At 38.6% G+C, this 57,671-nt stretch carries 37 protein-coding genes (2 of these 37 cut by a window edge); 15 read left to right on the top strand and 22 right to left on the bottom strand.

Annotation, left to right across the window (positions count from 1 at the left end; genetic code table 11):
* The 3 genes from ACOCEA_RS01495 to ACOCEA_RS01485 all read right to left on the bottom strand — a co-directional run.
* On the bottom strand, positions 1–1,923 hold the 5' portion of the coding sequence (locus ACOCEA_RS01495) for a thioredoxin domain-containing protein (protein WP_420754423.1). Its footprint begins 111 nt before the window's first position; 1,923 of the gene's 2,034 nt are visible here — the first part of the coding sequence; the start codon lies at positions 1,921–1,923; its stop codon lies off the left edge, out of view.
* Positions 1,924–2,056: 133 nt separating this feature from the next.
* Complete coding sequence (locus tag ACOCEA_RS01490; protein ID WP_420754422.1) at positions 2,057–2,257, bottom strand: dodecin family protein; 201 nt, start codon at positions 2,255–2,257, stop codon at positions 2,057–2,059.
* Positions 2,258–2,323: 66 nt separating this feature from the next.
* Positions 2,324–3,232 carry a NifU family protein gene (locus ACOCEA_RS01485; protein WP_420754421.1) on the bottom strand — a complete coding sequence of 303 codons (909 nt, stop codon included), beginning with the start codon at positions 3,230–3,232 and terminating at the stop codon, positions 2,324–2,326.
* Positions 3,233–3,355: 123 nt separating this feature from the next.
* Here ACOCEA_RS01485 and ACOCEA_RS01480 point away from each other — a divergent pair, with 123 nt between their 5' ends.
* A complete protein-coding gene (locus tag ACOCEA_RS01480) occupies positions 3,356–4,378 on the top strand; it encodes a PorP/SprF family type IX secretion system membrane protein (protein WP_420754420.1) in 1,023 nt (340 codons plus the stop codon).
* A gap of 43 nt (positions 4,379–4,421) precedes the next feature.
* Here ACOCEA_RS01480 and ACOCEA_RS01475 read toward each other — a convergent pair whose 3' ends face one another.
* A complete protein-coding gene (locus tag ACOCEA_RS01475) occupies positions 4,422–5,597 on the bottom strand; it encodes a vWA domain-containing protein (protein ID WP_420754419.1) in 1,176 nt (391 codons plus the stop codon).
* A gap of 198 nt (positions 5,598–5,795) precedes the next feature.
* Here ACOCEA_RS01475 and ACOCEA_RS01470 point away from each other — a divergent pair, with 198 nt between their 5' ends.
* From ACOCEA_RS01470 to ACOCEA_RS01440, 7 genes are all read left to right on the top strand, one after another.
* On the top strand, positions 5,796–8,009 hold the full coding sequence (locus ACOCEA_RS01470) for a tetratricopeptide repeat-containing sensor histidine kinase (protein WP_420754418.1): 2,214 nt from the start codon (positions 5,796–5,798) through the stop codon (positions 8,007–8,009).
* Entirely contained in the window at positions 8,006–8,737 is a 732-nt protein-coding gene (locus tag ACOCEA_RS01465; RefSeq protein WP_420754417.1) for a LytR/AlgR family response regulator transcription factor, read from the top strand. The genes ACOCEA_RS01470 and ACOCEA_RS01465 overlap by 4 nt, the downstream gene beginning before the upstream one ends.
* Before the next feature lie 17 nt (positions 8,738–8,754).
* Positions 8,755–9,270 carry a gamma carbonic anhydrase family protein gene (locus ACOCEA_RS01460; RefSeq protein ID WP_420754416.1) on the top strand — a complete coding sequence of 172 codons (516 nt, stop codon included), beginning with the start codon at positions 8,755–8,757 and terminating at the stop codon, positions 9,268–9,270.
* A gap of 69 nt (positions 9,271–9,339) precedes the next feature.
* A complete protein-coding gene (gene fabD / locus ACOCEA_RS01455) occupies positions 9,340–10,224 on the top strand; it encodes an ACP S-malonyltransferase (RefSeq protein ID WP_420754415.1) in 885 nt (294 codons plus the stop codon).
* Positions 10,225–10,384: 160 nt separating this feature from the next.
* Entirely contained in the window at positions 10,385–15,055 is a 4,671-nt protein-coding gene (locus ACOCEA_RS01450; protein WP_420754414.1) for a Calx-beta domain-containing protein, read from the top strand.
* Between the two features lie 7 nt (positions 15,056–15,062).
* Positions 15,063–16,052, top strand: coding sequence for a PorP/SprF family type IX secretion system membrane protein (locus ACOCEA_RS01445; RefSeq protein WP_420754413.1), 990 nt, complete (start codon positions 15,063–15,065; stop codon positions 16,050–16,052).
* An 11-nt stretch (positions 16,053–16,063) separates the two neighbouring features.
* Positions 16,064–17,977: an OmpA family protein gene (locus tag ACOCEA_RS01440; protein WP_420754412.1), complete on the top strand. Its 1,914-nt coding sequence runs from the start codon at positions 16,064–16,066 to the stop codon at positions 17,975–17,977.
* 18 nt (positions 17,978–17,995) lie between these two features.
* Here ACOCEA_RS01440 and ACOCEA_RS01435 read toward each other — a convergent pair whose 3' ends face one another.
* From ACOCEA_RS01435 to ACOCEA_RS01425, 3 genes are all read right to left on the bottom strand, one after another.
* On the bottom strand, positions 17,996–18,187 hold the full coding sequence (locus ACOCEA_RS01435; RefSeq protein ID WP_420754411.1) for a hypothetical protein: 192 nt from the start codon (positions 18,185–18,187) through the stop codon (positions 17,996–17,998).
* A gap of 107 nt (positions 18,188–18,294) precedes the next feature.
* A complete protein-coding gene (locus ACOCEA_RS01430; protein WP_420754410.1) occupies positions 18,295–19,545 on the bottom strand; it encodes an NRAMP family divalent metal transporter in 1,251 nt (416 codons plus the stop codon).
* A gap of 37 nt (positions 19,546–19,582) precedes the next feature.
* Complete coding sequence (locus ACOCEA_RS01425) at positions 19,583–20,224, bottom strand: SanA/YdcF family protein (RefSeq protein ID WP_420754409.1); 642 nt, start codon at positions 20,222–20,224, stop codon at positions 19,583–19,585.
* A gap of 588 nt (positions 20,225–20,812) precedes the next feature.
* Here ACOCEA_RS01425 and ACOCEA_RS01420 point away from each other — a divergent pair.
* From ACOCEA_RS01420 to ACOCEA_RS01410, 3 genes are read left to right on the top strand one after another with little or no spacing between them, the layout of a single operon-like run.
* The gene (locus tag ACOCEA_RS01420) at positions 20,813–22,171 is read left to right on the top strand and encodes a Gfo/Idh/MocA family protein (RefSeq protein ID WP_420754408.1); all 1,359 of its coding nucleotides are present in this window, start codon (positions 20,813–20,815) and stop codon (positions 22,169–22,171) included.
* Positions 22,172–22,183: 12 nt separating this feature from the next.
* Entirely contained in the window at positions 22,184–23,260 is a 1,077-nt protein-coding gene (locus tag ACOCEA_RS01415; protein WP_420754407.1) for a DUF6807 domain-containing protein, read from the top strand.
* Between the two features lie 20 nt (positions 23,261–23,280).
* Complete coding sequence (locus ACOCEA_RS01410) at positions 23,281–23,886, top strand: 3-keto-disaccharide hydrolase (RefSeq protein WP_420754406.1); 606 nt, start codon at positions 23,281–23,283, stop codon at positions 23,884–23,886.
* Positions 23,887–24,125: 239 nt separating this feature from the next.
* Here the strand turns inward: ACOCEA_RS01410 and ACOCEA_RS01405 are convergent, their stop codons facing one another.
* The 9 genes from ACOCEA_RS01405 to ACOCEA_RS01365 form a co-directional block, all read right to left on the bottom strand.
* Entirely contained in the window at positions 24,126–25,784 is a 1,659-nt protein-coding gene (locus ACOCEA_RS01405) for a RagB/SusD family nutrient uptake outer membrane protein (RefSeq protein WP_420754405.1), read from the bottom strand.
* Between the two features lie 29 nt (positions 25,785–25,813).
* Entirely contained in the window at positions 25,814–28,882 is a 3,069-nt protein-coding gene (locus ACOCEA_RS01400) for a SusC/RagA family TonB-linked outer membrane protein (protein ID WP_420754404.1), read from the bottom strand.
* Positions 28,883–29,341: 459 nt separating this feature from the next.
* Positions 29,342–30,751: a purine-cytosine permease family protein gene (locus ACOCEA_RS01395; protein WP_420754403.1), complete on the bottom strand. Its 1,410-nt coding sequence runs from the start codon at positions 30,749–30,751 to the stop codon at positions 29,342–29,344.
* 21 nt (positions 30,752–30,772) lie between these two features.
* The gene (locus ACOCEA_RS01390) at positions 30,773–31,921 is read right to left on the bottom strand and encodes an alpha-hydroxy acid oxidase (protein ID WP_420754402.1); all 1,149 of its coding nucleotides are present in this window, start codon (positions 31,919–31,921) and stop codon (positions 30,773–30,775) included.
* Positions 31,922–31,927: 6 nt separating this feature from the next.
* Entirely contained in the window at positions 31,928–33,298 is a 1,371-nt protein-coding gene (locus ACOCEA_RS01385) for an FGGY-family carbohydrate kinase (protein ID WP_420754401.1), read from the bottom strand.
* Between the two features lie 6 nt (positions 33,299–33,304).
* The gene (locus ACOCEA_RS01380) at positions 33,305–34,585 is read right to left on the bottom strand and encodes a sugar isomerase (protein ID WP_420754400.1); all 1,281 of its coding nucleotides are present in this window, start codon (positions 34,583–34,585) and stop codon (positions 33,305–33,307) included.
* Between the two features lie 74 nt (positions 34,586–34,659).
* Positions 34,660–36,765, bottom strand: coding sequence for a bifunctional aldolase/short-chain dehydrogenase (locus tag ACOCEA_RS01375; RefSeq protein ID WP_420754399.1), 2,106 nt, complete (start codon positions 36,763–36,765; stop codon positions 34,660–34,662).
* A 31-nt stretch (positions 36,766–36,796) separates the two neighbouring features.
* On the bottom strand, positions 36,797–40,120 hold the full coding sequence (locus ACOCEA_RS01370; protein WP_420754398.1) for a glycosyl hydrolase: 3,324 nt from the start codon (positions 40,118–40,120) through the stop codon (positions 36,797–36,799).
* A gap of 169 nt (positions 40,121–40,289) precedes the next feature.
* Positions 40,290–42,725, bottom strand: coding sequence for an alpha-L-rhamnosidase-related protein (locus ACOCEA_RS01365; RefSeq protein ID WP_420754397.1), 2,436 nt, complete (start codon positions 42,723–42,725; stop codon positions 40,290–40,292).
* Between the two features lie 504 nt (positions 42,726–43,229).
* Here ACOCEA_RS01365 and ACOCEA_RS01360 point away from each other — a divergent pair.
* Positions 43,230–43,472 (top strand): GntR family transcriptional regulator, encoded by a 243-nt coding sequence (locus tag ACOCEA_RS01360; protein WP_420754396.1) that lies wholly within the window; start codon positions 43,230–43,232, stop codon positions 43,470–43,472.
* On the opposite strand, the gene ACOCEA_RS01355 is transcribed toward ACOCEA_RS01360, so the two are convergent.
* The 5 genes from ACOCEA_RS01355 to ACOCEA_RS01335 all read right to left on the bottom strand — a co-directional run bounded on the left by ACOCEA_RS01355 (position 43,469) and on the right by ACOCEA_RS01335 (position 52,464).
* On the bottom strand, positions 43,469–43,621 hold the full coding sequence (locus tag ACOCEA_RS01355; protein WP_420754395.1) for a hypothetical protein: 153 nt from the start codon (positions 43,619–43,621) through the stop codon (positions 43,469–43,471). The two genes, ACOCEA_RS01360 and ACOCEA_RS01355, sit on opposite strands and share 4 nt — an antisense overlap.
* A 126-nt stretch (positions 43,622–43,747) precedes the next feature.
* Positions 43,748–45,298, bottom strand: a complete 1,551-nt coding sequence (locus ACOCEA_RS01350) for a glycosyl hydrolase family 79 N-terminal domain-containing protein (RefSeq protein WP_420754394.1) — start codon at positions 45,296–45,298, stop codon at positions 43,748–43,750.
* Positions 45,299–45,342: 44 nt separating this feature from the next.
* Positions 45,343–46,146, bottom strand: coding sequence for an SDR family NAD(P)-dependent oxidoreductase (locus tag ACOCEA_RS01345; protein WP_420754393.1), 804 nt, complete (start codon positions 46,144–46,146; stop codon positions 45,343–45,345).
* Positions 46,130–48,676, bottom strand: coding sequence for a glycoside hydrolase family 2 TIM barrel-domain containing protein (locus tag ACOCEA_RS01340; protein WP_420754392.1), 2,547 nt, complete (start codon positions 48,674–48,676; stop codon positions 46,130–46,132). The genes ACOCEA_RS01345 and ACOCEA_RS01340 overlap by 17 nt, the downstream gene beginning before the upstream one ends.
* A gap of 5 nt (positions 48,677–48,681) precedes the next feature.
* Positions 48,682–52,464: a ThuA domain-containing protein gene (locus ACOCEA_RS01335; RefSeq protein WP_420754391.1), complete on the bottom strand. Its 3,783-nt coding sequence runs from the start codon at positions 52,462–52,464 to the stop codon at positions 48,682–48,684.
* Between the two features lie 162 nt (positions 52,465–52,626).
* Here ACOCEA_RS01335 and ACOCEA_RS01330 point away from each other — a divergent pair, with 162 nt between their 5' ends.
* From ACOCEA_RS01330 to ACOCEA_RS01320, 3 genes are all read left to right on the top strand, one after another.
* Positions 52,627–53,349 (top strand): NrtR DNA-binding winged helix domain-containing protein, encoded by a 723-nt coding sequence (locus ACOCEA_RS01330; protein ID WP_420754390.1) that lies wholly within the window; start codon positions 52,627–52,629, stop codon positions 53,347–53,349.
* A 349-nt stretch (positions 53,350–53,698) separates the two neighbouring features.
* Positions 53,699–54,745, top strand: coding sequence for a GntR family transcriptional regulator (locus tag ACOCEA_RS01325; RefSeq protein ID WP_420754389.1), 1,047 nt, complete (start codon positions 53,699–53,701; stop codon positions 54,743–54,745).
* Between the two features lie 194 nt (positions 54,746–54,939).
* Positions 54,940–56,448 carry a rhamnogalacturonan acetylesterase gene (locus ACOCEA_RS01320; RefSeq protein WP_420754388.1) on the top strand — a complete coding sequence of 503 codons (1,509 nt, stop codon included), beginning with the start codon at positions 54,940–54,942 and terminating at the stop codon, positions 56,446–56,448.
* Positions 56,449–56,450: 2 nt separating this feature from the next.
* Here ACOCEA_RS01320 and ACOCEA_RS01315 read toward each other — a convergent pair whose 3' ends face one another.
* Positions 56,451–57,671: the 3' portion of a hypothetical protein gene (locus tag ACOCEA_RS01315; protein WP_420754387.1), read on the bottom strand. Its footprint extends 930 nt past the window's final position; the window shows 1,221 of its 2,151 coding nt (coding positions 931–2,151); the start codon falls outside the window, past its right edge; the stop codon is at positions 56,451–56,453.

Raw genomic sequence — 57,671 nt, 5'->3', positions numbered from 1 at the left:
TAATTTACTTGTGTCTTTCTCAGTTCCGAGTAGTATGCTGTTGGGAATGTAAGTTTTTGCAAGTTTTTTGCCCATAGCTTTATAGTTTTTGCCAACTATGGCAATCTCATAAAAATTGTTGTTTCTATATAGTATTAAATGCAACCAATTAGCATAGTTCTGAGCATTCTGAACGAAGTTGTCCTGTACATTATTCAACATTTTATCAGACATGGCCCCATAACCTTCTGTGTGGAAAACCTTGTGTAATTTTAAAAGGTTGTTTGCCATGATAGAATTGGATGAGGAAATAACATTGTCATTTACTTCAATCGTTCTTCTTATTAATTCATCATCTAATTTGGATGTGTAGAAAAACATACTGCTAATATCATCGCGAAAATTGATAATTGTGAAGTCGGTTATTTTTTTGGCTTGGAATAGCCATTTTTCTTCAAAAGTTACTTCATAGAGTCCAATAAAGGCGTCAATTATGGTGGCATAATCATCTAAAAAGCCATTTATAGAGCTTTTTCCATTTTTATAGTTCCTAAATAATGCACCGTCGTCTTTTAACATTTTACCTGAAATAAAATCTGCATTTTTTAATGCCAATTTCAAATAGTCATCATTGCCTAAATACCTATAGGCATCAGTAAGTCCTTTTAGCATTAATCCGTTCCATGATGTTAGGATTTTATCATCTAAGCGCGGTTTATCTCTACCGTCCCTTGCTTTCTTTAATTTTTTTAAGGCATCGTTTATTTGTTCATTTATTTCTTGAGTGGACAGACTATATTTTGAAGTAATTTCTGAAATGTTGTTATCTCTAATAAGTACGTACTTGTCTTCTTCCCATAAACCATAGGAATTAATGTTGTAATAATCTTTAAATAGTCTTAGTTCATTACCTAAAGCGGAACTTAGTTCATCTTCGGTCCATACGTAAAAAGCACCTTCTTCCAATTCGCCTTTATCATTGTAGCTGTCCGCATCCAAGGATGAATAAAATCCACCATTTTTATCCATAAGCTCATTGTTAATAAATGCAATGGTTTTCTCGACCGTTTCTTTATACAATGGATTTTTTGTAACCGCGTATGCCTTACTATATAAACTGGTAAGTTGCCCATTGTCATAAAGCATTTTTTCAAAGTGGGGAACATGCCACTTCGTATCTACTGAATATCTTGAGAAACCACCATCAATTGGGTCAAAAACACCTCCATAGGCCATTCTTGTAAGCGTCGTATTGACATACTCTAGAATACTTTTATTTTTTTTAGATGTTGCATAATGAAGTAGAAAATCCAAATGGTTTGGCATCATGAATTTTGGAGCTCTTTTGTATCCGCCTAAGAAAGTATCAAAAAACGTGCTCCATTTGCCCACCGTTACATCTAGCTCATCATTGGTAAAACTTACTTCACTGGTTTTTGCTTTTACCAGATTAATTTCTTTTATGCCTTGATTTAATTTAGTGGCGTAATCCTTTACTTTTTTAGAATCTTTTGTAAATAGTTCACTTAAGGCATGCAATGCTTCATTCCATTTTTCTTTAGGTACATAGGTTGCGCCCCAGAATGGCCTACCATCTGGCAGGGCAACAATATTTAAGGGCCAACCGCCATTTCCGGTCATCAACTGTAAGGCATCCATATAAATTTGGTCTACATCGGGGCGTTCTTCGCGGTCTATTTTAATGGTAACATAATTATTGTTCATGATTTTTGCCACCGTCTCGTCTTCAAAACACTCTTTCTCCATAACATGGCACCAGTGGCACGCAGCATACCCAATGCTTATAAGTAGAGGTTTATTTTCATTTTTAGCTCTTTCTAAAACCAAAGGATTCCAGGCTTCCCAATTAACAGGATTGTGGGCATGTTGTAATAAATAAGGACTGGTCTCATTAATTAGCGCATTAGTGTATTTGTGCTCCATAGTTGTTTGTTTGTCGTTAGCGTTAAAGGAAAAGCAAAAACCAAAAAGGAAATGAAATTCGGAGAATTCACCTTATTTTGCGTATGAACAAAAAAAGCGCCCTGAAGGCGCTTTAATATGTAAGGGTCCGAAATTATTTTACTTCGAAAGTAATTTTAACGTTGACCCTAAAGTTGACCATTTTGCCGTCTTCTACAGTTGCACTTTGTTCGTTGATGTATACAGAACGTATGTTTTTTACTGATTTAGAGGCTTGACTTACAGCATTGCTTGCTGCATCTTCCCAACTCTTTTCTGAATTTGCTAAGACTTCGATTACTTTTAATACTGCCATAATTAGTGTTTTTGTTTTCCTACAAAATACAAAAATTAAAGCGCAATAAAAACCTAGTATTGGGATTTATCCGTTTATAGCTACTACCTCATTTACTTTGTCCCCCATCATATTCTTAAGCATGGTCTCTATGCCATTTTTTAATGTAAAAGTTGAGGAAGGGCATCCACTACAGGCTCCTTGTAATACAACATTCACCGTACGGGTCTCTTCTTCATAGGATTTAAAAAGAATGTTGCCGCCATCACTAGCTACTGCTGGTTTTACATATTCGTCTAATATGGCTATAATTTCCTTAGAGGTGTCATCGTATTCTATTTTAGTTTCCGATTGTCCAATTTCGGTTTGCACAACTTTACCAACTGCTGTGGCATTATCCAAAACTATATCTTTGCCATCCGCTATGAAACTGCGTATTAACTCACGTAATTCCATGGTAATATCATCCCATTCCGCTACTTCATATTTGGAAACAGAAACATAGTTTTCATCTATAAATACTTGTTTTACAAAAGGAAATTGAAATAAGGCCATTGCTAATGGCGCATTTCTTGCTTCATCAATATTTTTAAACTCATAGGTAGAACCCACGATTTTTTTGCTAGCCACAAACTTCATTGTAGAAGGGTTGGGTGTTACCTCTGCATAAACAGTAACCGCAATAGGCTTGTCCGTGTCCTCCTCAATTACAATAGGTTCACCTACATTTAAATACTCAACTAGCTGTTGTGCCACTTCGTCTTTTACGTCTTCCCATTCTACAATGTCATAACGCTCAAGACCAATAAAATTTCCGGAAACATAGACAGTTTTTATAAAAGGGAGGTAAAATAATTGCTGTGCCAAAGGTGAATTTTTAGCCTCATCAATATTTTTGAACTCATAATTTTTTCTATGTACTAATATATGATTGGTTTCAAATTTTAATATATTAGGATTGTTTGTTTTGACTACGGTAATAGAATACTCTTTCATCTTCAAAAATTTTCAACAAAAATACAAAGGAAATCTAAGTAAAAGGCTATATAATAATGTTACTGTAATGTCGTTATACTTTATATTTAGCACATTTTTGAATTTGTAGCCTCATTTCCCAATATGAAATTAAAGCTGTTTTTGGTGTTTTCATTCCTTGTTTTTGGACTAAAGTCCTATGCACAGGAAGGGATTCCAGTATATTTTGATTATTTATCGGATAACTATTATTTGGTTTACCCATCTATGGCAGGAATTGGTCAAGGAGGTAAAATTAGGGCTACAGCAAGAAAGCAATGGTTTGATGTAGATGATGCTCCTAGCCTACAGACCATAAATGCACATTTTAGATTGGGTGATAGTCCAAGCGGTATTGGAGCCATAGTTTTTAATGACGCCAATGGTTATCATTCGCAAACAGGTTTAAAAATGACTTACGCGCATCACTTAAGAATGGGTGGTGATGATATAAGGGTACTTAACCAATTATCTTTTGGATTAAGTGGGACAATTTTGCAAAGTAGTTTAGATGAAACCGATTTTAGGTCGGTAATTCCAGATCCATCTGTTTCAGGTATTAAATTGAGTGCGTCTTATTTTAATGTGGATTTAGGGCTCTCTTATAATTATATGGAGTTTTATGCTCATTTTGCAGTTACCAATGCGTTAACAGGAAGTCAGCGTAATGTGTATTATAGGGATAGACAGGACAACCCCGATCAGTTGGTCATAGATAATATTCGGCGATATTTAGTTTCTGGTGGATACGTTTTCGGGAAGAGTGAATGGCAAGTTGAACCATCAGTCCTGTTTCAGTTTACCGAGTTTACCCGTGAAAAAACTTTAGATGTGAACGCCAAACTTTATAAAGATGTAGATTTTGGTCGTGTCTGGGGCGGACTTTCTTATAGAAGAAGTTTTGATGGTGCCCAATACCAAACTTCCACAGGATTTGGTGAGCAGCGTTTGCAGCTTATTACACCAATTATTGGGGCGAACATTAAAAATTTCTTGGTGTCCTATAATTATTCTTACCAAATGGGAGATATCAGATTTGATAATGGAGGTTTTCACCAAATAACAATTGGGTATGATTTTGGACAAACAGAGCGTAAATACGATTGCTATTGTCCGGCAGCACAATAAAAAAGGTCTTCCCTTAAAAGAAAAGACCTTTCATAAAACACTTTTATTTCCAGATATAATTTTTTGCTGAAGCTTGTCTTTTTATAGCTTTTAACATGGCACTTTCTAATTCGCCATTGTTTTCTTCAGATTTATTTTTAGCTATGTAAGCTTCCCTTTTTCTATTCAATTCTTGAATTTCATTTTGTATCTCATTTCTTTCAGTGGCTTTATTGGTAATAAAAGATTCAATTTCCTTTTTAGACTTACCTTTTAATTCCTTTGGAAGCGCTTCAGGTTTAATTTCAGAGACATCGAAATCTTTCTCTTTTGATGCGTCTACCAAGTCCCAATGCTTATTGTTATACAGCCTAGAGCTTTTGCTCACCGCTCTTTTAACCGCTACAACCTCTTCCAAAGCCATAGCGTTATCGTCTTGGGTTATTTGCATTTCCATTTTTGTTATTCCTAAGGAACCATAGGAGATATAAGTTTTGTTAAGTTTAGAGTTCAACTTTATGATTATATCATCATACGGAGTGCTGATTTGAACCACTTCCCTATTATGGTCAATGGCCATATATTCGCCAGCTGTTAGTCTAGCACCTTCTTTCCAATGGGTCTGAATCCCCTCTTCATAACCGCCACAATAAATGGTATTTACAATTACATTTTTTTCCTTGGCATTGGTTGCGGCATCTTTAAAATTTAAGTGTCCTTGGTCAAAAGGTTCATTTCCGGCAATGAATATCATTTTCAGATTATCTGGATTTTTGCCCCAATCCAGTTGGTTTAAGGAAGTTTGAATTACCTGCCCGCAATATTCCTCACCCCCATTGGTAGAGAGAGAAAATAGCTTTTCAGATATTTCATCCAAATCGTTCGAAAAGTTTAATACCTGTTGTATATATCCTTCTCTAGAGGATAAATGGTCATTACCATATTGGTAAATGGCTATCTGTAACTCTGGTCTAATTTTATTTTGACATTCAGCATTGGTAAACTCATTTACAATATCCCATAATTGAGATTTGGCTTGGTTTATAAGTCCGTCCATACTGTTACTTGTATCCAAAAGTAACGCGATTTTTACGGTGTTGTTTTTCGATTTTTCTAACGGAGGTATTCTCTTTGTAATTATAGTTTCTTTTTTGGAATTTGCTTTTAGCTCGTAGCTGTTAAAGAAGTATAAGGCTATTGTTAGTAGTCCAATTGTTATTGATTTTAGACTTAGTTTCATATCGCTATTTTTTAATATTTCGCTATAAAACTGAGTTTAAACTTCTTTATAATAAAACAGTTTTGAGGGAAATGTTCGTTTTGATGAGTAAAGTGGTACTTTGACTTTGCCAAGTCCGTAATTAGCTGTTTTAAAAATTATCTTGGATAGATTTTGCATTTTTTGTTGACATATTATTCAACTAAGTTTACAGTAGTTATGAATATATACAGACAGATTGTTTACACATTGGCCATAATGTTTCTTGGCCTTCATTTCTGTTTTTCACAAAATAGAAATGAACAGGTCGCTTTTGTCTTAAAGGGAAATGTAGAAGAAAAAAGCTCATTAAAACCAATTTCGGGTGTTTACGTTTCTACTTCTTCTGGAGAAAATACCCTTACTGATGGACTTGGGGAATTTAGGATACGTGCAAAAATAGGAGATGAATTAATAGTTGAACATGCTAATTTTGAAACTGTACGGTATCTCATTAGAAGCAAGGAAGATGTAAAGGTTCAGGTTGAGGATTTTGAGTGGGGTAACAAAAAAAAATCCAGTCCATCTGTTTTAAACAGAAGGGCCAACTTACATCAGTCCATGTTGGATTCCGCGCAAATTTTTAAGTATACCGATATTGCAAAAAGCATTGATTATGTTGCAAAGTCTATTACATATTTAGAAAGTTCAGGAAATAAAATAGAATTTGCCAAGTCATTAACAACTTTAGGCGAAATATACCTATATCATAAGCAATATGATTTGGCAATAGATAATTTTAACGATGCCATAAAAGCACATAAGACCATAGCTACTTCTTTACTTTTGGCCCAAACCCTAATTTTAAATAAATCATATAAAGATGCCGAAGAGGTATTGGAACCGATCCAAGATCTTAAAAGTATGTTGCCCGATCAACGGGTAACCTTATACGAGTTGCTGGGAGATGCCAAAAGAGGTGAGAACGCCACGCAGGATGCGATAACTTATTACAATGCAGGATTACAGGTTGCGACAAAGAATCAGTTGACGTCTAAAATGACTGACCTAAACTCCAAGATTGCAGATGCTTATGCGCAAAGTAATCAGTTGGTGGAAGCAGAAGTGTATTATGATAATTCGGTACAATTGGCCAATCAACTTGCCCCTAAGCGAGCGCTGCAGGAAAAGGAAAAAGTTGCTGATTTCTATAATAAAAAGAGTCAATATAAAGAAGAGATAGCCATTCGGAAAAATAGCTTGGAAGAACTTGGAAACCTGAATACATCAAAACAAGACAATACGATTTTGGGGTTGGGAGATACCATTACCAGACAAAGAATTAACTATAAAATTGCTAATGCCTACATTGCCCAGGATAAATATAATGAGGCCATCCCGTATCTAGAACGGAGTATTGTAGAGGCTGATTCTGAAGATGACCTGGTGGTGCAGAAAGATGCTACTCGTAAATTGTCTGAAGTCTACGAATTTAAAGGTGATAATAACAAGGCATTGGCCACGTATCAAGAATACGTAACCTTGGTAGATACCTTATACGTTCGTAAAGAACAAGAGATTTCTAGGGCAGCACGTTTTAATAGGGAAATCGCAACAACACAAAGTAGAATTACCGGTCTGGAACAAGAGCGGGAACTTACGCAAAGCAAATATGACTTGGCCTTAACGGAGCAGGAGCTTGCAGAGGAAAGTTACAAGAGGCAGCGTTGGGTCATTTATTCGCTTGTTTTTGGTTTATTGTTGACGGGTTTGGCAGCTTTCTTTTTTTATAGGAGCAACCAACAACAGAAATTGGCGAATAATTTGTTGGCATTAAAATCGCTGCGTTCGCAAATGAATCCCCATTTTATTTTCAATGCCTTAAATTCTGTAAATAATTTTATCTCCAAGAACGATGAACGAAGCGCGAATAGATATCTAAGCGATTTCTCTACATTGATGAGGTCGGTTTTGGAGAATTCAGAAGAGGATTTTATACCCTTATCCAAAGAGCTGGAATTGTTGGAGCTATACGTGAAATTAGAGCACTCTAGATTTCCAGATAAGTTTGAATATAAGATTCATATCGACGATAAAATTGACATAGCGTCTTTTCAAATTCCACCTATGTTATTACAGCCTTATATTGAAAATGCCATTTGGCATGGACTTAGATATAAAGATGAAAAAGGACTATTGCAGATCGATTTGAAACCCGTTGGCGATGATGCCCTTGAAATCACCATCACAGACAATGGTATTGGCAGAACCAAATCTGCGGCACTAAAGACCAAAAATCAGCAACTACAAAAGTCAAAGGGTATGGGCATTATTAAAAAAAGGGTTGCCATTTTAAATACTATGTATACCGATAAGGTAGATGTGGAAATTGCTGATTTAAAATCGGATGGCAGCGGTACCAAGGTGCTTTTCACAATAAAAAGAGACAAATGAATTTAAATGCGATTATTATAGAGGACGAAGCTAATAGTAGGGAAATCTTGTCCAATTATATAAATAAGTACTGTCCACAAGTGAATCTTTTGGGAGAAGCTTCATCAATAAGTGAAGGTTTAGAGCTTATTAATGGAAACGAGCTCGATTTAATTTTTTTAGATGTGGAAATGCCTTTTGGAAATGCCTTTGATTTGTTGGAGCAAGTACCAGACCGCACTTTTGAAACCGTTTTTGTGACTGCCTATGACCAATATGCAAAAGATGCACTAAACCATCATGCCGCCTATTATTTGACCAAGCCCATCAATATTGATGAACTCATTAACGCTGTAGATTATGTGTCAGAAGTAAGGACTAAAGAAGACAAACTTCAGGAACAAGTGTTAAATACAAATGCTAAAAGTGTAAAAGGCAAACTTACATTGCCCCAACAAGACGGTTTTCAAGTACTAAATGTAACGGATATACTGTACTGTAAAGCGGATGATAACTATACCGAAATTTTCCTGGAGAATAAAAAAATATTGGTAAGTAAAACACTGAAGTATTTTGAAGAGGCACTGGTAGAATTTCCTTTCGCAAGAATACATAAATCTTACCTTGTTAATGTAAACGAGATTGTAAAGTATAGGAAAGGCAAAGGAGGAAGCGTGGTCATATCAAATGGCAAAGAACTTTTGGTGTCAGCTTCCAAGAAAAAAGAGTTATTATCCTTTTTTGAATAATTGGTAAAGTTTTAGATATGATAAAAGCAGTTAGAGGGTTATCCCCAAAAATAGGGGAGGATTGTTTTATAGCAGAAAATGCCACTGTAGTTGGTGAGGTTGAAATGGGAAATCAATGTAGTGTTTGGTTTAACGCTGTACTTAGGGGCGATGTTCACTATATCAAAATGGGGAATAAAGTGAACGTGCAGGACGGTGCCGTTATTCATTGTACCTATAAAAAGTCGCCTACTACCATTGGAAATAATGTTTCTATTGGACATAATGCCATAGTGCATGGCTGTACCATAAAAGATAATGTACTTGTTGGTATGGGAAGTATTATAATGGATGATTGTATTGTGGAAAGCAATAGTATTATTGCCGCTGGTGCAGTAGTGACGAAAGGAACCCATGTGCCTTCAGGAACTATATTTGCAGGGATGCCGGCAAAAAAGATAAAAGATATTAGCTCAGAATTAAGCACAGGCGAAATTAACCGAATTGCAGAGGCTTATATCATGTATTCTGGATGGTTTAAAAAGGAAGAATAATAACTTCATATTCTAAAAATTGCGTTTACATACAATATACTTATTTTTGCCCCACTTAAATTAAAGAAAATGAACGCATATATATTCCCCGGTCAAGGTGCTCAATTTGTTGGAATGGGACTTGATCTCTACGAAAAATTTCCAATCGCCAAAGATATGTTTCAAACCGCAAACGAAATTCTTGGTTTTGATATTACTGATGTAATGTTCAATGGTACCCCAGAAGGATTAAAGGAAACCAAGGTAACACAACCAGCAATTTTTTTGCACTCTGTAGTTATGGGCAAAGTAATGGGCAATGCCTTTAAGCCAGATATGGTAGCTGGTCATTCATTGGGTGAATTCTCAGCATTGGTTGGCAATGAAGCATTAAGTTTTGAAGATGGATTAAAGTTGGTCTCTCAAAGGGCCTTAGCTATGCAAAAGGCATGTGAGTTGAAACCTAGCACCATGGCGGCCGTTCTTGGTTTGGATGATGAATTGGTTGAGAAAATTTGCGAGGAAACCGAGGGTATCGTAGTTGCGGCAAACTATAATTGCCCAGGACAATTGGTGATTTCGGGAGAAATAGATGCCATTAACTTGGCTTGTGAAAAAATGAAAGAGGCAGGGGCCAGAAGGGCATTGGTACTTCCTGTAGGTGGTGCTTTTCATTCTCCTTTAATGGAACCTGCAAGGGAAGAATTGGCAGCTGCCATTGAAAATACCATTTTTAGTGCTCCTGTCTGCCCAATCTATCAAAATGTAACTACAACTCCTGTAGTAGATGCTAATGAAATCAAGAAAAATTTGATGTTACAGCTTACAGCACCCGTGAAATGGACGCAAAGTGTCCGTAATATGGTGAAAGATGGTGCCTTGGTATTTACCGAGATTGGGCCAGGAAAGGTGTTGCAAGGTTTGGTAAAAAAAATTGAACCTACAGCAGAAACAAATTCGCCAGTAATAGAATAATTGGTGTTTTGCACCAAAACTTGTATTTCAACCTAAAAAGCCTTTTTTAATCTGTTTATTAACGGTTTAGGTGTTTTTTTTAGTAATATTGATTCCCCATTTTTTATTTGAGACACTGTTAAAAGTGGGCATTGCGATTTAATAATTCAAATTGCTACGTATGAAATTGAAAATTATTGCTATGGGCTTTTTTAAAACAAAGTGTATAAAATTAGCCATACGACTACTGCCCTTATTTTTCCTTTTTGGTGCTACTATACTAACAGCACAGACTGTCAATATACAAGCAACACAACCAAATGCCAATGAAACTGGACCGGCAGATGGGCAGTATTCTGTTAGTGTTACAGCTGGGGACCCCTTCTCAATATATACAATTGATTTGCAAATAGATCCGGCAAGTACCGCAATTTCAGGGGATGATTATGCTGTTTTACCAGCTTCGGTTAACATTCTAACTGACTTTTTGGGGAACGGTAGCCGAGCCTTAGATCTTAATGTGGTTGATGACGACATAGTCGAGCTAACAGAAAATGTTATACTTAACATTACGAATAGCCCAGGTTTAACCCCAGTTGCTAGTTCTGCCGAAGTTGAGATTACAAATAATGATACAGGTATCATAACGGTTGTTCTAAATATCCTAGAAGGAAATGAGGAAGGCCCCTCAAGTGCAAGCTTTAGAATTTTGTCCGATAAGCCAAATGGTACTGGGTCAACCGTGATAACAGATTATACGTTAACAGGTTCTGCTACCGTAACTACGGATTATACAGTTACTGGGAATGCTAATTTTGCAAGTAATGGCACAACAGTATTAAAGAACTTTACTATAAATCCAGTTGATGACACTTTGGTGGAAGGGACAGAAGAAGTAACCATCACCTTAAATTCAACAAATAATGCTTTGTTTACCATAGGAGCAGCTGATAATGCAACAGTAAGTATCTTAGATAACGATTATACAGCAACTATTACCGCTACGGATGCGCTGGCCAATGAAAATGGAGGTACAGGTGAGTTTACCATAGACTTGGGAGATGTAAACAATACAGGTAATGCCATTACCGTAAATTATACGATTACCGGTTCTGCGGATAATACAGATGATTATAGCACTATTGCTGGCAATGTTACAATTGCCGATGGTAATCAAACAGCGTTAGTAACCATAACTCCAGTAGATGATGATTTTTTCGAGGGTACTGAAGATATTATTTTAACACTTGCAGCTGGTACAGGTTATGAATTAGGAACGGGAGATACAGCAACAGTTTCTATCAGCGATAATGATGTTGTAGGTGTTAATGTAGCTCCAACCACAGGTACAACCACAGAAGCAGGAGGAACAGCAACTTTTGTATATACATTGACTAGCCAACCTACGGCAGATGTGGTATTAAGGATTGATCAGTATGATGGCAGTGAAACAAGTGGTCCATCAAACATTACGATTACCCCTGCCAATTGGAATACAGGTGTGTCACTGATCGTTACCGGTGAAGATGATACTATGGTAGACGGAGATATTGTTGATCCTATTCGTGTACGAATGGATAATTCCGCAGATCCTAATTATAATTCTTTGAGTGATAATGATGTTCCGGATGTGGTTGTCACTAACCTGGATGACGATGAGTTTGTAGTGTCAATGGTTACTACTGATCCCAATGCTTCCGAAAATACACCGGCGAACGATTCTGGTTCGTTCTTAATAAGTCTTAATCAAATTAATAATACAGGGGCTGTTTTAACTATTAATTTCACATTGTCTGGAAATGCGACAGAAGGTTCCGACTTTTCTAATATAAATACAAGTGTTTCTATCCCTGATGGAGGAATAGATGCAAACGTATTTATTACCCCGGTAGATGATACCATAGTAGAAAATTCTGAAACGGTAACTTTAACATTGTCATCTGGAGCAGGATATTCTGTGGACAATTCTAATGATACAGGTACGGTTACCATAGCGGATAATGATTTTACCGTAACCGTTACGGCGACAGATAATAATGCAGCTGAGAGTACACCCACAAGTGCTACGGGTGAGTTTACTATAGATTTAGGAAAACCTAACAATACAGGAGGCGCAATTACAATTAACTTTGCCATGTCTGGAGTTGCTGTTGATGGAACGGATTATACTACGGTTGGTACAAGCGCTACCATATTTAATGGGCAACAAACGGAAACTATCACCATTGTATCAATTGATGATACGATAATGGAGGGCAGCGAATCGGTGACCATAACATTGGTTGCTGGTACAGGTTATGCCTTAGGCGGTACTGCTTCTAGAACAGCAACAGTTACGATAGCGGATAATGATCAGGCTACACTATCCATTGCGGATAAGGCCATTAATGAAAATGATGTAACCGGTCTTCTAGAATTAGATGTGACTCTGGATATAGCAGTAGTTGGGGGAACTACCGTTTCGTATACTTTTTCTGATGATACGGCTACAGGAGGCGGGGTGGACTATTCTGGCAATGTAGCTCCTAACAATGTACTGACCTTTACCGGTACTGCAGGAGAGGTGCAAAGCATAGAATTCACCATTATAAACGATCAGCTTATAGAAGATACCGAAACTTTTAATGTGCAGTTAGGGTCGCCAACAAACGGTGTCCAATTAAATGATGGGAATGCTGTAGGTGCCATAAATGACGATGATAACTGTGTGGCTGCCCCAATTTTGGATCCTACTGTTTCTACATTGTTTTGTGATGTAATAGATAGGAGTCTTAATGACTATACCTCTAGTACACCACCTCCAGGGACAACATTAGTATGGAGTAGAAATTCCAACCCATTAAATGAAAATGCATATTTATTGCCATCTGAAGTTGAGAACCCGCCAAATGCCGGTTCTTTTTATGGTTTCTTTTTAGATGATAATGGTACGCCGAACAATTTTGACGATGACTGTGCAAGTGGCACTATTGCAGTTGAGATCGTATTAAATGAAACACCTACCTTAGATAGCGTTACCGATAATGAAAGATGTGGTTCTGGGACATTACTGTTGAGGGCTACTCCAAGTTCTGGGGCATCAATTAATTGGTATGATAGTGTAGATGCAGACACGCCCATTGCAGTAGGTGAGGAGTTTACTACCCCCGTGCTTAGTACTACACGCACATATTATGCAGAGGCTATAGAGAATGGTTGTGCAAGTGAAAGACAGCCAGTGATAGCAACCATTGGTTTTCAAGCTACAACAGGTGTAGCCACTAATAGTTCTATATGTAATGTGGCTACAAATGGACCAACCATTGTAGATTTGGACAATAGATTGTCAGGGGCAAGTACAGGGTTATGGGTAGTTAAGACAGATCCTTCCAATAGTATAGTGTTAACTAGTGAAAATAGCATTGATTTTACCGGATTAGCATCAGGAAATTATGTATTTACCTTTACGACCATTGGCTCTACTGCGCCATGTACAGAAGTTTCGGTAGATGTCACGATATCAGTAAGTGATTGTGAAACTGATGACGACAATGATGGTCTATTGGGTGGTCAAGAAGCTACACTGGGTACGGATCCCAATAATCCCGATACAGATGGTGACGGTATAGAAGATGGTGTTGAGGTTGGGCCAGATTTGATAAATCCTTTAGATGAGGATAATGACGGTATCATAGATGCCTTAGATTCAAATACCGATGATGCTGATAGTGATGGAGTAAATGATCAGCAAGATCCGGCTAACGAAAATCCTTGTATACCCGATAATTCCAGTGTTGATTGTCCCGTGGATTTAGAGATTGCGAAAAGTGCCAATAGGCTGGATGCTATTGCGGGAGATGAAATAGTGTTTACTGTTACCGTAAATAACTTGACAGATAAATTGGTAGTGGAGGCAGTGATAGGTGATTTTATCGAAACAGGATTTCAATATGTGTCACACACTGAGTCTACTGGTTCTTATGATGAGTTAAGTGGTCAATGGGTTATAGAGAATTTAACTGCCCTTGCAACTTCCACCTTGGAAATTACGGTTCTGGTACAGGAGGAAGGTACTTATACGAACACGGCCGAGTTGTTAAGCTCTACTCCGTTGGATGAAAATCCTGATAATGATACCGCCACGGTTACCATAGCAACAGTAGTGCCTGAAGGAATAGACTTGGCCATTACTAAATCAGTTGATAATGCAACGCCACTTGTTGGTGACCAGATTATATTCACCATTACAGTAGAAAATCAGTCTGAACTGGGCGATGTCATTAATAATATATCAGTACAAGATAGTGTTGAACCTGGTCAGGAAGCTCTTTTTGATTTTGGATCAAGTAGTGCTGATGTTGGAACCTATGATGAGGTAACAGGTATTTGGACAATTCCTTCATTGGAAGTTGGTGAGGAAAATAGTGTAACATTACAAATAATAGGAACAGTTACACGAGAAGGTACCTTCGATAATTCTGCTATTTTGGTAAATTCTTCCCCTAGGGATAGTAAACCGGATAACGACCAGAGTAAAGTAACGGTTGTTGTAGGTGTTCCAACTCCTACAGATCCAGGTTTCTTGTTTAACCAGTTTTCGCCTAATGGAGATGGCATCAATGATATGTTAACCATCAATTTAAGAAACCAAGATACCGGACTAAATGAGACTGTTGTTTATAAGATCAATATATTTGACAGGTATGGGAATTTAGTTTACACTACTGAAGAACAGCAAACTGGGAAACAAGTTTGGGATGGTACATATAAAGGTAAGGAAGTTCCAAAAGGTACTTATTTCTATATTCTAAATTACAGTATCAACAATTCAGAGCCAACAGTAGATAAAGGTTGGATACAATTGATTAGATAATACATCTATGCATAACAAGATTTTTAGTTTTAAACATATACTGATATCTAGTTTTTCACTTCTGATATCCGCTGTCTTCTTTAATGCTTATGCGCAAAAAGAACCACAGTATACCCAATATATGTACAACATAGGTAGTTTTAACCCTGCCTACGTAGGTACGGTTGAAAATGCGGAATTGGCTGCGTTATATCGGGCACAATGGATAGACATTCCAGGAGCGCCAAGAACCATTAGATTTGGTACTAACTTACCCTTGTCCAACGAAAAAATGGGATTGGGGTTTAATATAGTCAACGACCAATTGGGTCCTGTGACACAAACCTATGCGGACTTATCATATTCATATCAAGTTAATATTTCCGATGAAACAAAATTATCTTTTGGTATTGATGCAGGCGGTTCATTTCTGAATGTTGATTTTTCAAAAGGTACGTTTGAAAATCCGGGAGAACCACTGAACAATGAAACGATAAGCAATTTTTACCCAACTATTGGGGCGGGTACTTTTTTATATAGCGATCAATGGTATTTAGGGGTATCCATTCCTAATTTTCTAACTGAAGGTATTTATAATGATGAGGTGGCCACTGTGGTTGAGGATAACTTACAGTTCAATTTTATAGGTGGGTATGTTTTTAATTTGTCCGATGGTTTAAAATTTAAACCGGCATTTTTGATCAACTCCCTTAAAGGTAGTCCTATAAATTTAAATGTTTCAACTAATTTTTTAATAGCTGATGTTTTTACGGCTGGTGTATCATATAGAGTAGATAATGCTTTTAGCGGTTTGGCTGGTTTTCAGATATCGAATAGTATGTTTTTGGGGTATTCCTATGATTATAATACAAATACGTTGGGAGAATTTAATAGCGGATCACATGAAGTGATTTTGAAGTTTTATCTTGGAAAAGGGGGTAATACCAATGCCAAGAATACCGATAATAAGAATAGCAAAGGCAAGCCAAAACAAATTGATACACCTAGATTCTTTTAAAATATTGAGATATGAATTTTAGATTATTAATCGTATCGTTATTTCTGTTGCCTTTTGCCATGTTGGCTCAGGAGAAAAAATCCAAGGGGGATAATTATTTTTATGGCTATCAATATAAACAAGCCATTCAAGAGTATATAAAGGAACAAGGCAAACACCGGTTAACCAATTCTCAACTATTAAATCTTGCGGATTCTTATTTTAAGATTGGGGAATTTGAAAAGGCATCTGAATTATATATGGATGTTAATAAAAATGACACGATTATTTCTGTACATCGTTTTAATAAATTACTTCAGACCTTAACCAAAAGTTCAAACAGGGATAGGGTTCAAGCATTCCTAAGATCCAAATCACCACTATTGTCTCAAGAATTATTAGAAAATGCAGAGTTTAATTATAGCCTGTTGGATAGTGCCAATGATTTGGATGAAATTAGTATATCTAATCTTGCTGTTAATACGCCTTTAACTGACTTTTCACCTGCATTTTATAAAGAAGCCTTGTTGTTTAGTAGTAGTAGGCCTTTAAAATCCAAAGCTATATATGAACCTTCAGGAGAGTCATATTTGGAGATTTTTGAGGGAGCGATTGCGATAGATGGCGATGTAAAAACGGCTACAGCATTTGGTAAAATTCCCGTTTCTAAATTTCATAAGTCAACACCTTATTATGCAGAGGAAATAAATAGGTTTTTTTATATCCTTTCCAATACAGAGGATGGGGAAATGGCTTTTGATGATAATGGTAAAAATGCCCTGGCCATGGGCATGCTATATGATAACGGACAATTTAGGTTTTTGTTGAAAGATCTAAGTACTTCGTTTTATTACCCTTATTACGATAGTACTAGTGGGAGGCTTTATTTTGCAGCTAATTTTGAAGATAGTTATGGAGGAACAGATTTATACTATGTGATTACCAATAATGGCCAAATTATGTCAGCTCCAATAAATTTAGGTCCAAGGATTAACTCACCAGGAAATGAAATAGCGCCTTATATTTTTAATGGGAGCCTATACTTCTCATCTGATGTCTTTTATGGACTAGGTGGAATGGATGTGTATAAGTCAAATATTATTGGCAGCAATGCCTATAGTATTCCAGTAAACATTGGTAAAGGACTAAATTCCGAAGCGGATGATTTTGGCTTTATTATAAGAGGGAGCGAAAAAGATGGATTTGAAGGCTATTTTGCATCAAACAGACAAGGTGGAAAAGGTAAGGACGATATTTATCATTATACTTTAAACAAAAGTCCAGGATTAAAAACATTTGCCATTAAAGGTAAAGTGGTAAACCCAACCACCAATTCTGGAATTGATAGGGTCCAGCTAAGGTTGATAGGAAAAGAGGGAGATATCTTAAAATCGATAAATACGGATATAGAAGGCAATTATACTATGGAAATCCCTTGGGAGCCGCAAATTACTATTGAAGCAACAAAGGATAGGTATTCTACCTTTTCAGACACATATAATGAAGAGGGAATGGAAGCGGCTCAAAAATCTGCTTTTATCATGGAACTGGTGTTATTGGATGATTTAATTGCTGAAGAAGAAGGTAAAACGGTAATTGATATCGGTAAATTCTTTTTTGATAAAAATCAAAGTATTGTTAACGCACAGGTGGCTTTAGAGCTGGATAAGGCGGTTAACGCTGTAAAGCGTTTTCCAGAATTAAGACTCAGGATTGAAACCCATACGGATAGTAGGGGTGGGTCAGAGTCTAACAAAAGATTGTCTCAAAACAGGTCTGATGCCATCAAGACATACCTTTTGAAGAACGGGGTTAGCGCTTCAAATATTATTGAATCTATTGGGTATGGAGAGGAGAAAATAAAGAATAACTGTACCAATGGTAATTATTGTTTGGACTTTTTACATAAGCAGAATGAAAGAACACTTATAGAAGTTGTTAATTAACCCAAACCCTTCTTTTGCTTATTTAGACAATTCACACGCTTTACAGTCTTTAATTTCTCCGTAATAAGTGTTTCTATATTTTTGTATGGTACTTAGCGTAATTCCTAAAAGCTTTTTGTTTATATAGGTGACATTGGTGTACAGGATGCCCATGCTTTTGGTATATCTTTTTTCCTTTTTGGTTATTCTTTTTACGAACATCAACTTCATTTAAACTTTTTTGAATTAAAAACAAAGGTTCTTAATAATGTACCGGATACCAAATCCGGTTTGTTAACTATTATACAAACTTACCCTGACGTTTGTTAAAATAGTATTTAGAAAATTACTATCCAGAAATAGTAAATAGAGAATAACGATAAGAAGATTATTCCAACATAGGTGAGTAATTGAAGTCTTTTGTTGGGTCTGAATTTAAGGGGAAGGTCATCACTCATTACATTCTTAAGGTTCATATAACCTATTATTGGTGCTACTACAAAAGACACAAAAGTCGCCAAAGCTACAAGATTACCCATATTTGCAGAAAAGGCTGCGATAACAATATAATTAATACTTGCTAATATGAGCACTGTAATAGCAAAACGGAACTTTTGCTTTTTATTTCTTTTTTTTGGGAATAATAGATCAATGATGTCCAAACTTACCCGACTTACTGCATCATGTGCGGTCATACAGGTACTGAACATGGTAGCAAACGCAGATATGGCAATAAAAATATAGGCCCAAGCTCCAATGTGGGTAGTAAAAAGGACCACCACTTGATCAGCGAAGCTTACTGCATTATTGCTTAACTCCGTATTGGTCCCGTAAAGCGTAAACCAACCAATGGTCATAAAAAACAGCGCAAGGACAGCAGTGATGATATACCCAGTGTTAAATTCTTGTAAGGATGCTTTTAAAGATGGTTTCTGTTGGTTTTTCCATTTTTCAATACTCCATAAACTAACCCAGCTAGATGCTTCCACGGTGGTAGGCATCCATCCCATAAGTCCAATTAAGAAAAGTATGCCAGCTTCATTAAAAATAGGAGTAGGGGTGAAATTTGCAACAGTTTCTGTTTGGCCATTATATAAAACCAATGCCGTAGTAACCACAAGTGCTATAAAAAGGATACTTACCACAAATTTAAGGCTTAGTTCTAAAAATTTGTAGCGGCCAAAAATCAATAAGGTGCTAATTAAAATAAACAATCCTAAGGCAACCATGCCTATAGATGTTCCAGAAATCTTAAAAAGATTTATGAAAAGCCCGGCTGTCACAGTATATAGCGCAGCTAGAATTGTAAATGTAGATACCAAGGTTATAATTGTATAAAACCATAAATAACCTTTACCTCTGTTAAGATAACCTTCTATAAGTGTTTTGTCTGTTACACTGGTATATCGTACGCCAAATTCAAAAAAAGGATATTTGAAAACATTGGCCAAAACAATGGGAATAACCATAATCCAACCGTATTGGGCACCTGCTTTGGTAGAAAGTACCAAATGTGAAGTGCCTATAGCCATGCTGGCAAACAATAGACCTGGACCTAAATTTTTAATTAGAGCCTTTACGTTGGACATGAATTTGGTTTTACGTTTTTAATGGATTTAAAATTAATCATTCGATTTTAATTTTGTCCCCATAAAATTTTGGTTGTGTTCTTAAAGCCATATCTAAAAACACTTTGACCCGGGCAAAATATTCTCGCAGCTGAACCTGCATACCTGCCTTTAAGGATATATCCTCTGCATTGAAACCAATAGCGTTCAAGCCTTTATGATTTGCTATATAAATAGCCCTTTCATTATGGAATTTTTGTGATATCACTGTCAATTCATTTAGGCCAAAAACTTCTTTTGCCCTAACCATGGAATCTAATGTCCTAAAACCGGCATAGTCTAAGAAAATACGTTCTGCAGGTATTCCTTCTGCGACTAAATCTTTTTTAATGGTGCTAGGTTCATTGTAGTAAATGCTGCCATTATCACCACTTACCAGTATAAATTCAATCTTATTTGCTGTAAAAAGTTTAACGGTAGCTTTAATCCTATTATCATAATAAGGATTGGCTTGTCCGTTTTTAAGTTTTTTAGAAGTACCTAATACCAGACCTACCTTGTTTTTTTGTATTTCTGAAAGAGTACTATAAGTGCGTCCTTGGGCAAAAGAGTTAATTAAATAGTTGCAAATAATCAGTACCAGTAGGAGCCCCACAAACAAGGCTAAAATTATCTTAACTATTTTTTTTTGAATTTTCATGAACCGTATAAAGCAATTGCAAATGGTGTAACAGATTTAAAATAAATCAAGTACATGACCTAATATCCAATATAATAACAGGAAAACAAATACTGTACCTATACATCCACATTTACCCCCTCCTATTTTTTTAGCGCCATACCAAGCACCAATTATTTGAATAAGTTTTTTCATATGTTGAATTTACGGGTTTCTATAAAGAAGTTGATTGAAAATTAAATCAGATTTAAAGGAAGTAAACCAAAGCAATGTTAATCAGATATTTAGGTTTTATAGTTTAGTTTAATAGATTATCATAATTATGTAACAAATAAATTGCCCCAACTTGTTTATTCATCAATTTTTTAACGGATAAATACATATATTAATAATATTTTTATATAAACGCAAAAATATGTGTAATCGATAACAGTGTTTATTGTTTCTGCTGAGTATTGTTGGTTCCTGTAGGATCTTCATCAATGATAAAGGGAGTTATTGCATTAGACTTTGAAAATTTAGATAGGAGATAACAGTGGAATAATAAAATTATCAAGCAAAAGGAAAAGTTCAAAAAATAGTTAACAAGACAAATTTAATTTAAAAACCATGGGAAAATCAAGAAGGACATTTATTAAGAAAACCGCGTTGGCGTCAGGTGGAATAGTGCTAGGTGCCAATGCAATGAGTGCCAGTAGTTATAGAAAAATAATAGGCGCAAATGATCGTGTGCTTGTTGGAATAGCTGGTTTTTCTAATCGCTTTAAAGGAGCCTTACTACCAGCATTTAATAGTTTAAGCAAAGCTCAAAATTTTGAATTGGTAGGTGTGTCAGATATTTGGAATCGTCGACGTGATGAAGGTATGGCAAAAGTGAAAGAGGTTACAGGAAATAAAATTACGTCATGGAGGAACAATGAAGAAATGTATGATAAAAACGATATAGATGCGGTAATCATTTCTACGGCAGATTTTCAACATGCCCTACATACGGTACAAGCTGCAAATGCTAAAAAAGATGTGTATTGTGAAAAACCATTTGCCGAAACTATGGCTGATGCCCGTGTTGGGATGAAAGCAGTGAAGGATGCTGGAATAGTTTTTCAGATTGGATCTCAAAGAAGAAGTGGCTCTAATTATCATGCGGCAAATAATTATATAAAGTCGGGTAAGTTTGGAGATATTGTCATGGTTGAAATGACTTGGAATGTAAACCAGCCGGGTAGATGGCGTTTGCCTAAGTTAACGAGTGAAATTAGAGAGTCGGATGTAGATTGGAAAAGATACCAAATGAATAGACCTGAGGCTGCTTGGGATCCAAGAAAATATTTGGAATACAGACTATTTTGGCCGTATTCTTCCGGTATTCCTGGCCAATGGATGTCCCATCAAATAGATACGGTTCACTGGTTCACTGGTTTAAGTCACCCCCGTAGTGTTGCGGCCAATGGTGGTATTTATTTGTGGAAAGATGGTCGTAAGAATTTTGATACCATGTCTGCCGTTTTTGATTATGGGCCTTCAGATGATCTAACTTCCGGGTTCCAAGTTACGTACTCTTCTAGATTTACTAATTCTGCCGGTGGTACAAAGGAAATTTACTATTCCAATGGAGGTGAATTAAATTTGGACACCAACAAAGTAAGTGATAATGGTGGATTGGATGAAAGATTTGCTTCTGCCATGGGTATGGAACCTAATAAATTAACTGGTTTTAATCTTACGGATAATGCCCCTAAAGTGGTCACTTCTGCAAATACAGGTGCAGATAATATGACTACTATGCATATGTTGAATTGGATGGAATGTATACGTAGCCGTAAAACTACAAACGGTCCTATAGAAGCTGGTTATAATCATTCTATTGCAAATATTATGACTACGGCTGCTTTAAGGACAGGTCTTAAAGCAACTTTTGATGAAACTACACAAGATGTTCTTGCCAGTGGTAAAGTATTTCAATATTAGGAGTAAAGAATTATGTATAAAACACTAAGGTATTTTGGCATTGTTGTAGTGCTATTTTCCATGTCTTGCAATGAAGGTAAAAAGGTGACAGAAAATGGAGGAATTGCTCATGACATTGCAAAAAAACCAGAAATTAGCTTTGATCTGGATGAAACAAATAAAAAGGTTAATGTAAAAATTGGTAATGAACTTTTTACAAGCTATATCTATGACGGGAAGACTCCAAAACCAATTTTGTATCCCTTAATTACCAAAAGTGGGATAACCGTAACTAGAGGATTTCCTTACGAATCAAGACCAAGAGAACGGGTAGATCATCCTCACCATGTTGGGCTGTGGTTTAATTATGGAGATGTAAATGGCCTAGATTTTTGGAATAATTCTTATGCAATTCCAGAAAGTGAAAAGCACAAGTATGGCAGTATAGTACATCAAGAAATAATAGGGTTGGATAATAAAAAAGGCGCAATAAGCATAAAGGCTATATGGCAATCGCCTGATAAAACAAACCTGTTGGAGGAAACCACAAAATTTGTCTTTTCAGAAGTGGAAAATACTAGAATTATTGATAGAATTACCGTTCTAAAGGCCTTAAAAGATGTTTCTTTTAATGATAATAAAGAGGGGATGTTAGGGATAAGAGTTGCCCGAGAGTTAGAGCTGGCATCAGATAAACCAGCTGAGTTTACAGATGCTGAAGGTAATGTGACCGAAATAAAAGTGTTGGATAATGAAGGAGTTAATGGAAACTATGTCGCTAGTGGCGGTTTAACTGGAGATAATGTTTGGGGTACTAGGAACAAATGGGTGAAACTAGAAAGTTGGATAAAGGACGAACCTGTTTCAATAACAATTTTAGATAACAAGGAAAATGTTGGTTATCCTACCTATTGGCATGCTCGTGGTTATGGTCTTTTTGCTGCAAATCCACTTGGTCAGGCTATTTTTTCTGAAGGCAAAAATGTATTAAATTTTAAATTGTTAGAGGGAGAGTCTACCACTTTTAAATATCGTATTTTAATACACAGCGGTAGCTCACTTTCTAAGGAAGAGATAACTAAATCGTTTAATGAATTTAACAATCTATAGTTGAGAATAATCTAAAAGAAATGAAAAAAGTAATAGTAGTAATCATTATGTCAGTTTCGGCCATGAATTTAGTTGCCCAAATTAACGATGGGCAAATGGAAACCATATTTAATGGACAGGATTTGGACCACTGGAACATTCCCGAAGATAATATATGGTGGTCTATAGAAAATCAGGTACTATGGGCTAGAAGTGATGTGAATAAGCTGGGTTCAGCACTCTGGACCAAAAAAGAGTATACGGATTTTGTAGTCGAATTAGATTTTAAATTTGGAGAAGGAACCGTAGATACTGGTATTTTTATGCGTGGAGAAGCTAAAGAATTTGTACAAATACAAATTGGTGAATCTGGCTCGCTAAAAAGAGACATGACAGCATCACCTTATGTACCTACTTTAGGTTATCCTGTAGAAGCAAATGGAGTAGCTGAATTGTTGAAAGTTGATGATTGGAACACCATTAAAGCCGAGGTCGTAGGAGATAACTATAAAGTATGGTTAAATGGCGTAGAGGTAATGACTTATATACTTAAAAATGCAAAACCAAGTGGGCCAATTGGGCTACAATTGCATCCTGGTAAGGATATGACCGTGCAATTCAAAAATATTTCTGTAATAGAATTATAAATTTATTCATCTACACTTCTATATTTTAAAAAATTATTTTTTGTTGAATTAAAAACTTGGTTGATTAAGTCATTATTAATTGGCCATGTAAGTTTTTAGTCTTAAAAGAGGACGTAAGCTATAGTGAAAAGAAGCTAAGCCATAGTGGTCAAGAATGCTACTTAGAATGATAAAAAAATAACCCTTCTTAAGTAAAACAAAAGAAGGGTTGCTAAATAAACTAACTCAACTACAATATGTTATTGAGGGTAACCTGGGTTTTGAGGATACCCACCTAAAGTTCGGTCAATTTGATTTTGTGGTATTGGTCTTACCCTATGGTAATCTTGAATATTAGGTGATGCTTGTGGATTGTGTAATCTAGTGCGCTCCACCAATTTACCTGTTCTTGCCAAATCTAACCATCGGTGGCCTTCGCCTACCAACTCTCTTGCTCTTTCATCTAACAGAAAATCTAGATCTACATCACCAGCCGTAATCTGACTTGCACCTTCTTGTCCAGGAACCACAGCTCTCAATCGAACAATATTAATGTCTTCAGCAGCACCAGCGGCATTATTTTGTTGTAAACGCGCTTCTGCCCTAAGTAAATAAGCATCTGCTAACCTCATTAGTATAAAATCACGTTGGCCATTGACCTTTTGTCTGTCTGGTCTGGTTGCGTCAATCCACTTGTTCATAGAAGGAAAGAGCCTTTCATTATATTCATCGTTAGAATATACCAAGTATGGAACGGCATCTTGTCTACTTTGTGGCCAATCAATATCCTTTCCAGGACCGGGGATGTAGATAGCTGTATCACCGATAGCAATCGCTGCTCTTGCAGGCTCATCACCTACAGCATCTGTAGCGGGCTCGTTTTTGTTCGCATACCACACATGTTTAAAGGAAGCATCATATCTGGTGTCAACCGTTCTATCCCATAAGGTTAACATAAAGTCTGTAGGCCTATGTCTCTTCCAAGGTCTACCATTGGCGATATCCCTTGTCATACCTCTTCGTACATCATATTCATGTAGAAAATAAAGATGCCATCTATGACCAAAAGGGTCAACATCACTATCCACTTGAGATTTGGAATTAGGAACTACAAATACCATTTCACTATTTTCTTGGTTGTCAATATCCCATAAGTCTGCAAAATTTGGTAATAATTCAAAACCGTAATTATTAATAACATTACCAAATAATGTTTCTGCTCTGGAAGCATCTGTAGATTCTGCAAAACCTTGATAGCTTCGTGTTAATAATGCTTTACCCAATAAAAATTCTGCAGCTGGCTTAGTTGCCCTACCATAATCAGACTGTTCATTAGGTAAGTTGGCTATGGCAAATTCTAAATCTGGAATAATGGCTTGTGCATAAATTTCTGATTGTGCTGTTTTGTTGGCTTCAACTTCTACACCTTCAGTTTCTTCAAGACTTAGGTGTGCGTCGCCAAAAGTAGTAACCACATTAAAATAAAAGAATGCCCTTAAAAATCGTACTTCTGCTAATCGTAAGGTTTTTTGTGCCTCATCCATATCTACGTCCGGTGCACGGTTAATAATAGCATTTGCCTGATTGATACCTTTATACCAATTGTCCCAAGAATCCCTAATATAGCTTTCTGCTCCATTAAGGCCGCCATCATAAAAATTAAAAACCTTATGGCCTCCATCGGCACCATTGGTCCATATATCGGTACCAAATGTTAACATGGCAGCACCCATTTCTTGGCCATAAAATGGCTTAAAAGTGGAGTAGGTGGCTCTTACCCCATCTTCTAAACCACCTTCAGTAGTATAGTAAGAGGCCGCTGAAACATCCGTTACTAGCTCCTCTTCTAAGAATTTATCACAAGACTTTGTTGTAAAAGCCAGTGCTAAAACTATGAGTATATAAATTTTTCTGTTCATAATGTTTAAATTAACAATTTTTTTTATGATTAAAATGTTGCCTTTAATGATAGTGACCATTGCTTAGTACTTGGTACCACGCCACTGTTCAAATCAGTATTATCCTCTGAAATTTCAGGGTCATAGGTATCATAATCACTTGTAAACCATAAGTTCTGTCCGGCAAGGGAAATACGAAGTTTCTCCATACTCAATTTTTCAACTATAGTATCAGGAAGATTATACCCTAAGGATACATTTCTAAGTTTTAAGAAACTACCATCAAAATAACGAAGCGTAGATCCATTTCTTGGACTTTCCTGGTTCTCATTTGGTCTTGGATATGCGTTAGTTGGGTTATCTACAGTCCAATAATCCACATCCAAGTTATTGTATCTTCCGAAAAGGGAGTTATTACCAGCATGGAAATTAGATTGTACGGTGTGCCCTTGTCTAAATACGAAGAATACTCCCAAATCAAACCCTTTATATGAGAATTTGTTATTAAAACCACCATAAAAGTCCGGTACACCATCACCTATTATTTTTCGGTCATCTGGTGTAATAACCCCATCACCGTTTAAGTCATTTAACTTAATTTCACCAGGAACCTTATTATCAGCAGCTAAAGCGGCCGCTTCTTCATTTGCCTGCCAAATACCAATTTTTTCATAGTCATAGAACACTTGAATAGGTTGTCCAATAAACCAACCGTTTCCTATGTCGTCCTGTGGATTACCATCTGCATCCGTTAATGCCAACTCAGTAATTTCTTCATTATATGTAGAAATATTTAAGTCTACATCCCAATTAAATCCATCACCATCATTATCTATAATACCTCCGCTTACAGAAAATTCAAAACCAGTAGTTCTGGTAGAGCCTACATTTTGTAATACATTTTGGTAACCAGATGTAGAAGGTAAACTTCTTTCCAATAATAGATCTACCGTATTGGTTCTAAACCAATCAAAAGATCCAACTAGTCTATTGTTAAAGAAGCCATAATCTAAACCAATATCCAAGGTTTTAGATACCTCCCATGTTAAATCTTCATTTGGTATTTCATTTAGTCCAAAACCTAATGCTGGCGATTCTCCAAAGGCATAAACAGAGCTAGCTAGTCTACCTGCTGTTTGGTAGGGTAATACTGAGGTGTTACCAACCTCACCGTAAGAAGCTCTTAATTTCATTTCTGAAACCGGCGTATTTGCCAAGAATTCTTCTTGATCCATTCTCCAACCAGCGGATACACCAGGGAAATATTTCCATTGGTTTCCAGGTGCCAATCTAGACGACCCATCTGCACGTAATGAAGCTTGAAACAGATATTTGCCATCAAAATCATAATTTACCCTACCCATAAAGGAGGCTAGCGCCCATTCTGTTAATCCAGAATTTAGCACACCACCTTGGGTGGCAGAACCTAAATTATAGAATGATTGCGATTCATATGGAATACCGGTGACATTACCATTGTTAAATTCTATTCTAGATTTTTGAATACTTTGCAGTAGTGTTACTTTTAGATTCTGTCTATCCGTTAACGCTTTATTATACGTTAATAAATTTTCAAGGGTATACCCAAAATCATTTACATTAATAATACCAGCTCTTCCTGGGCCACCTCTGTTAGTATTGGTAAGACTACCTGCAAAAGTGCCTCTTCTCCCTATTCTAATATCTGGCCCAAACGTGGTTGTCCATTTAAGACCTTCCATAATATTGATATCTAAATAAACAGGGGCAAATATTCTGGTTTGCTGTCTTTCGTCGATATATGCTCCTTCAACCAACTCATTTAAAGGATTGGTTCTGATACCGTCGTTTGTTGGTAAGAACTTTAAATCCCCATTCTCATCATAGGGTACACCTAATGGGTTATTGGCTAAAGCTTCTCCCAAGGTAGCATTTGAACCCCAATTTTGTTCTGTTTTGGCCACTAAAAAGGAAGCGCCAATCTTGAAAATGTCATTGATTTTATGATCCACATTTACACGTCCAGAGAATCTTTCAAAATCTTGGTTACTTATGATGCCTTGCTCCTTGAAATAACCTATTGAAGTACTAAAAGTTGTGTTTTCCGACCCTCCACTTATTCCAATTTGATGATTGGTTTGCCAACCATTTCCGGTTACTAAGTCTTGGTAGTCAGTTGAGCGTCCTTGTGCTAGTGATTCTAATTCTATAGGGTCTAAGAAAACCTCTGTATCTGCTGGAATAGCTCCATTCCAGCCAACACGCCTAGACTCTCTTTTTAAATCTGCAAATTCTGCACCATTCATCATATCCACAAGTTTAGTTGCAGAAGTAACACCATAACGGCTGCTATATGTTATTTTAGTCTTTCCTACCCTGCCTCGGTTGGTTGATACTAAGATTACACCATTTGCACCCCTTGAACCATATACTGCGGTTGCAGCAGCATCTTTTAATACTTGCATAGTCGCAATATCATCGGGGTTAATATCCGCCATGGAATTTGGACCGTCTATCAATGGTATACCATCAACAACATATAAAGGGTCGTTGGATGCGCTAATCGATCGTCTACCCCTAATTCTCACCGTTGGGTTTTGACCAGGGCGACCACCAGTAGATTGGACATCTACACCAGCAATTTGCCCCTTAATAGCATCAATACTACTAGATACTTGTACAATGCTTAATTGTTCAGCAGAAACTGTTTCTATTGCACCGGTTACTTCTCCTTTTTTCTGGGTTCCATAACCTACCAAAACTACTTCATCCAATAAGGAAGCATCTGGACTTAGTTGTGCATTAACAGTGGTTCTACCATTAATTTGTACTTCGCTTTTCCCATAACCTACGTAACTAAAAATTAATGTACCATCAGAAGGCGCATTAATACTATAATTACCATCGAAATCTGCTACGGCTCCCGTCGTTGTCCCTTTTACTACAACACTGGCACCTGGTAATGGAACACCATTTTCATCCGATATGTTACCTGTTATGGTAGATTGTGGATTTTTGCTGAAACTCGTTTCCAAAATAGAATGTCCTAATAGAGGAGAGACACCTAAAAAACCAAGTACAAGAGTTAGGAGTAAACATTTTGTTTTACGCCTTAATTTTTTAATGTGTTTTTTTTTCATGTTTGTGTTGGATTAGGTTATTTATGTTAAAATCTCGTTAAACTAATATAGCAATTATATCGATTTAAACTTATTAAGACCCTAAATATGAGGCGTTTTTTTTAAAAATATGACAAAAAAACACAAAAAACATGCAATTATAAGGAAATGGGAGGCAATTTTGCGTAATCGATTACTTTTTAAAGTGTATTCAACGCTTTATTTGACCAAAATATTTTATAAAAAGTTAACCTCTTAGAACTTTTTTTACCGAGTTATGAATTAAAATGAAGCATAAATTATTCGCTCTAGAATTAAAAAACCCCAGAATAAATAAATTAGTACTCGTAATTAGTACAAGAGATTTGAGCACACTTAAATAAAGATGGTGTGTACTTTCAGCTAATTTCTAATACGCACTCATTGTATCTTATTGTTTTTACCAATAGTAGATTGGATTTATTACTAAGATACCCTTAGTTAACCCTTCTTCTGAATAGCTTTACTAAACAGTATAAATAGCACACCGCACAATAGCCAGGCTGGTAAGGTTACGAAGGAAAGAAATACATTAAATTGTACTGATATAAAATAGAACAGTCCAAAACTAATGGCCCAAGCGAACAAAACCGATTTGTTGAACTGCAAGTTTGCTTTTTCCGCATAGTCTGTTAAAATACCGGCTTGTTTATGAAAGAAATGTTCAAAAACGATAATGGCTCCAATAGGTGCTAAAATAAAACCATATAATGCCACAAAATCCAATAGTTTCATTGCAAAGGCAGGAAAAAGCCCAGCTATGGTAGCAACTGAACCTGCTAAGATAGTGACCCAAAAAGTAGAGGCTTTTGGCATAATCGCCTGAAAAGCTAGTCCAGCCCTATAAATGGTAGGGTTGGCTGTAGTCCAGCCTGCAAGTATTACGGCAATGATTCCAAATACCCCAATTGCATTATAGGCCAGTGGGCCTGGGGCCACGGTAGGAGCTTCGCCCTGTCCCAATAATGCTTGTGCTTCCGGAGTTTGCACATAAACTGCGTATAACAAAGCAGCTGCGATCCAGGCCATATAATGACCTACATACATGCCTGCCGCAGTTGTCCATCCAGAACTTGCTTTTTTGGCAAACCTAAAAACGGAAAGGTCAGACATGCCAATATGCATTGCTGCATTTGCAAACCAAGACCAAAAGAATACATGCCAAAACGTATATTTTATTTGCCCTGGAAAGGGCTCACTTCCCTCTCCCCAAATATTCCAAAAGTCAGAAAAACTACCTACTCCCAATTGTTGAAGTGCAACGATACCGCATACTAAAAATGCAAGTACGATTACCGGAGACATCCAATTGGCGGCTTTGGAAACCATATCGTACCCTTTAGAAGCAACCAAAGAAATTACTGCGCCTATAATAAGTACGATAATCACCCAAGTAGCACCGTTTGGCATGGTATCGGTTAATTTTGGCATTTCCATATCAAAAGGAATGCCTACTGCAGTTGCCGATACGGTAATCATGGCACCGGCCAAGAAACAAAATAGTACCCCATTAGCTAAATTATAAGCCACAACTAACTTAGTGCCACATATTTTTTCTAGCTGATAGTAGAGTGTCAACCTTCTTTTAACTGCAATTTCAGAAGTTAGAAATCGCCAAGAAAGAACGGCCATTAGGTTGCCTAACAACAAACCTATAATCAAATCAAAGGCACTGACTCCTGTAGTTAAAAATAATGGGCCAATGACGAATTCAGTTCCTGCGGCATGTTCACCTGCATACATACCTAAAAAGCTTTTCCAACTTTTTAACTTGGATTGTGGTACCGGTGTTCTTTCAAATTCACCGCCAGCAATGTCTTCTATTTCTTCTTCAATATTAAACTGACTCATATTTTTAGTTTTGGTTGGTTATTATTTTATCAAATGATTGGGTAAATCCTCAACATGCTCACAGCAGAGTTGGTCCATTACCTGTTTAAATTGTGTTTTCAGCATACCAATAGTGTGGTCTCCCCCTTTGTTGCCCAATGCTCCGGCACCATACATAAAAGAACGTCCCATAAAGGTAAATTTGGCCCCACAGGCCATAACCCTGGCAATGTCTGGACCGGAACGTAGGCCACTGTCTAACATGATTTCTATTTGATCACTATATGTTGCAGCTATATTCTGTAAAGTGCCGATGGTTGATTGTGCGGCATCCAATTGTCTGCCTCCATGATTGGATAGGATGATACCGTCAAATCCCATTTTAATGGCGTCCTTGGTGTCCTGTTCGGAAGCTACACCCTTTAAGACCAATTTGCCCTTCCATTTATCTCGGATAGGTTTTATTTTTTCCTCGTTCAAACGACCTGAGAAGGTCTTATCCATAAAAGCACCTAATTGTTTTAGGTTCAATCCTTCCGGAGTGTATGGTTTAAGATTTTCAAAAGTGGGCTGGCCATACTTTAAAGTGTTATAAGCCCATGTTGGTTTACCTAATATTTGAAGTATGTTGGCCAAAGTCATTTTTGGGGGCAATGCCAGTCCGTTTTTAAAATCCCTTGGGCGGAATCCAAAAGTGGGAACATCACAGAGCAAAACCAATACGGGGCACCCTGCCGCTTGGGCACGATCAATAATATCATCCCTAATGGCATCATCTACTGGATTGTATAATTGAAACCAGGCCTTACCCTCGGTTAATTCACTGGCCTTTTCAATATCCATGGTAGTAACCGTACTTAGTATAAATGGAATATTGTGTTTAAAAGCCGCCTTGGCGAGTATAGCTGGTGAATTTGGCCACATAAGCCCTTGTAAGCCTACTGGGGCAATACCAAATGGGGCATCAAACTCCATTCCCATCACCTTGGTCTTTATAGAGCTTGTGCCATAATTTTGAAGGTATCTGGGCTCTAATTGTACTTTACGAATGTCAGAAGTATTTCTGGCCAAGCTTACATCCTCATTACAGCCACCATCCAAATATTCAAAAGCAAACCTAGGTATTCTAGATTTGGCCTTGTTTCGTAAATCATCTACAGAGGGGTAATTGGAATCAAAATTTGTAGCCATGTTTTCTTATTTGGTAATAAAAGGGATGTGTTTTTTTAAGGAATAATTTTTTCTTAGGAATTTTGAATTCAGTTTGGTATCCGATATTGCAATTGCTGCTCCCAAAGCTGAACCTAATGATGAGTCGGTTGTTCTAAGCTTCATATCGTTTAAATAGTATGACAACAATTTAATATAGATATCATTATCGCTAAAGCCACCGTCTACAAATAGTTTTTTAATGTTAAGGTTTCCTTTTGCCAGTTGAATGTTCTGTACTTGAAGCTGTACAAGTTCTATCATTAGTTGATGATAGGCCTCTTCAAATGTTTTATACGGAATTTTGTTTCCGGTCAATCTGTTGGTGTTCCTTAAACTCTCCCATGTAAACATAGGTTCAAAATTATTGGAAATTTTCAGATAGAGTTGCTTGTCAAATTTTACGGTTTTATGGTAATCCATAGATACCTTAAAATAGGTTGATAGTTTTTTTACCTGAAGGCTATATTCGTTACCCAAAAATAGGCGAGTGGATTTCACCGGTTTTCCGTTAATACGCATATAATTGATACAGTCCTGTTTTACCTCAGCTTGGGTTAAGTTTCGGTTCTCAAAAGGGTTTAGTGAAATACTCCAAGTTCCTGTGGACACTAAAATAAACTTCTTTTTTGTACTGCGTACATAGGGTAAAAGTGCGGCAGAGCTATCATGAATTCCCACTCCTATTTTTATTCGCTTGCCATTGTAATTCATATTGATACTGGTTTCCGTGGAAACGATAGGAGGCAATATTGTGTTGAGGTTTTCTTTATAGATCCAAGTATGATAATCTTTTTTGCTATAGTCCCACATGGCCGTATGGCACCCAATACTCGTATACTCACTAATAGGAATACCAGTAAATATATAACTGATATATTGGGGCAGATGAAGGGAGTATTTTATTTTCTTGAATACTTCCGGTTTTGTTCTTTTTAACCAATAGAGTTGCATTCCAGAGTTGAGCATCCCAGAATTTGTAGAACCTGTTGCCGCGGCAAATTCATCTTCTGGACCATATTTGGCAAAAAAATCATCGATTATTTCCTGGTCCAAAGGTTTTGTGTAATTGTAAAGTGGAGTCAATACTTCCCCGTTTTCATCTAAATGAACCAGACTGGCGCCATAAGTGGAAAAATTTATTGCGGTAATATTATAATTTCCCTCTTTTAGGATTCGGTGAAATACCTCCTTTAACCAGTTCTGTAATGCTTCAAGATTTTCGGTTGGGTGGCCATCCTCATCGGCAATGGGTTCAAAGGAAGAATATTCCCTATAAATCTCTTGAAAATCAGCATCGAACAAGAAGAATTTCTTATTCGTTTTACCGATATCGAATATGGCTGTTACTTTATCCATTGGTTTTTACAATCCAGATGCAATAGAGTTGACTCCTCTTTCGTTTATTAGGGTTTGTCTAACTTTTAGATTTCGGTAGGTTGAGATAGGGGATAGGGCCCCACCTCTGGCCAATCTGGCTTTTGCCAAAAGGGGTCTAACATCTGTCCTGTAAGCAGATTGGATTATTTCCTGACAAAGCGTAACATCTTGTGCTGCTTGGGCTTCCTTTAATTTTTTCTGATCGATGAGCATCGCTTTGGCATAAGCCTCTTGAATAGCTTCCAAGGATTGAATCAAATCTTCCAAAGGATCTTTGATGTTATGGCTCGCATCTATCATCCAAGCTGGATACGGGTTTTGTGGATTGTTCTGCATGCCTTGGACCAATTCGTTAAAGATTAAGAATAAAGCAAAGGGTTTTATTGAACCTACAGTCAGGTCATCATCACCATATTTGCTGTCGTTAAAGTGAAACCCGCCCAACTTACCTTTTAGCATAAGTGTTGCCACAATTTGTTCAATATTGGTATTGGGCAAATGATGGCCCAAATCTACCAAGGTATAGGCACGCTCGCCACAGGCGTTTGCCAACATAAAGGAAGTTCCCCAATCTTGGATTACGGTACTGTAAAAATTGGGTTCATAGGGTTTGTATTCAATAAACAAACTCCAGTCTTTTGGCATGGACTTGTATATTTTCTTCAAACTATCTTCTGTATGTAACAAAGCAGATTGAAAATTAGTTTGTCCAGGAAAATTTGCCCCATCAGCTAGCCAAACCGTAAGACTTTTGGAACCTAGTTTTTCGCCAATTTTTATAACATCTATATTATGTTGAACCGCTTGTTCCCGCGAAGCGGCACTGGTATTGCTTAAAGACCCATACTTGTAACTTTCTTTAGCATTGTTTTGATCTTGGAAAGTATTGGAGTTTACAGCATCGAAAATTAAACTATGTTCGGCAGCTTTCTCCTTAATAGCATTGTAATCTGTTGGTATGTCCCATGGAATATGCAATGAAATTGCGCCTGCGGTTTGTGTTAAGGCATGGAGAATGCCAACATCATCAATTTTTTGTTCCAAGGTAGCAGGTTCACCACCAAATGAAAATCGACCAAAGCGAGTGCCGCCTGCCCCTAATGCCCAACTTGGTATGGCAACTTGGAAATCTGACAATTTTTTTACTAGGTCATTAACGTTGATATTTGCTTTTGTCAAAGTGTTGGACAAAAAGTCAAATCTATCTTCATGATCCTGCAGCGACTTTTGATTGTCTGCTGCTATATCTGAATTATTAAGTATCATATATATTCTTTAAATGGGGAAACTGTTCAAGCTTTTTATTTGTGGACAAACTTCCCCAACTTTCAATAATTTTTCTATCTAACAAATGCATTGGCCATACCACCATCTACATTGATAATATTTCCTGTGGATTTATCCAATATGCCCACTAAGGCAAATACGCCATTAGCAATGTCTTCTGGATAGATTATTTCATTTAATAAATTTCTTTTGGCATAATGGGCTGGGAGCTCCTCCACAGTAATTCCATACGCTTTGGCACGGCCTTCTGCCCATGCACCCTCCCAGATCTTACTACCTACGATAACCCCATCTGGATTTACAACATTAACCCGGATTTTATCGGAAGCAAGTTCTGCCGCCAATAATCTGGACATGTGTTGTTGGGCCGCTTTGGCCGTTCCATAACCCACGTTATTAGGTCCTGAAACCAATCCGTTTTTGCTGGCAATGTTAATAATATCACCACCTAGGCCTTGCTGACGCATGATAGTTACACCTTGTTTTGCCAATTCAAATTGGCCTTTAACCAATACGTTTTGTAATATGTCCCAATCTTGGTCCGTAGTTTCGGTCAAAGGCTTGGAGATGGCCAGGCCGGCACTATGGACAATAATATCTACGCCTCCAAACTCTAAACACGCTTTTTTGTAGGCCTCGGCAATAGATTCACTTTTGGTTACATCACAGATGGCATAACTTGCTACGTCCCTAGGGTAGGTTTCCAAAGCTTCCTGTAAACGTTCCCCTGAAATATCACTTAGTACAACATTTGCTCCCTCTTCGGCCAATTTATCGGCAATGGCCTTACCTATGCCACCCCCGGCTCCGGTCACAAAAGCCACCCTCCTTGATAGTGGTTTTTCCTTGGGCATACGCTGTAATTTAGCTTCTTCCAATAACCAATACTCAATATCAAAAGCTTCTTGTCTTGGTAAGGAAGTATAAGATGTAATCGCTTCTGCACCACGCATCACATTAATGGCGTTGATATAAAATTCGTTGGCTACACGGGTAGTTTGCTTATTTTTTGCAAAACTGAACATGCCTACTCCTGGATATATGATAATTACGGGATTAGGATCTCGCATGGCGGGACTATTGTCACGTTTGCAAGTATTATAATAGGCCGCATACTCTTGACGGTATTTTTCAAATGAAGGCTCTAGTTTTTTTAGCAGAACATCAGAATCATTGGTATTTTCATTGACATTCAAGTCCAACACCAATGGTTGTATCTTGGTTCTTAAAAAATGGTCTGGGCAAGAGGTACCCATAGGCGCCAATCTTTCCAAATCATTACTGTTGATGTACTCTAGAACTACATCACTATCATTAAAGTGACCAATCATTCTAGCTTCTGAGGAACAAAGCCCACGCAGTAACGGCATTAATTGGGCCGCTTTTTCTTTTCTTTCCGTGGCTGGCAGTGATTTTACTTTTTGTCCTCCAAAAACACTACCATTCTCTTTTATCTTTTTCTCTATGTATTCGGATGCCATTTCTATAACCTCCAAACTGTTCATATAACTTTCATAAGAAGTATCTCCCCAAGTAAATAGGCCATGACTTCCTAGAACAATCCCACGTATGCCCGGATTATCGTTCAAACATTTTTCTAATTGTAAACCTAGATCAAAACCAGGTCTTTGCCATGGCACCCATCCCATAGTATCTCCCCAAATTTCCTTGGTCACTTTTTCGCTGTCTTTTGCTGCTGCAACGGCAATTAGGGCATCAGGATGCAAGTGGTCTATATGTTTAAAAGGTAATAAACCATGTAACGGCGTATCTATCGATGGTGCCTTACTGTCCAGATCGTAAATGCAATGGTTAAAAAGACCTACCATTCGGTCTTCATCGGCAAGACCTCCATATACGTTTTTAAGATCACGAAGTCTTTTGGTATATAGACCTGCAATACCAGCTTTGGTCAAGGTGCCAATATCGCCACCGGAACCTTTGATCCACATCACCTCAACCTCTTCATTGGTCAAAGGGTCTTTTTCTATGGTCTTACAACTTGTGTTTCCGCCACCATAGTTGGTAATCCGTAGATCGGCGCCTAAAATGTTGGAACGGTATAAAAATAATGCTACTTGGTCATCTCCTAATGCTGCGGCTTTATCATCGTCCCACAGGTAGTCTACATGTTTAAATGCTGTTGTTTTTGTGCTCATCTTTTATTTTTATAATGGCTGTTTTTCAAGTTTACTGTTTTCTTTGCTCAATGAGTTTTACGGGACCCATTAATCCTGAGGTTAAAAGGTCTTCATTACCCCGATAGAAGGGCATAGTAGTAAAGGTAATCTTTTCTTCTGGCTTCTTTTGTGCATCGCCGATCAAGCGGTTTACCCAAGTATTGGTTACCTTAATTTCCAATGTGTTTTCACCTGTTTTAATAGCATCGGTAACATCCAATTCAAAAGGTACTTTCCAAACGGTACCCACATTAACGCCATTAAGTATAACTTCAGCAATGTTCTTTACCTCTCCCAGATTGATATGATAGGTATTGCCTTCCTCTTTCTCGGAAATGGAAAAAGTATTTAGGTAGGTTGCCGTGCCTGAAAAATGCTTGATGCCCTCTTCCTCTCTTTCCGTCCATGATTGTAGGTTCTCAAAAGTAGTTGAAGCAGGAGCTCCTCGGTTTTCCTGAAAATTCACTTGCCATGATCCCTCTACGGTTGCCAGGGTTTCCATATTGGATTCGGGAAGGCTTAGACTATTGGCCGAGGTATCATCCAAAAAGAGGATAAAAAAGGCATCCCACGAGGTAAAGGGTAGTTGAATAAGGGTTTTGCCATTTTCTATGGCATAGCCTACTTCAGAGATCTCCCCTGTCTGCGGATTCCATTTTTTAGGCTGTTTGCCCGTAACCCGAAATGCTATTTTAGCCTCTGTGGGGTCTATACTTCTGTTGTTCAGCCAATAAATATGGCTGTTGCCTGAAGCCCTATGACGAAAAAGAATCTTATGGTCCGTGCCAGTTATTTCAACATCCTTTGGTACTCCCAGGGCGATGTTTTCACCCACATTGGATTTGTTCCAAATTTCATCGGCCAAGACTTTAAATGCTTCTATATCATCTGTTAAACTAGGTGTGCCAATAGGTTTAGTACCCTTGATTTTCACGCCGGCGTCAGCCAGTTCCTTAAGCTTTTGTAAGGTGGACATGGTCATTCTATGTGTGCCTTTATCCAATTGTAGCATTTCATAGGTAACCCCACTTTTGGCCTTTAATTTTCCTGCTTCCGCAGAAATGGCCTCTTTTAAAATGGTAGCGCTGGTAAAATCGAACTCGTGCCCCTGTGGTATGTTCGGTAGACTTTCCGTGCTAATAAGGGTAACATTATCGTTTTCCCCATAGAGGTATAGAATATCCGCTACGTTCTGGCCTTGCTGCAGTAAGTAAGAGCTGCGAGCCAGATAATCTACCCATGCTTTTGCTCCCGCACCGGACCAAGTTTCCTGACGTCCGAAATATTGTCCAAAAGGACCTAATGAAAATCCGGGCATTTTATCGTCTAAAGGTTGGTGTACGGATGTATGGATGACATATCGGTTGAGGCCGGATGCCAATTCCAAATCGGCGGTACGCTTCAGTTTCTCAGGATGCCATGAAAAAGCATTCTGTATAGCAGTCATGGACTCTGCTGCTACATAGGGTTTGCCGTAGATGTTGGCTACGGATGCCGCTTCTCTAATATCAGCCTCACTTCGTACCTCTTCATCGTTACCACCGGCAAGGCTTCCGGGTGTCCACATGGCGCTCATAGGTATATCCGCGTTACGTTTTACATCCATACCATCGGCCAGATAGATTCGACCACCTTCATGGGACTCAGTGTACCGCTTCATGCCCCTTTTGTACAATTCTTCCCCTATGACATCATAATGGTTATCAGCAATCATCTCGCCAATGGTCTTTCTAAAATCCCACAGAAATTTTTCAGATTGTTCGCTATTACCTATAATATGCCCTGTCAAAACAGGGATCCACGGGGTCATGTCATAACCTCTTCGTTTTTGGAACTCCGGTGACATGTTATGTGTCCAGTTCATGTGTCCGGCCTCATAGCTGTCCAAAATTATATATCCTAAGCCTTCCGCGCCCATACGGCCATCGGTGGCATCTTTGTACATATCTAAATACGTGTTAATGTATTTACGAACAGCATCCGCATCTAGTTTGTCTACTTCCAAGCCTGTAGCCTCTGGTGAAGCTGGGTGGTTCTCACGCCCTGTTAAGCTGTATCCCAAACGGATGATCTTCCAGTTGCCCTGGGGCACTTCCCACTGAAGGTTGCCATCGTCATCCATTTTATCCGTAAGGTCAATGACGTTTTTAGGAGCAACGCCTACCGTCGGATTCTGTTCCACGGTCAAGAGTTTTTCCCTCCAGGCTGCAAATCCGGCTTTTTGTTCATAAAGCGGAATGCGTGGGGTAGCGAACAAATTAAACTCTGCAACCTCTATACCATCCGGTTCGGTAGGTGTTGGTGCCCCGAACATAGCGGCAATACCAGAAGGTGCAGGAGGTAATGTCTTAATAGCAAAACGCCAGTACTTGGCCGTAGTCTCCGGAAAAGAACCTGTGGTCTGAGGTACCAAAGTACCCGGGATATCCGTTACCTTTTTAAAATTCTTACCATCGTCACTGACCAATAAAGCCCTATTGTCTGGACTTCCATTGAATTGTTCCAATGCATTGTGATAAGCACCTGTCACCGTATAGGCGCTAAAAGTCTGTGTTGTATTGAATTCATATTGGATCCACATATCTTCGCCAATACTGGAAGGCGGTAAAAAAGAACCGTGGTGTAAGTCCCCATCCGAGAGGTCGGCCAATTGAAATTTCCCGGCCGATGACGTTACTTTAGGCCGAAGGTCATCAAGTGTTGTAGGTGCCTCGTTCAATTGAAATGCTACTACTGCCGCATCATTGTAGTATTCCGGTAATTCCCTTGGGGCTGCATTCATACTGATCCCCTCTTCCGGACCAACATTTTGAAACGCTCCCGTAGCGGTTGGAGGTGCAGGTAACTTTCCTTCAAATGTTTTTCCACCTTCAATTACAAGTTCTGACCAAACATATTTTTTCATACCATCTTTAGGTTCAACCCATGGGCCACCGGTTACGCTCCATCCTGGGGATCCAGCAATGGCCATTTCAAGCTTTAGGCTATCGGCCAGGTCAGTGGTGAACTTAAAGGCATCTTTCCAGTCAGGCTCCATAAAGACCAATTTCTTTTCTACCACTACAGGCGTAAAAAGGTTGGCATCAAAATTTTGGAAACCACCAATTCCTGTACGGTGCATCCATTCCAGGTCTTTTCTGATTCCGTTTTTGGTCACATTGCCATTCATCCAGTGCCACCAAACCCTTGGTTTGGCCTCATTTGGCGGATTTTGAAAATTTTGGAGCAGCTCTTCAGCGTTTAGGGAAGTTTCCTGGGTCTCCGATTTTTCTTCGCAACTGGCAAAAAGACCAAACAAGAACAAGGTTGTCCAAAAGATATTTTCAAATTTCATATTGTGTGCTTCTATAAGATTCCGTAAGTAGATTACAAGGGTACTAAATTAATTCGTTTTGTCTGTTCCGAACTGTTCTGTTTGGGTAGCGATTAAAGGCAATTATATGATCAAACTAAGGGCCCTAACCTACTAGATGTCATTTTAATATGTGTATAAAGACTCGATTTTAAATTTTCAAATTAGTTGTACCTGGTTTAAGCTCATATGGCTTGCCCAGCCAAATAAAGGTGCCGGTAACATTGTTAGGTAAGGTAATATTAGCCTCTAATCCTTTTTTCAATACGTTGTATTTAACGGAAATCATTCCTTGTGGATGGGGCATTTGTCCACCTATTTCCTTAATATCCCCTAAATGTGGCTCAATCTTTACTTTGGCAAAACCCGGGGCGTCACTATCAATGCCCAACAGGACCCTAAAAAATTCGATGTTGGGACTCGAGCCCCAGGCATGGGAATCTGATCTAGCTTTACTGACATCCGAGTCTTCTGCCCAAGTGGTCAGGCCCATCGCAATGTTTTCTCTCCACTTATCCAACCATTTCATATAATCATCACCTAGACCTGCTTTTACCAAAGCTTGGTGAAGGTAAAATTTGAAATAAATCGATGCTTGTACCAAACTTATATCTGTCAATATATTACGGGCAAGAGCTGTAGCTTCTTCTCCGGTTATTGCACCGGACAATATCGCCAAGGAGTTTACATGTTGCGAAAAGAATTTTTTATCCGCAGTATCTGCAAATAATTCCTTTCCCTGGTCCCAATATTTTTTTCGAATAGTCTTCTTAAGTTGTTCCGCACGTTCGGTATATAGTTTTTGAAAATCCTTTAGACCCAAATCCCCTTCGAGTTCGGCAGCTTGTTGATAGACCCAAAGCAATTGTAGGTCCAATATGGCAGATTCGCCATTTTCACCCTTGGGAGCCATTCCGAAATTCCAACCATCGCCTTCCGCCCAATCGGTAAATACCCAGTAGGGCACATTTTTTAAGGAACCGTCAACTTGTTGGTAAGAGGCAAAAAAGGACATGACTTCCCTTGTGCCGGGAAGTTTGTTCTTAATGAATTCAGCGTCTGGTCTATACCTATAATAATCGTGGAGCATGGCAACCCACCAAAGGGAAAATGTAGGTATTTGTTGATCTAAGTCTGTAGGATACCGGCTCATGGTAATTCCCTCGGGTATACGGGAATGGTCCATAAGGGTAAGTCCGTAACGGGCCAAAAGGTCATCGCCAGAATTGAAATAGGAAACCAAGGCCTGTATTCGGGCATCCCCGATATATTGTAGTTGCTCGTAATAAGGACAATCCATATAAGTCTCAAAGGCACATAGCCGGGCAGTTCGCCATCCAATTTCCATAATTTGGTCCATCTCTGGGCTGTTAATCTCCAAACTGGCATTTTGGGTAAAGGGATAGCCCGTAAATATCCCATAGAAATCATTAATGGTCATAGGTTCGTTTTGTGTCTTTACCGTTAGCTGCACATAGCGATAGGTTCGCCACCAAAGGGGCGAGTACACCTGTTTTTGGGTGCCGTTGGATAGGATACTGTCTTTCTTTCCTATGAATATTTTTCCATCGACCTTGTTCCTGTTTCCTTTTGGAAGTTCTGGTAACCAAGGACCACTAATATCTTCATCGGTATGTATAAATAAACTTTCGGCATAGGACATCCCAATTTGGGCATTTTTACCTCCGCTAAAAACTAGTGTAGGATAAGCATTGGTTAGGTGTCCTTGATCCAAAAGGATTGTTGCCTCCGAATTGGCCGGTATGGAAAAGTCAACTTTTTCGGCAGGGAATAAATTGGGAACATCGACATTACTGGTCCTTCTAGTGGATGCCAAACGTTCCTTGGTCATTTCCATTTGTGGTATCGGCGAAGGGACCAACATCCATCCAGACGAGTTTACTGCATATTGTTTTAAGTTTCCGGTACCTATGGTCCTAGCATTTACCCAACGGTCATCATTATAATCAAATTTTTCCCAAGCCTGGATATTTTTGGACATGTCTACCAATTCGCCTGGGCCGGCTACATAATACCCTCCAACACGAACTTGTAGCGGTTGGTAACTTTCATCTTCAATCGTTTTCCATGTTTCGTTTGTGTTGATCAGTTCCTCTTTTTCTGAATAACCTTGGAGAATAAAACCGGTCAAATGGGTAATCTGTGCCTCAGGCTTTACATTGCCATCGTTCCAGACCAAGGCCGCTACCACATTTTCCCCGACCTTTAAAAAGGGGGCTAGATCTACGGTCTCGTAGTTCCAAAAATAAAGATTGCCTCGTGCCGGTCCTTGTGAAATCAAGGTCCCGTTGACGTACAATTTATAACGGTTGTCTCCTGAAACAAGAACCACAAACGAAGAAGGTTTCTTTTCTAATTCCAGTTTTTTTCTAAATTTAAAAACACCATATTCCTTTAAACTGGCGTCCCTAGATGCTGTCCATGAATTAATTGGTGTTCCTGGGCCAGTTATCCATTGAGCGTTCCAACGTTCTGATCTAGGGGGTATGTTTTGATTTTGGGATTGAATCCAAACGGGGGAAAAGATGATTATAAGAATCAAATACTTCAAAAGGAAATGTTTCATATGGCCTCCTTTATTTTTTAAATAAATTGTACTAGAAGGTTTTCTTTTGTGCATTGATATTACTTTAGAGTAATTATGGTTCTGGTGTTTAACTCGATATTTTTTTCTTTCAATATATAGTCTTTCGCAAAATCACATAAAATGGATTTTTCACATGTACTTTCTTTTTTCACCTGAATATATTGGGCCGCCTTGCCTTTATCCCAACGGTAATCTACATGTTTAAAAGTCTAGTGTATTTTTGTTTGCTAAGAATTATTTTGATTATTTCAAAGATATTAGAATGAGTTTTATTAGCTGTCCTGTAGTGTTATGCAATAAAGCATTTATTTAGATCGATGCTTTTGCATATAAATTAAATGTAAAGTTAAATTGGTGCTAATTTGGATAATGTTTACATTTTGATAAAATTTAAACCCTAGGTTTTTATAGATTAATACTATGGTTCAAAATCTAAATATCGAAATAAACGATTCTTCTCGAGTACCTAAATAAAAGCAAATTTTGGAATCAATTATTACCGATGTTTCAAAAGGAAAATTGAGCATAGGTCAAAAAATACCTTCTATTAATGAACTAAGTGAACTTTGTAATTTATCTAGGGATACCGTTGAGAAAGCATATCGAGAATTAAAAAAGAGAAAAATAATTGTTTCGGTCAAAGGCAAGGGTTTCTATACTGCTAAAACAGAACTCATTTCTAAAATAAATATCTTCTTCTTAATCTATAAACCAAGTTCTTATTAAATGCGAATATATAAATCGTTCGTGATGGTATTGGCGTTGACGATAAGGCAACCCCCTGTATTTGCCATTTTGATATTCCCTTTTGCACAAACTGCAATGCTGGATAATAACGCTATACAATTCAGAAGAAATAAGGTTATTTTTTTCATTTTCTTTACTTTTTCAGCTTTTTAACAGAGTGCCAAACAATTTACATTGCAATAGTATTTTACTATCATTTTCCTCCCAAAAGACCAAGCCATGTTATGGTGACCATGGTAGTTGGTGGTTAAGCATTAGATTCCTTCGAACGACAGGAACATAATTCCTTGACTTGGTAATTGAACAGTGCCTGCCCCCACTGTTTCACCTGTAATATTGGGTAAGGAATCATCTGGGTTCAATTCAAGTACTTTTCCGTTTAGTTGTACCGTTTTTGTGTCGAGACTATCTGCGGTAAGCAGAAACTGTTTGGCTTCGCTTGGAATTTCAAATGAAAAATCCGATCCTGTGGCATTGATGATCAGTGCCGACCGACCCTTAGTCTTTTCTTTGTTATCATGAATATAAACATTGACGCCTGGTGCGATATTTTTTGCCTCATAAACTTCGACACCCATAAGTTTGCCCCACAAAAGTGCTGCCCAATAATTGGGCCGTGGATTGTGAGTATCGTGTTCCAATAATGCATATTCACTTCGGGCAAGTGTATTGTGCATCACTACCTTAACCCCCTTTTTTGCTAATCTGCCCATCTGCTCCAGATATCTGAAAGTGTCTGCAAAGGTTGCTGCCAATGGATCGCCACCACAAGCTGCTTCACCAGTTTCATTTAACCAGATAGGCGCATCTGGATTATATTTATCGCGTGATTTTTGATAGAATTCAAGCCCCTTTTCGGTCTTACTAAGCCACTCTTGCGTCATAACACTTTCTAGGTTTTGTTTGCCGCCACAACGTTTTGATACACCCCCATAAAAATGGTACGAGTAGACTTCGAATGGATTTGGTGGAAGTTTGGCCATCAGATCTTCTGTGGCTATGTCAAAGTTTACGACCCCACCGGTTTCCAATACGCCACCTTCCCCAACTGAACCCGGCCCAACTATCAGCATCTCCGGGTAATAATCACTTACAAAATCATGAAAAATAGTAAAATCGTCAGCATAGCTTTGGGCACTATAGCCTTCTGGAGCACTTCCATGACTTGCAAAGGTAGGCTCATTGAACATTTCCGCAGCCGAAATCTCTCCACCAATTGATTTGGTATAATCGATAAGGTCTTTCACCTGATCAACCTGATACACCCCATTGGCATCATGCATTCCATCGCTGATAGCAAAAGACGTCACGATTTTGCCATTGACCGCTTTACTAAAATCAACCACGCCCTTCCATTGCTCACGGGTCAGCACATTATTAAATCCTTCAGGTGCCCTATCAAGTATGGGCGCATCATTGTTTTGAAAATATACACTGTTTGCCCAAGTACCACTTACCCTTATATATGCAGGACCCAATGCCGCAGCTAGGTTTCTTAATTTTTTTTCATTAAGATCTATGGGCTCAATCTTCCATTTTAAGGCTTCAAACCCTTTCTTGTCCGTATGTTGAAGCACGGAATCCAATAGGTGGTAGGGTACCCAAAAATCGCCGCCTATGACCTCACACATTTCGATGTTGTACGACTGAAAATGTTTATCAACACTACCTATATGTTTTATGTTTTGCAAATCGATACTATAGGCGCTTTTTTCAATTTTATCGCCTGAAGTATTTTGGCAATAGGCCACCTGTGCCATGCCAATTAAAAGGAGACTAACCGTTCTTATTATAAAATGCTTCATGGTATTTGTTTTGTGATTTATAAAAATATGTTTTATTGATGTCACTATTTAGATAAACTTCCCATTTTTTTAACGATAAAATCTACGGCTTTTCTAGGGTATATTCTGTAAATAACATCCAACATTCGTGCATCCTTTCCCACCATGGCCCTGAACTTATCCTTTTCCATTGCCTTGATGACTCGTCTAGCGGCATCTTCCGGCAACAACATCATTGTGCTTTTTGGAGCTTCGGTTTCTTCTATAGATGATTTGAGACCTGAATTGGACATAATCTTGGTTTGCATGGCCCCAGGATGGATGATGGTCACTTTTACCGAAGTATCCTTAAGTTCGGCATACAAACCTTCGGTAAGTAATTTTAAGGCCGCTTTGGAAGCACCATATATGGTTTGACCGGGAAAAGGGATGAAACCACCTAAACTGGATACATTGACGATATGTGCTTCGGGCCGCTCTAATAAATGGGGCAAAAAGGCCTTGACCATATAAAGCGACCCAAAGAAATTAATGTTCATCACTCGGTCTATTACATTATAATCTAATTCGTTCACAGGAACAAAAGGTTGAATGATACCCGCATTGTTTATGATACCATCTATTGTACCATGTGTTTTGAGAACTTCCCCTGGAAAGGACTTTACCTTTGCCTTATCTGTAATGTCGAGTATATGGGTAGAAAGGTGTTTGCTTTGACCTCCTGCAAGATTTTTGGTTTCCTCCAAGGCTTGGCCATTGATATCTACAGCGGCCACTTTGGCTCCCAATTCCAATAGGTGTAAGACCAATGCCCTGCCCAGACCGCCACCACCACCCGTGACCACGATTACTTTATTTTTGACCTTCATGTGTTGCGTTTATAGAATTACCCACCTCAATTTTCAACTCCCCCATGGCCAGATCTTGAGCCTCGGCCTTAATAACGATGGTACCTGGTTCTTGATAAGGCCTTATGATTGCCTGAGCCTTCCCTTTATATGTTTTAATAAGGTTGTTGTTGACGCTTTTCATATCTGAGGGGTCGGCCGAACCCGACCCAACGAGTTTCCCAGTTCCGGAAACTGAAATTTCAATTTGTGTAGTGTCAGTAGGAACAACATATCCATTTGCGTCCAAAACCTCGATTGTTATATAGGCAAGATCGTTGCGATCGGCGCTAAGGGAGTTCCGTTCTGGTGTAATTCGAATAGTTGTCGGTGCACCAGCGGTTTTTAAAACTTTTCTTGCGATTTCCTTGCCTTCTTCCAAAGCGATGGCTGATAGTTCCCCTGCTATATAGGGCACTTCAAAAACAGCAATATATTGATCTTTTTCAGTAAGTACTTTTTCGCCAATGTTTTCTCCGTTCAACTCTAGTCTAACCTTGGGTGCTTTCGTAAAAACGCGGACCTGAAGTGGTTCGCCTTCATGGCCCTCCCAATCCCATAAAGGCCATTCCTTGGGCCAGCCCCAACCGCTTATATTTTCAGCCATCCCTTCTGGAATTGGTTCGTGGATGTTTAGCTCAATGATACTGTTGTCCCAAAGCACATCGCGATATAACATTTGGGGCTTTTTAGCTCCGGTGATATCAAAATCTCCAGACCAAGCCACATAATTGGGCCAGGCAGAAGGCATGCCTTCCATCATATCAAAAATCTTTGCGGATGCAGGTATGGAGTATTCTGGAAGCTTAAAAATTACCTTTTCGTTTTCTGGAACATACTTGGTATGTGCAAGGGCAACTTCTCCGATATAATCCATTGAAGTCCACACAAAATCACCAATTACATGTGGATATTTTTCAACTGCTTCCCAATAGGTATAAGCATCCAACGCAAATGATTCTGAGCCATACATGATTCTATTTGGAAATTTTTCATGATCATCTGCATAACGTTGGGGTTGATAATTATAGCCACATACATCTAATATTCCAAATATATCTTGAGAATTTTCCCAACCATCTGGGGTGAAAACGGAGGTCACTGCCTCGGTTACAGCCCTTGTGTTATCCAATTGACGAACATGTTCAGCAAGTTGCTTACCAATTCTAACTGCATTTTGAACACTTTCTTTGGGCACCTCATTGCCTATGCTCCACATGATAATACTGGGATGGTTCCTATCCCTTAGGATCATATTGGTGAGATCGGTTTTCCAATGTTCCTTAAAATGAAGTGAATAGTCCTGTGGATTTTTATAGGATTCCCACATATCGGTGAATTCATCGATGACCAATATTCCTAATTCGTCGCAGGCATTCAGAAATGCTTCCGATGGTGGGTTATGGGAACATCGAATGGCATTGTACCCATTCGCTTTCATCAATTCAACTTTGCGTTCCTCTGCCCTTTGGATTGCTGCTGCGCCTAAGAAACCATTGTCATGATGCAGACACCCGCCCTTTAACAGTATAGGTTTTTCGTTTAGAAGAAATCCTTTGTCCGCCGAGAAAGAGATAGTTCTTATTCCAAAAGTCTGTCTATAGGAATCTGCCTCTAGACCATTGGCTTGTAATACTACTTCTGCAGTATAAAGATTAGGGGTTTCTACTGACCACAGTAAGGGATTTTGTACCTCAATATGTTTTAGGAACTTTTTATTCCCTTTGGATGGTATATTGATTTTTTCTGAAGCGGTAGCGGCAATAGTACCTTTCTTGTCCCTTATATTAATAGTGCAGACTATTTCCGATGCACTTTCCGTATCGTTTACAGCGTCAACTTCTAAAGCTACGGTGGCGGTTTTCCCTGCAACTTTCGGAGTAGAGATGTGAACTCCCCATTCCTTAATATGTACAGGGGGCACTAGACTTAAATGAACGTTCCTGTAAATACCTGAGCCACTGTACCAGCGTGAATTGCGGCCTAAGTTCTCCGCTTTAACGGCAATGAGGTTAGTTTCTCCCGTGGCATTGAGAAAAGGTGTTACATCATACCAAAACGGGGTGTATCCATTTTTATGTTCCCCTACTTTTTGGCCGTTCATCCAAACTTCCGATTCCAAGTAGACACCATCAAATTTTAAAATCACGGATTTACCTGCATCGGAATAGTCTACCGTAAATTCTTTTCGGTACCAGCCAGTCCCGCCAGGGATATGTCCGGTTGAATTTCCATTTCCGGGAGCGGTCTTGCTAAATGGACCTATTTGGTCCGGACCATCCTCACCTGGTAAATCCATTATGCTATAATCATGTGGGAGGTCTACCAACATCCATTGCGAATCATCAAAATCTTGCTTTTCTGCACCTGAAATGGAATCCCGTACGAATTTCCAATCGGTATTTATTAACCGATAACGCGTTGCTAATGGTTTGGTTTCCGCATGGGAACATCCAACAAACATAATTTGTATAGAAACAAACCATACGATAATATATACAGTGTTCTTCATTTTCTTTAGTTTATTCTTACCGCCGTGGCTTCGAACATATCCATCATTTTACCCTTTAAGTGGTTCTGGTCGTCTTTGATCAATTTTACACTGACGTTAAATCCCTGTGCCGTGAAAGAAAAATCAATACCATCGGTCGTCTCTTGGATAGCCGTCATGGGAATGGCTGGGGTCTTGCCTTCGGGATCCAGTAACTCGCCTGTTAGTTTTCCGCCATTCCTTTTGACATCGGCTATCATTTTGGAATCCCCGTTTGGAGTGCCCTTAAAGGTAAGGTCCCATTTTCCCGTGAAGAAATCGGTCTTTGAAACGGCACCAGCATCACTAGTTTCAGTCTCCATAATCGGTTGAGGTTCCTGTGCCAACTTAAATTCTGCACCTAAAACCACCATTAATGTTCCCGGATTTTCGGTTCTATCATTGGTAAAGACTACATAAAGGTCTTGTTGTTCGCCATTAAAATCTGTTGGTAAAGAAATAGGAGCCACCATAGGGCTAGGGGTAAAACCGCCAGTGTCCGAGGCTTCCAAAAAATCTGATTTTCCAATCAATGTGCCGGTAGGACTAGCTAAGTGCAGTTCCACCCTACCTCCGGCAGCATTCAACTGTGCTACTGGTGCTGTGGCCTGTAATTGAAGTGCGGACAAGCCTTTCAGGTCAATTTGCTTAAGAACCATATAGGCACCCGATTTAGCCGGAATTGCGAAATTGGATCCACCGAAAGACATTTTATTGACATCGGTATACTCATCAAAATCATTTGGGCCCACAGTTGTAGATCTAAGTACAAACGATTTTTCAGCAGTGATTGCAGGCATGCGATTTGCCCCATGATCTTCATATGCAGCACGCACAATATATACACCCTTTCCCTTATCACCCGAGGTTGCTTTGGCTGGGTAAGAGCCCTTAGTAGGCAGGGTAGAAGCTTTTGGTTTTTCATTGGCCAAACTCAGGATAAATTTTGAGATATCCGCGGCTTCCTCCGCAGACAATTGTGGATGTGCGGCCATAGGTACATCGCCCCAAATACCACTGCCACCTGAGATGATTTTCTTGCTTAGATATTCCACTGCAGAGGCATCATCCTTATACTTCATAGCAACATCTATATAGGAGGGTCCTATGGATTTTTCCTGTCTTTTATGGCATGCCATACAGTCGCTGGCATCCATCAAGCTTTTACCAACTGCAAACTGTGCCGTGGCATCCGCTGCCCTATGCCCTTGTGCAATCTCAATTTTATCAAAGCCTTCTGCCAGGTAATCAAAAGAAACGGCTACTTGCTCATTATGTATACCGTTCCCTAAGGTACCGTCTTCTTTGTCCGTTACCTTAATGTCATAGTCAACATAAGTATTGGGAACAAAAAATGTTTTATTGCCGTTTGATATTTCCAGATGTAGGACTGGTGGCTCATTACCGGCAATTACCTCCATAGTTTGGCCATTAATGCCGCCCTTTCCATCATTTACGGTTAGGGTCACCTTATAGATGCCAATGTCTTCCAAAGTGAAATTTGCCTTGGATGTATTGAGGGTTTGGGAAAAACCGTTTTCTGAGGACACTTCCCAAAGGTATTCTAGATCGTCCTGGTCTGGGTCTTCTGTACCGTCGGCACTTAATTGCAGTTCAAACGGAATGGCACCTCCCATCTTATTGGCCGCCATTTCAACTCTGGGCAAACGGTTACCGCCATTGTATTCTATACGAATTAACCGGGCATCATCATTGGCCGAAAACCATCCGGAACCATATTCCAACATGTACAGATCACCATTTGAGGCAAATTGCATATCCATGGGATTGCTGAAACGGTAACTGGGCATAAACCGTTCCATGGATTTAAGATTGCCCGCTTCATCCATAGTGATGGCCATAATCCAACCCCGCATCCATTCGTAAGCGAAGAATTTACCATCATAATACTGTGGAAAAGCATGTTCGGAATTTTTAAAATCTTCGGAATAGAATACTGGACCGGCCATGGCATTTCGGCCGCCCGAACCCACTAAAGGAAATTCTTCCGATTCAGCATACGGATACCACACAAAGGCATCTTGGGCCGGGGGCAGTTTTTCAAGTCCCGTATTGTTAGGTGATGTATTCATAGGAGCCTTGGCATCCCATTTTTCAAGGGATTGCTCCCTGGCAAAATCATATTTATTATATGCCTTGTTATTCCCTACAAAATGTGGCCAACCGAAATTCCCAGCTTTTCTTGCCTGTCCTATTTCATCATGACCTGCAGGTCCGCGGAGCGAATCAGGTTCATTGGCATCCGGACCTACCTCGCCCCAATAAACAAACCCGGTATGTTGGTCTACCGAAATCCGGAATGGGTTTCTATGGCCCATGGTATAGATTTCTGGACGTGTTTTAGCGGTGCCTTCTGGAAAAAGATTTCCCTCAGGAATGCTATAGGTACCATCGTCATTAGGTTTGATACGGATGATTTTACCTCTAAGGTCATTGGTGTTGGCCGATGATTTTTGGGCATCCCAAGGGCCTCTTCCCGGCCTTTCGTCTGACGGGCTATATACGGATGCACGTGGACTGGTATTATCACCCGTGGAGAGATATAGGTTACCTTCTTTGTCCCATGCTATGGATCCCCCAGTATGGCAACATTGTTCGCGCTGGGTTGGAATTTTAAGTAACACTTTTTCAGATTCCATGACCAATTCCTCTCCATTCAGTTCAAACCTAGATAACACATTGGCAGATTCATTCAAAGTTGAATAATAGAGGTATATCCAATGGTTCTCTGAAAACTTCGGGTCAATGTTCAGTCCCAGTAGACCATCTTCGCCCACAGATTCCTCACCTTCTTTATTTACATATTTTAAACTTACAGGTATTTTGGCAATCGTTTTTAGTTCTTGTGTTTCTGTATTAAAAATTCTTACTTCTCCCTTGCGTTGAATAAAAAGTATACGTTCATCATCCAATAGCGCCAACTCCATAGGCTCATCAAGTTTTTCCGCTAGGACAACTTTGGTAAATCGGTTTTCTTCTGGTTTCACCATGGCATAATCCAGTGGTTTTGGGGTATCGCCACCGGCCACATAATGAATTCCCGACCATAAATGATTTAGGAACAAGGGGTTGCTATAGGTTTCATTGGTATGGCCCATAGCAGTATAAAAAGAGCGCCCCCCATCAAATTCCTGATACCAGCTCATTGGGTGGTAATCAGGATTGCTGCCTCCTATAAAACTGGAATCATCTATGCTCAAAAGCACATTGATGTTAGAGGAAATGTTTTTAAAACTATAAAACTCGTCTTCCCACTCAAATGTGTCAGGCATACCCTGGGTTGCCCAATGATCTTTTTTCTCTACAGTGAAGATTCCTTTTTGGACATTGCTCGGTTCTATGGGATGATCTTGAAAATATGCCCCAACCAATTTTCCGTACCAAGGCCATTCATATTCTGTATCCGTTGCCGAATGTATTCCCAAAAAACCACCACCAGCCTGAACAAAGCGCTCAAGGGACACCTGTTCACTATCCTCAAGTATATCTCCGGTGGTATTTAGAAAGATAACGACATGGTAGTTTTTCAAAAGCTTATCATTGAAATCATGGGCATTTTCAGTGAAGGCGACATCAAAGTCTTTTTCCTTTGCCATTTTAGTCAAGGCTTCTTGGCCAGCCGTTATGGATTCATGACGAAATCCGTCTGTCTTACTGAACACCAAAACCTGGGTCTTTGAGTTTTGGGTACAAGAGCCCAAAGTGAAAATTAGGGCAATAAGGAATGTAAAAGAGATGTAATATTTCATTTTTAAAAGTTTGTGATGGGTCAAATATAGAATAAATATGTTATTGTCTAATAAAAAGACATTAAATTTTTATCTTTGTACCACAGATTATCCTACGCTCGATAAAAACCCTTTATTTTTGAATTTGAAAGAGGTAACCTAAATAAATTGAAATTTAACATAATGAAAAACCTTAATCAGAAGGACTTAATTAATCAGCTCTCTATAGACTGTGTTATCTTTGGATATAGACAGAATAAATTGCAAGTGTTGGTACCCAAAATGGACTTTAAGGGCGACTTCTGGGCCTTGCCCAGTGGTTTTGTGCAGCAACAGGAGGGCATTGACAAAGCAGCCCAACGTATTTTGGAGGAACGTACTGGCATCGGTGACATTTTTTTGGAACAATACCGGGTTTTTGGTGATGTGCCGAGAACCAATCGTGCCGCACTTGAGCAAATGATAGCCTTGAATCCCGATAAATTTGAACAGCTTCAAGACGGCAACTTTTTAGAATGGTTGACCCAGCGCTTTATCGCCATTGGTTACTACGCGCTTGTAGATATTAACAAGGTAACACCTAAATTGACCGAAATAGACCAATCTATAGATTGGTATGAGATTACGGATTTGCCCCAAATGGTTATGGACCATGAACAACATATACATAATGCATTGGAGGCATTGCGTTTAAACCTGGACTCTAAGCTGTTGGGCTTTAACCTACTTCCTGAAGAATTTACAATGAAAGACCTACAACTCCTCTATGAGGCAGTATACGATAAGCCCTTTCGCAGAAATAATTTTCAGAAAAAAATGTTAGACCTAAACGTGTTAGAAAGAATGGGCAAGAAATTGACCGGAGCGGCTAATAAAGCACCCTATTTGTATCGGTTTAAACGTTAACTAGTTTGCCACTACATTACGACATCCCATTAAATGAACAACTGATATCATAGTATGTGGGCCAAGTTCGAAAAGCATGTCAAATCATTGTTAAATCTGCTCTTAGGATATTGGATTTATAGAGAATAAGGCTATTTGACCATCTATTAATTGGGCTGCATTTTTTTATCCAACAAACCATCTAGGTGTTTAAACTTTTTTTACATTTTTGTGTGCTTAGAATTACTTCCATGCATCCAAAGATTTAGGAATAGGTTACTTTAGCTGTTGTGTAGTTATGTGTGTTCTAATTTGGTTAATGTTTAAATAATGATAAATTTAAACCTTAGGATTTTTATAGATTAATACTATGGCTCAAAATCTAAATATCGAAATAAACGATTCATCAAGAGTTCCCAAATACAAGCAGATTGTAGAATCAATTATTACTGATGTTTCAAAAGGAAAATTGAGCATAGGTCAAAAAATACCTTCCATTAATGAACTGAGTGAACATTGCGATTTATCTAGGGATACCGTTGAGAAAGCATATCGAGAATTAAAAAAGAGGAAAATAATTGTTTCGGTCAAAGGCAAGGGGTTCTATACTGCCAAAACAGACCTAATTTCTAAAATAAATATCTTCTTCTTAATCAATAAGCCAAGTTCTTATAAAATGCGAATATATAATTCGTTCGTTGATGGTATTGGGGTTGATGGTCATGTAACCCTATCCATTTACCATTGTGATGAAACCCTATTTATAAGGGAATTGGAGAAAAATATGGGCTCTTATGATTACTACGTCATCATGACACATTTTAAAAGCGAAAATTTAGAACATGTTAGTTTTACCGATAACACATTATTGGAGATAGAAAAGATCCCAAAGGACAAATTGATTATTCTGGACAATGATAAACCAAGCATAAAGGGGAACTATGGGGCTATTTATCAAGATTTTAAAGAGGATATCTATAATGCCTTAAAAGAAGGGTTTGAGCGTTTAAAAAAATATGACAAGCTTATTTTGGTCTATCCCCAAAAATCTGTCTTCCCATATCCTAGAAGAATTATTAGAGGGTTTGTTCAATTTTGTGGTGAGCATAACTTTGATCATGAAATATTGGACGAAATTTATGAGGACATGGAGCTCAATAGTAAAGATGTTTATATTACCATTGAGGAAATGGACTTAGTAAAATTAGTACAACAAGTAAATGCCAAGAAACTTACCCTAGGTAAGGACATTGGTATTATTTCTTATAATGACACTCCGTTAAAAAGTTTATTGGGTATTACGGTTATTAGCACAGATTTTAAAACCATGGGAGAAACTGCCGCTTATATGGTTCTGAAGAATAAGAAAGAAAAGGTTAAGAATGTCTTCAAATACATTGAGCGTAACTCCGTGTGACAAACCGACCAATTTATGAACCTCCTGTCAAGGTGAAGTGGTAGAATTACATGCTTGATCGTTATTTTTACAAAACAGGGAACAGCTAATTTTTTAGGTTCAGTTACTTAATTCCAATTGTAACTGGCGATAAGGGTTTACCCCTTGAATTTATGGTCTATTTTTAGATTTGAACACCGTAATTAGCAATTAATATGATGAAAAGTAAAATACTGGCGGTATGCATATTTAGTAGCTTTCTACTGATTCATTGCAACTCCACAATAATAAAGAAGCCCACAGTGTATATGGTGGGTGATTCTACCGTAAAGAATGGACAAGGTGATGGCACTGGCGGACTCTGGGGTTGGGGCGATTTTATTGGTCAGTTTTTAGATAGTACAAAGGTCAAAATCGAGAATCATGCCTTAGGTGGCACCAGTAGCAGAACTTTTCAAGATTTAGGACTTTGGGATTCCGTACGTCGTGAATTAAACAAGGGTGATTATGTGTTGATTCAATTTGGGCATAACGATGACGGACCCATAAACGACGATTTCAGGGCTAGGGGTACTATAAAAGGCATTGGGGATGAATCCGAAGAAATTGATAATATCCTTACAGGTAAGCATGAGACCGTGCATAGTTATGGTTGGTACATTAGAAAAGTAGTTACCGATGCAAAAGCCAAAGGTGCCATTCCTATTGTATTATCGCCCATCCCCAGAAATAAATGGGTTGATGGGAAAGTGGCCTTGAACAATACCACCTATGGTTTGTGGGCCAAACAAGTCGCTATGGAAGAAAAGGTGGCTTTTATAGACTTGAATACCCAAATGGCAGTGAGAATGGAGACATTGGGCGAATCTAAGGTAACGGGCACTTATTTCTATGAACGAGACCATACCCATACCACAGCTAGGGGAGCGGTGTTGGCATCAGAAATCATAACGGACGAACTCAAAAAAACAACGAATACATTACAAGATTATATTTTAGAAGATCCAAGGATTCTTTTACCTAAGAAACGAAATCTGTTTTTAGTGGGTGATTCTACCATGGCTGATAATGGTGATGAAAACGCTGTTGGTTGGGGAGTGCCGTTCCCAGTACATTTTGATACCACTCGCATTACCATTCACAATAAAGCTAGGGGAGGAAGAAGTTCGAGAACATTTGCTTACGAAGGCTTGTGGGACAGTATTTTGAAACAACTTGAACCCAATGATTTTGTGTTATTGCAATTTGGACATAATGATGCCGGTAATATTGATAAGGCAAAGTATAGGGGTTCCTTACCCGGTATCGGAGATGAAGTGCAAGAAGTAATGCGCCCCGATGGTAGTACTGAAACCGTACATACATTTGGGTGGTACATGAAGAAATTTATCAGGGACACAAAAACAAAGAATGCCATACCAATAGTATTAAGTTTAACTGTGCGTAACGAATGGCCTGACGATAAAGTGGAGCAACGGAAAGATAGTTATGTAAAATGGTCTAGGGAAGCCGCTTTAGCTGAAAATGCTATCTACTTGGACATAAGTGATCGTCTGGCAACGAAATATCAGGATTTGGGAAAGAATATGGTAAAATCATTTTTCCCAAAAGACCATACACATACCGGAATAGAAGGTGCTGCATTCAATGCAAAAGTGATAGCCGAAAGCTTAAAACAATGCAAAGATTATGTACTGCGTGATTATATCTTTATTCAAGAATAGCTTTAGGGCATTTTAGACAAACCTTCCCATTTTACGTTCCATGTACCATCTTTAGGAAAACCAGGGTTGTCAATAGTGTTGCCATCAAAGCCGGCGCACATCATGGCTACAGCCGCAAGATAACCACCATTGCCGGGTAAATAAAGGGTTAATCTAGGCGTTTGGTAATTATGGCCGCTAGGTAGGTAGGTGTTTGTTATCTCATCCCTAAAAAGTGCTTTTATAGCATCTTCTGGCCTATTAAGTCTGGTAGCGGTCATGGCTTCCAATGGAAAATCCCATCCCCAGGTATGGTCCCAATTCCAAACATTATCCACCATGTCATAGGTACGGTTCATAGTGGGGATGTCTACATAATTATTATGCGGAAGAAAACTCATCGCTCCCAAAACAGCAGGGTGGTCAATGGTATGTTTGCTTGTTGGGGAATAGGAATTGGGGACACTTTCCGCTGCTAGATACACACCCTCTAGCTGTGCCATTGGCGATAGCTTATCGATGACCTTTTGCCATTCTGGCCTGACTTCCAAGCCCAACCTTTTTCGCCATTCTTGGGCCAGTTCCAGAGCCCATTTCCAATACGAAAGTTCTAACGGCGGGTTGTAGGTTTCTAGTTTATCAAAACATTCTTGTGCGGGTATGACGCCTTTGCCTAAAATATACCTGTCGTTTTCTGCATCGTAGTAGGCATAGGAAGCCATGAAATCTGCCGTTTCAAAAATGAGCTTTTGGTATTTTTTTAGATTTTCTTCTGATGGGTTGTCCCTATAGATAAGTTCAGCAAGATAAATAACGTGTGGTTGCTGCCAAATAAGAAAAGAGCCAACATTTGAGGCCGTTTCACCACCATTATTATCCGTCATTTTCTGCCATCTTACCCCGGCATATCCCTGTCGTTGCGCCAATGCTTTTGCCCCCTCAAACGCCGTAAAATACCAGTTTATACTTTTTTCTAAATAACTGGTACGCCCCCAAAGCGGATAGTGGGTGGTATGCCACCAATACATTTCCATATGTGGTTTTCCAAACCAACTATTATAGGTGAGGCCGGTTTCCTGAACTGGATAGTTACCAGCACATTGCGAACGGGTCAAATATTGTGATAGCACTACCCGGCGTTCAAGTTCAAATGCCCTTTTATCCGTGCACTCGGAAAAATCAACAGCACCACCTGACTGCCAAAATGCTTTCCACATCGTTTTGCTATGAGCCGCTACGGTATT

Source organism: Maribacter luteocoastalis (assembly GCF_048890225.1).
GTDB lineage: Bacteria > Bacteroidota > Bacteroidia > Flavobacteriales > Flavobacteriaceae > Maribacter > Maribacter luteocoastalis.
Note: the sequence above shows the minus strand (reverse complement) of the source record. Positions and strands in the feature narration are given on the sequence as shown.

What these genes read in the sequence shown, in the direction of transcription:
- ACOCEA_RS01370 (WP_420754398.1), bottom strand. Translation starts at nt 40,120, where the DNA reads ATGAAATTTGAAAATATCTTTTGGACAACCTTGTTCTTGTTTGGTCTT.
- ACOCEA_RS01435 (WP_420754411.1), bottom strand. Translation starts at nt 18,187, where the DNA reads ATGAAGTTGATGTTCGTAAAAAGAATAACCAAAAAGGAAAAAAGATAT.
- fabD (WP_420754415.1), top strand. Translation starts at nt 9,340, where the DNA reads ATGAACGCATATATATTCCCCGGTCAAGGTGCTCAATTTGTTGGAATG.
- ACOCEA_RS01330 (WP_420754390.1), top strand. Translation starts at nt 52,627, where the DNA reads ATGAAAAACCTTAATCAGAAGGACTTAATTAATCAGCTCTCTATAGAC.
- ACOCEA_RS01340 (WP_420754392.1), bottom strand. Translation starts at nt 48,676, where the DNA reads ATGAAGAACACTGTATATATTATCGTATGGTTTGTTTCTATACAAATT.
- ACOCEA_RS01320 (WP_420754388.1), top strand. Translation starts at nt 54,940, where the DNA reads ATGATGAAAAGTAAAATACTGGCGGTATGCATATTTAGTAGCTTTCTA.
- ACOCEA_RS01490 (WP_420754422.1), bottom strand. Translation starts at nt 2,257, where the DNA reads ATGGCAGTATTAAAAGTAATCGAAGTCTTAGCAAATTCAGAAAAGAGT.
- ACOCEA_RS01400 (WP_420754404.1), bottom strand. Translation starts at nt 28,882, where the DNA reads ATGAAAAAAAAACACATTAAAAAATTAAGGCGTAAAACAAAATGTTTA.
- ACOCEA_RS01425 (WP_420754409.1), bottom strand. Translation starts at nt 20,224, where the DNA reads ATGAAAATTCAAAAAAAAATAGTTAAGATAATTTTAGCCTTGTTTGTG.
- ACOCEA_RS01325 (WP_420754389.1), top strand. Translation starts at nt 53,699, where the DNA reads ATGGCTCAAAATCTAAATATCGAAATAAACGATTCATCAAGAGTTCCC.
- ACOCEA_RS01445 (WP_420754413.1), top strand. Translation starts at nt 15,063, where the DNA reads ATGCATAACAAGATTTTTAGTTTTAAACATATACTGATATCTAGTTTT.
- ACOCEA_RS01420 (WP_420754408.1), top strand. Translation starts at nt 20,813, where the DNA reads ATGGGAAAATCAAGAAGGACATTTATTAAGAAAACCGCGTTGGCGTCA.
- ACOCEA_RS01440 (WP_420754412.1), top strand. Translation starts at nt 16,064, where the DNA reads ATGAATTTTAGATTATTAATCGTATCGTTATTTCTGTTGCCTTTTGCC.
- ACOCEA_RS01450 (WP_420754414.1), top strand. Translation starts at nt 10,385, where the DNA reads ATGAAATTGAAAATTATTGCTATGGGCTTTTTTAAAACAAAGTGTATA.
- ACOCEA_RS01375 (WP_420754399.1), bottom strand. Translation starts at nt 36,765, where the DNA reads ATGAGCACAAAAACAACAGCATTTAAACATGTAGACTACCTGTGGGAC.
- ACOCEA_RS01385 (WP_420754401.1), bottom strand. Translation starts at nt 33,298, where the DNA reads ATGGATAAAGTAACAGCCATATTCGATATCGGTAAAACGAATAAGAAA.
- ACOCEA_RS01395 (WP_420754403.1), bottom strand. Translation starts at nt 30,751, where the DNA reads ATGAGTCAGTTTAATATTGAAGAAGAAATAGAAGACATTGCTGGCGGT.
- ACOCEA_RS01485 (WP_420754421.1), bottom strand. Translation starts at nt 3,232, where the DNA reads ATGAAAGAGTATTCTATTACCGTAGTCAAAACAAACAATCCTAATATA.
- ACOCEA_RS01470 (WP_420754418.1), top strand. Translation starts at nt 5,796, where the DNA reads ATGAATATATACAGACAGATTGTTTACACATTGGCCATAATGTTTCTT.
- ACOCEA_RS01430 (WP_420754410.1), bottom strand. Translation starts at nt 19,545, where the DNA reads ATGTCCAACGTAAAGGCTCTAATTAAAAATTTAGGTCCAGGTCTATTG.
- ACOCEA_RS01415 (WP_420754407.1), top strand. Translation starts at nt 22,184, where the DNA reads ATGTATAAAACACTAAGGTATTTTGGCATTGTTGTAGTGCTATTTTCC.
- ACOCEA_RS01405 (WP_420754405.1), bottom strand. Translation starts at nt 25,784, where the DNA reads ATGAACAGAAAAATTTATATACTCATAGTTTTAGCACTGGCTTTTACA.
- ACOCEA_RS01410 (WP_420754406.1), top strand. Translation starts at nt 23,281, where the DNA reads ATGAAAAAAGTAATAGTAGTAATCATTATGTCAGTTTCGGCCATGAAT.
- ACOCEA_RS01345 (WP_420754393.1), bottom strand. Translation starts at nt 46,146, where the DNA reads ATGAAGGTCAAAAATAAAGTAATCGTGGTCACGGGTGGTGGTGGCGGT.
- ACOCEA_RS01350 (WP_420754394.1), bottom strand. Translation starts at nt 45,298, where the DNA reads ATGAAGCATTTTATAATAAGAACGGTTAGTCTCCTTTTAATTGGCATG.
- ACOCEA_RS01480 (WP_420754420.1), top strand. Translation starts at nt 3,356, where the DNA reads ATGAAATTAAAGCTGTTTTTGGTGTTTTCATTCCTTGTTTTTGGACTA.
- ACOCEA_RS01355 (WP_420754395.1), bottom strand. Translation starts at nt 43,621, where the DNA reads ATGAAAAAAATAACCTTATTTCTTCTGAATTGTATAGCGTTATTATCC.
- ACOCEA_RS01390 (WP_420754402.1), bottom strand. Translation starts at nt 31,921, where the DNA reads ATGGCTACAAATTTTGATTCCAATTACCCCTCTGTAGATGATTTACGA.
- ACOCEA_RS01365 (WP_420754397.1), bottom strand. Translation starts at nt 42,725, where the DNA reads ATGAAACATTTCCTTTTGAAGTATTTGATTCTTATAATCATCTTTTCC.
- ACOCEA_RS01380 (WP_420754400.1), bottom strand. Translation starts at nt 34,585, where the DNA reads ATGATACTTAATAATTCAGATATAGCAGCAGACAATCAAAAGTCGCTG.
- ACOCEA_RS01475 (WP_420754419.1), bottom strand. Translation starts at nt 5,597, where the DNA reads ATGAAACTAAGTCTAAAATCAATAACAATTGGACTACTAACAATAGCC.
- ACOCEA_RS01335 (WP_420754391.1), bottom strand. Translation starts at nt 52,464, where the DNA reads ATGAAATATTACATCTCTTTTACATTCCTTATTGCCCTAATTTTCACT.
- ACOCEA_RS01460 (WP_420754416.1), top strand. Translation starts at nt 8,755, where the DNA reads ATGATAAAAGCAGTTAGAGGGTTATCCCCAAAAATAGGGGAGGATTGT.
- ACOCEA_RS01465 (WP_420754417.1), top strand. Translation starts at nt 8,006, where the DNA reads ATGAATTTAAATGCGATTATTATAGAGGACGAAGCTAATAGTAGGGAA.